This window comes from Desulforegulaceae bacterium (assembly GCA_034006035.1).
In the GTDB taxonomy this organism is placed as follows: Bacteria; Desulfobacterota; Desulfobacteria; order Desulfobacterales; family JACKCP01; genus JACKCP01.
This window is the reverse complement of sequence record JAVETN010000006.1, coordinates 1-57,671: the sequence shown is the minus strand read 5'-3', so window position 1 is coordinate 57,671 and position 57,671 is coordinate 1. Positions and strand designations below refer to the sequence as shown.

Annotated in this window: 52 protein-coding genes, 2 tRNA genes and 1 CRISPR repeat array (1 of these 55 running past the window's edge); of the genes, 33 read left to right on the top strand and 21 right to left on the bottom strand. The window is 31.1% G+C overall.

What is annotated here, in order from left to right; translation table 11 throughout:
* The 3 genes in view from RBR53_06250 to RBR53_06240 are tightly spaced (at most 27 nt apart) and all read right to left on the bottom strand, a layout consistent with a single transcriptional unit that may run on beyond the window.
* Nucleotides 1-217: the start of a cache domain-containing protein gene (locus tag RBR53_06250; GenBank protein MDY0132253.1), read on the bottom strand. 2,468 nt of this gene lie to the left of the window's left edge; only the first 217 of its 2,685 coding nucleotides appear in the window; the start codon lies at nt 215-217; its stop codon lies off the left edge, out of view.
* A 27-nt stretch (nt 218-244) separates the two neighbouring features.
* Nucleotides 245-1,243, bottom strand: a complete 999-nt coding sequence (locus RBR53_06245; GenBank protein MDY0132252.1) for a DNA-processing protein DprA — start codon at nt 1,241-1,243, stop codon at nt 245-247.
* Between the two features lie 15 nt (nt 1,244-1,258).
* Nucleotides 1,259-3,364 (bottom strand): RecQ family ATP-dependent DNA helicase, encoded by a 2,106-nt coding sequence (locus tag RBR53_06240; protein ID MDY0132251.1) that lies wholly within the window; start codon nt 3,362-3,364, stop codon nt 1,259-1,261.
* 319 nt (nt 3,365-3,683) lie between these two features.
* On the opposite strand from RBR53_06240, the gene cmoA reads away from it, so the two are divergent.
* Genes cmoA through RBR53_06200 form a run of 8 tightly spaced genes read left to right on the top strand, consistent with a single transcriptional unit; the run spans nt 3,684 to nt 12,099 of the window.
* A complete protein-coding gene (cmoA, locus tag RBR53_06235; protein MDY0132250.1) occupies nt 3,684-4,412 on the top strand; it encodes a carboxy-S-adenosyl-L-methionine synthase CmoA in 729 nt (242 codons plus the stop codon).
* 1 nt (nt 4,413) lies between these two features.
* On the top strand, nt 4,414-5,385 hold the full coding sequence (gene cmoB, locus RBR53_06230; protein ID MDY0132249.1) for a tRNA 5-methoxyuridine(34)/uridine 5-oxyacetic acid(34) synthase CmoB: 972 nt from the start codon (nt 4,414-4,416) through the stop codon (nt 5,383-5,385).
* 54 nt (nt 5,386-5,439) lie between these two features.
* A complete protein-coding gene (locus tag RBR53_06225) occupies nt 5,440-6,138 on the top strand; it encodes a FecR family protein (protein ID MDY0132248.1) in 699 nt (232 codons plus the stop codon).
* A complete protein-coding gene (locus tag RBR53_06220; protein MDY0132247.1) occupies nt 6,135-8,120 on the top strand; it encodes an adenylate/guanylate cyclase domain-containing protein in 1,986 nt (661 codons plus the stop codon). Before RBR53_06225 ends, RBR53_06220 begins: the two co-directional genes overlap by 4 nt.
* Nucleotides 8,117-9,256 carry an LptF/LptG family permease gene (locus RBR53_06215; protein MDY0132246.1) on the top strand — a complete coding sequence of 380 codons (1,140 nt, stop codon included), beginning with the start codon at nt 8,117-8,119 and terminating at the stop codon, nt 9,254-9,256. Before RBR53_06220 ends, RBR53_06215 begins: the two co-directional genes overlap by 4 nt.
* Entirely contained in the window at nt 9,253-10,350 is a 1,098-nt protein-coding gene (gene lptG, locus RBR53_06210; GenBank protein MDY0132245.1) for an LPS export ABC transporter permease LptG, read from the top strand. Before RBR53_06215 ends, lptG begins: the two co-directional genes overlap by 4 nt.
* Complete coding sequence (gene lpxK, locus RBR53_06205) at nt 10,347-11,405, top strand: tetraacyldisaccharide 4'-kinase (GenBank protein ID MDY0132244.1); 1,059 nt, start codon at nt 10,347-10,349, stop codon at nt 11,403-11,405. Before lptG ends, lpxK begins: the two co-directional genes overlap by 4 nt.
* Entirely contained in the window at nt 11,398-12,099 is a 702-nt protein-coding gene (locus tag RBR53_06200) for a lipopolysaccharide kinase InaA family protein (GenBank protein ID MDY0132243.1), read from the top strand. Before lpxK ends, RBR53_06200 begins: the two co-directional genes overlap by 8 nt.
* Here RBR53_06200 and RBR53_06195 read toward each other — a convergent pair.
* The 5 genes from RBR53_06195 to RBR53_06175 are packed head-to-tail and all read right to left on the bottom strand — an operon-like array spanning nt 12,044 to nt 17,008.
* Nucleotides 12,044-13,036 carry a glycosyltransferase family 9 protein gene (locus RBR53_06195; GenBank protein ID MDY0132242.1) on the bottom strand — a complete coding sequence of 331 codons (993 nt, stop codon included), beginning with the start codon at nt 13,034-13,036 and terminating at the stop codon, nt 12,044-12,046. The genes RBR53_06200 and RBR53_06195 overlap by 56 nt on opposite strands.
* Nucleotides 13,037-14,032, bottom strand: a complete 996-nt coding sequence (locus RBR53_06190; GenBank protein MDY0132241.1) for a glycosyltransferase family 9 protein — start codon at nt 14,030-14,032, stop codon at nt 13,037-13,039.
* Nucleotides 14,032-14,988 carry an ADP-glyceromanno-heptose 6-epimerase gene (gene rfaD / locus RBR53_06185; GenBank protein MDY0132240.1) on the bottom strand — a complete coding sequence of 319 codons (957 nt, stop codon included), beginning with the start codon at nt 14,986-14,988 and terminating at the stop codon, nt 14,032-14,034. Before rfaD ends, RBR53_06190 begins: the two co-directional genes overlap by 1 nt.
* A 3-nt stretch (nt 14,989-14,991) precedes the next feature.
* A complete protein-coding gene (gene hldE / locus RBR53_06180; GenBank protein MDY0132239.1) occupies nt 14,992-16,455 on the bottom strand; it encodes a bifunctional D-glycero-beta-D-manno-heptose-7-phosphate kinase/D-glycero-beta-D-manno-heptose 1-phosphate adenylyltransferase HldE in 1,464 nt (487 codons plus the stop codon).
* Nucleotides 16,448-17,008 carry a D-sedoheptulose 7-phosphate isomerase gene (locus RBR53_06175; GenBank protein ID MDY0132238.1) on the bottom strand — a complete coding sequence of 187 codons (561 nt, stop codon included), beginning with the start codon at nt 17,006-17,008 and terminating at the stop codon, nt 16,448-16,450. Before RBR53_06175 ends, hldE begins: the two co-directional genes overlap by 8 nt.
* Before the next feature lie 121 nt (nt 17,009-17,129).
* On the opposite strand from RBR53_06175, the gene RBR53_06170 reads away from it, so the two are divergent.
* Genes RBR53_06170 through RBR53_06160 form a run of 3 tightly spaced genes read left to right on the top strand, consistent with a single transcriptional unit; the run spans nt 17,130 to nt 19,437 of the window.
* Entirely contained in the window at nt 17,130-18,227 is a 1,098-nt protein-coding gene (locus tag RBR53_06170; protein ID MDY0132237.1) for a glycosyltransferase, read from the top strand.
* The gene (gene yidD, locus RBR53_06165) at nt 18,208-18,543 is read left to right on the top strand and encodes a membrane protein insertion efficiency factor YidD (GenBank protein MDY0132236.1); all 336 of its coding nucleotides are present in this window, start codon (nt 18,208-18,210) and stop codon (nt 18,541-18,543) included. The genes RBR53_06170 and yidD overlap by 20 nt, the downstream gene beginning before the upstream one ends.
* An 18-nt stretch (nt 18,544-18,561) precedes the next feature.
* The gene (locus RBR53_06160; GenBank protein ID MDY0132235.1) at nt 18,562-19,437 is read left to right on the top strand and encodes a zinc ABC transporter substrate-binding protein; all 876 of its coding nucleotides are present in this window, start codon (nt 18,562-18,564) and stop codon (nt 19,435-19,437) included.
* Between the two features lie 98 nt (nt 19,438-19,535).
* On the opposite strand, the gene RBR53_06155 is transcribed toward RBR53_06160, so the two are convergent.
* The 7 genes from RBR53_06155 to xseA form a co-directional block, all read right to left on the bottom strand.
* Nucleotides 19,536-20,042, bottom strand: a complete 507-nt coding sequence (locus RBR53_06155) for a regulatory protein RecX (GenBank protein ID MDY0132234.1) — start codon at nt 20,040-20,042, stop codon at nt 19,536-19,538.
* A gap of 143 nt (nt 20,043-20,185) precedes the next feature.
* Complete coding sequence (fusA, locus tag RBR53_06150; GenBank protein ID MDY0132233.1) at nt 20,186-22,258, bottom strand: elongation factor G; 2,073 nt, start codon at nt 22,256-22,258, stop codon at nt 20,186-20,188.
* Nucleotides 22,259-22,333: 75 nt separating this feature from the next.
* The gene (locus tag RBR53_06145; GenBank protein ID MDY0132232.1) at nt 22,334-23,074 is read right to left on the bottom strand and encodes a TlyA family RNA methyltransferase; all 741 of its coding nucleotides are present in this window, start codon (nt 23,072-23,074) and stop codon (nt 22,334-22,336) included.
* Nucleotides 23,064-24,935, bottom strand: a complete 1,872-nt coding sequence (gene dxs / locus RBR53_06140; GenBank protein ID MDY0132231.1) for a 1-deoxy-D-xylulose-5-phosphate synthase — start codon at nt 24,933-24,935, stop codon at nt 23,064-23,066. Before dxs ends, RBR53_06145 begins: the two co-directional genes overlap by 11 nt.
* A 12-nt stretch (nt 24,936-24,947) precedes the next feature.
* Nucleotides 24,948-25,838: a polyprenyl synthetase family protein gene (locus tag RBR53_06135; protein MDY0132230.1), complete on the bottom strand. Its 891-nt coding sequence runs from the start codon at nt 25,836-25,838 to the stop codon at nt 24,948-24,950.
* Entirely contained in the window at nt 25,828-26,082 is a 255-nt protein-coding gene (locus tag RBR53_06130; protein ID MDY0132229.1) for an exodeoxyribonuclease VII small subunit, read from the bottom strand. The genes RBR53_06135 and RBR53_06130 overlap by 11 nt, the downstream gene beginning before the upstream one ends.
* A gap of 16 nt (nt 26,083-26,098) precedes the next feature.
* Nucleotides 26,099-27,442 carry an exodeoxyribonuclease VII large subunit gene (gene xseA, locus RBR53_06125; protein ID MDY0132228.1) on the bottom strand — a complete coding sequence of 448 codons (1,344 nt, stop codon included), beginning with the start codon at nt 27,440-27,442 and terminating at the stop codon, nt 26,099-26,101.
* A gap of 393 nt (nt 27,443-27,835) precedes the next feature.
* Here xseA and RBR53_06120 point away from each other — a divergent pair, with 393 nt between their 5' ends.
* Complete coding sequence (locus tag RBR53_06120; GenBank protein ID MDY0132227.1) at nt 27,836-28,516, top strand: Bax inhibitor-1/YccA family protein; 681 nt, start codon at nt 27,836-27,838, stop codon at nt 28,514-28,516.
* 57 nt (nt 28,517-28,573) lie between these two features.
* On the opposite strand, the gene glmM is transcribed toward RBR53_06120, so the two are convergent.
* Both glmM and RBR53_06110 read right to left on the bottom strand, forming a co-directional pair.
* A complete protein-coding gene (glmM, locus tag RBR53_06115; GenBank protein MDY0132226.1) occupies nt 28,574-29,908 on the bottom strand; it encodes a phosphoglucosamine mutase in 1,335 nt (444 codons plus the stop codon).
* Between the two features lie 3 nt (nt 29,909-29,911).
* On the bottom strand, nt 29,912-31,132 hold the full coding sequence (locus tag RBR53_06110; protein MDY0132225.1) for a protein GlmU: 1,221 nt from the start codon (nt 31,130-31,132) through the stop codon (nt 29,912-29,914).
* Nucleotides 31,133-31,248: 116 nt separating this feature from the next.
* Here RBR53_06110 and RBR53_06105 point away from each other — a divergent pair, with 116 nt between their 5' ends.
* Nucleotides 31,249-32,820, top strand: a complete 1,572-nt coding sequence (locus RBR53_06105) for a glucose-6-phosphate isomerase (GenBank protein MDY0132224.1) — start codon at nt 31,249-31,251, stop codon at nt 32,818-32,820.
* A 78-nt stretch (nt 32,821-32,898) separates the two neighbouring features.
* On the opposite strand, the gene RBR53_06100 is transcribed toward RBR53_06105, so the two are convergent.
* From RBR53_06100 to RBR53_06090, 3 genes are all read right to left on the bottom strand, one after another.
* Nucleotides 32,899-33,912 (bottom strand): beta-ketoacyl-ACP synthase III, encoded by a 1,014-nt coding sequence (locus RBR53_06100; GenBank protein ID MDY0132223.1) that lies wholly within the window; start codon nt 33,910-33,912, stop codon nt 32,899-32,901.
* Between the two features lie 53 nt (nt 33,913-33,965).
* Nucleotides 33,966-34,190: a hypothetical protein gene (locus tag RBR53_06095; GenBank protein ID MDY0132222.1), complete on the bottom strand. Its 225-nt coding sequence runs from the start codon at nt 34,188-34,190 to the stop codon at nt 33,966-33,968.
* A 96-nt stretch (nt 34,191-34,286) separates the two neighbouring features.
* Nucleotides 34,287-34,371: transfer RNA gene (locus tag RBR53_06090), tRNA-Leu, on the bottom strand.
* 179 nt (nt 34,372-34,550) lie between these two features.
* Here RBR53_06090 and RBR53_06085 point away from each other — a divergent pair.
* Nucleotides 34,551-34,832 (top strand): peptidylprolyl isomerase, encoded by a 282-nt coding sequence (locus RBR53_06085; GenBank protein MDY0132221.1) that lies wholly within the window; start codon nt 34,551-34,553, stop codon nt 34,830-34,832.
* A gap of 54 nt (nt 34,833-34,886) precedes the next feature.
* Here the strand turns inward: RBR53_06085 and RBR53_06080 are convergent, their stop codons facing one another.
* Nucleotides 34,887-35,648: an alpha/beta hydrolase gene (locus RBR53_06080; GenBank protein MDY0132220.1), complete on the bottom strand. Its 762-nt coding sequence runs from the start codon at nt 35,646-35,648 to the stop codon at nt 34,887-34,889.
* Nucleotides 35,649-35,800: 152 nt separating this feature from the next.
* Here RBR53_06080 and RBR53_06075 point away from each other — a divergent pair.
* From RBR53_06075 to cas10, 19 genes are all read left to right on the top strand, one after another.
* Nucleotides 35,801-35,885, top strand: a tRNA-Leu gene (locus RBR53_06075).
* Nucleotides 35,886-36,096: 211 nt separating this feature from the next.
* On the top strand, nt 36,097-36,483 hold the full coding sequence (locus RBR53_06070) for a hypothetical protein (protein MDY0132219.1): 387 nt from the start codon (nt 36,097-36,099) through the stop codon (nt 36,481-36,483).
* A 34-nt stretch (nt 36,484-36,517) separates the two neighbouring features.
* Nucleotides 36,518-36,901: a NifB/NifX family molybdenum-iron cluster-binding protein gene (locus tag RBR53_06065; GenBank protein ID MDY0132218.1), complete on the top strand. Its 384-nt coding sequence runs from the start codon at nt 36,518-36,520 to the stop codon at nt 36,899-36,901.
* 25 nt (nt 36,902-36,926) lie between these two features.
* A complete protein-coding gene (locus RBR53_06060; protein MDY0132217.1) occupies nt 36,927-37,289 on the top strand; it encodes a NifB/NifX family molybdenum-iron cluster-binding protein in 363 nt (120 codons plus the stop codon).
* A 356-nt stretch (nt 37,290-37,645) separates the two neighbouring features.
* A complete protein-coding gene (locus tag RBR53_06055) occupies nt 37,646-38,443 on the top strand; it encodes an alpha/beta hydrolase (protein ID MDY0132216.1) in 798 nt (265 codons plus the stop codon).
* 60 nt (nt 38,444-38,503) lie between these two features.
* Nucleotides 38,504-39,415 carry a hypothetical protein gene (locus tag RBR53_06050; GenBank protein ID MDY0132215.1) on the top strand — a complete coding sequence of 304 codons (912 nt, stop codon included), beginning with the start codon at nt 38,504-38,506 and terminating at the stop codon, nt 39,413-39,415.
* Between the two features lie 93 nt (nt 39,416-39,508).
* Nucleotides 39,509-40,600, top strand: coding sequence for a hypothetical protein (locus tag RBR53_06045; GenBank protein ID MDY0132214.1), 1,092 nt, complete (start codon nt 39,509-39,511; stop codon nt 40,598-40,600).
* Nucleotides 40,597-42,714, top strand: a complete 2,118-nt coding sequence (locus tag RBR53_06040; protein MDY0132213.1) for a hypothetical protein — start codon at nt 40,597-40,599, stop codon at nt 42,712-42,714. The genes RBR53_06045 and RBR53_06040 overlap by 4 nt, the downstream gene beginning before the upstream one ends.
* A gap of 323 nt (nt 42,715-43,037) precedes the next feature.
* Nucleotides 43,038-44,377: direct repeats of the CRISPR family, unit length 35 nt; unit sequence GTCAGAAATTAGCCTCGCTTCGAGAGGATTAAGAC.
* Nucleotides 44,378-44,711: 334 nt separating this feature from the next.
* The gene (locus RBR53_06035) at nt 44,712-46,844 is read left to right on the top strand and encodes a CRISPR-associated ring nuclease (protein ID MDY0132212.1); all 2,133 of its coding nucleotides are present in this window, start codon (nt 44,712-44,714) and stop codon (nt 46,842-46,844) included.
* Nucleotides 46,837-47,421 (top strand): phosphoesterase, encoded by a 585-nt coding sequence (locus RBR53_06030; GenBank protein MDY0132211.1) that lies wholly within the window; start codon nt 46,837-46,839, stop codon nt 47,419-47,421. The genes RBR53_06035 and RBR53_06030 overlap by 8 nt, the downstream gene beginning before the upstream one ends.
* A gap of 96 nt (nt 47,422-47,517) precedes the next feature.
* Nucleotides 47,518-48,852, top strand: a complete 1,335-nt coding sequence (locus RBR53_06025) for a tetratricopeptide repeat protein (protein MDY0132210.1) — start codon at nt 47,518-47,520, stop codon at nt 48,850-48,852.
* Nucleotides 48,853-48,862: 10 nt separating this feature from the next.
* A complete protein-coding gene (locus RBR53_06020; protein ID MDY0132209.1) occupies nt 48,863-50,437 on the top strand; it encodes a CRISPR-associated primase-polymerase type A1 in 1,575 nt (524 codons plus the stop codon).
* A 1-nt stretch (nt 50,438) separates the two neighbouring features.
* Complete coding sequence (gene cas1, locus RBR53_06015) at nt 50,439-51,473, top strand: CRISPR-associated endonuclease Cas1 (GenBank protein ID MDY0132208.1); 1,035 nt, start codon at nt 50,439-50,441, stop codon at nt 51,471-51,473.
* Nucleotides 51,474-51,752 carry a CRISPR-associated endonuclease Cas2 gene (cas2, locus tag RBR53_06010; protein ID MDY0132207.1) on the top strand — a complete coding sequence of 93 codons (279 nt, stop codon included), beginning with the start codon at nt 51,474-51,476 and terminating at the stop codon, nt 51,750-51,752.
* 139 nt (nt 51,753-51,891) lie between these two features.
* The gene (locus tag RBR53_06005) at nt 51,892-52,503 is read left to right on the top strand and encodes an outer membrane beta-barrel protein (protein ID MDY0132206.1); all 612 of its coding nucleotides are present in this window, start codon (nt 51,892-51,894) and stop codon (nt 52,501-52,503) included.
* A 641-nt stretch (nt 52,504-53,144) separates the two neighbouring features.
* Nucleotides 53,145-54,071 (top strand): CRISPR system precrRNA processing endoribonuclease RAMP protein Cas6, encoded by a 927-nt coding sequence (gene cas6, locus RBR53_06000; GenBank protein ID MDY0132205.1) that lies wholly within the window; start codon nt 53,145-53,147, stop codon nt 54,069-54,071.
* Between the two features lie 18 nt (nt 54,072-54,089).
* Nucleotides 54,090-54,491, top strand: coding sequence for a CRISPR-associated protein Csx20 (gene csx20 / locus RBR53_05995; GenBank protein MDY0132204.1), 402 nt, complete (start codon nt 54,090-54,092; stop codon nt 54,489-54,491).
* 35 nt (nt 54,492-54,526) lie between these two features.
* Complete coding sequence (gene cmr1 / locus RBR53_05990) at nt 54,527-55,516, top strand: type III-B CRISPR module RAMP protein Cmr1 (GenBank protein MDY0132203.1); 990 nt, start codon at nt 54,527-54,529, stop codon at nt 55,514-55,516.
* A complete protein-coding gene (cas10, locus tag RBR53_05985) occupies nt 55,506-57,665 on the top strand; it encodes a type III-B CRISPR-associated protein Cas10/Cmr2 (GenBank protein MDY0132202.1) in 2,160 nt (719 codons plus the stop codon). Before cmr1 ends, cas10 begins: the two co-directional genes overlap by 11 nt.
* Nucleotides 57,666-57,671 lie beyond the last annotated feature (6 nt).

The following is a 57,671-nucleotide window of genomic DNA, read 5'->3' as shown; positions in this document are numbered from 1 at the left end:
CCACATCAGATTCAAGTACATCAACATATCCTTCTGTTTTTTTAAGTTTTGCACTGAATTCGTTTGCATAGTTTGCTGATATATAATGGAATTTATCACTTGTTTCTTGATAGATGATTTTTGATGTTTGCAATACACTTAAACTGCCTATTGAGACAGCGACAATAATTGAACAAAGCATTATAGATATGAGGATTTTGGTAATGATCTTATTCATAAATTCCATCCATTGTTAAAAACGTAATTATACCTGATTCTTTTTAAAATTAAAACAAGTCTGATTTTTTCTAATCGGGTTTGACTTGTTATTGCTTCCCAGATCAGCAAGCTGCTTATTCAAATTGTTTTTATCAATGGTATCAGGCCATTTAACAGCACCTGTTTCCAGAAGTTTTAAGTTTCCCTGGGGGACATTTTGTCCAATTCTGACAAAAACAGGTTTGTGATTTTCTATTTTTAATTCTTCTGTGGCCCCTGCCCAGGTGCCTCCTTTTTTATAATCAGAACTTACAACCAGTCCATAGTCGGCCATGGCATAAATTAATTTGTTTCTACCCATGGCATTGCCCACTGTAAAATGAGCATCAGGGTGATAGGGTGAAATCAAAAGCAAATGTCCTGAATTAATTGAATTTCGAGCATAGCGTTCTAGGCTTTTTTTAAATAGATTTTCAGCGATTATTCCTATAGTAATCCCGCCTGAATCAAGAGCTGCTCTCATTGAAATTTGATCAACTCCCCGGGCTCCTCCGGAAACAACCGGCATTTTATTATAAGCACAAATTTCTGCAACCCGGCGGGTAAAACTTTCACCTTCTTTATCCACATTTCTGGAACCAACAATTCCAAGTCCTCCGCCTTTTAAAAGACAAGGGTTTCCTACTCCAAATAATAATGGGGGGGCTTTATCTTTAAGGTGTTTTTTGTAATTAGATGGGTAATCTTTATCACTTCTGCTTATCACCCAGATTCCGTTTCTTTGCCACTCTTCAACTGCAAATCCAAGCTGAACCCCTCTACCCATAAGAGTTTCCAAGCGTTGTTTATCAATACCAGTTCCCTTGGCTGCTTTATTAATTGATTCTTTTTCCAATAAATTACCTGGACGCATCTTAGCACTTATCAGCCATCTTACAATTTTTGTGTATTCTGTCTGGGTTAAAGATTTTTCTGGGGGGGTTTTCCCAAAAATACAGCAAAGCAGGATAATTGCTTTTGTGTCTTCTGTTAAAAAATTATTCATATATTAATCCATCCATTAATCCATCCTTGGTGAATTTAAGGCCAGGGCCATGGGATATACCAAAGAACAGCCGGCTTGGCTCAAGAGGGCGGCAGCTACTGTGAAAGTCCATCCTGACTCAATTATATCATCAACTAGTAAACATTCATCTGTCAGGCATTGATTTGTAATCTTAAATACTCCATCAAGGTTTTTTACTTGCTGGTAACTGTTTTGCATTTCTTTTTGTTCTTTGTTTACCCTGATTTTTTCAATACATTGAATAAACGGCAAATTTAAAGTTTCAGCCAATTTTTCTGCAAAATCTGGTACTAAATCAGGATTAATAAGGGATGGAATACAGGTAACCCATTTAGGAAAGGGATTAGGAGACCAGTTCTTAAGCATTTCCACACAGGCAGTTACAAGTTCATCTGAAAATTTGTTTGCTTCATATTTGTCATGAGCAACCAGTTTTCCCCAGCCCGCATCACGCCAAATGCTTAATGCACGGCCTTTTTTAGCCTGTTGTTTTTTTGGGATTTTATATCCGCTTAAAGGAGATAAAGAAAAAATATTTGAAACAGGCCATTGCTTTCTTGGTTTAAGGGGCTGATAGCTTCTGCGAAGAAATAAAGCTGCTTTTTTTGCCAGCTCATTGTCATAAGTTTCATTTAACAATAAACTTGGCGCACAGTTTTTGCATTTTCCACAAGGGTTTGGTGATGGATCATCAAGAGCAGTTTGTAAAAATTTCATTAAACAACCAGAATAATTCATATAGTCTTGCATCTGCTTTTGTTCTTCAAGCCTTATATTGGTAATGGCATTTATATATTCTTGATCCGCCTGATAGGAAGCTGCAGCTACAGTTGCATTCCATTTTCTGCCAATTTTTGTAATTGGCGATGGAGATTCAATAGTTAAAAATTTCAAGGTTTTATCTATCTGTCCTTTACGCAGATTCAAAGCACTTTGGATTTCAGGTACAGAAAGTCCATTGTCAGATTGATCCAAAGCATTTAGGATTTTTGAAATATGCTGTTGAGGTGGAAAGGCAGTTTGCATAAAATAATTTGCAATATGATCATCTTCTTTTCCACAAAGAAGGATTCCATAAGCTTGATCAACAGCACGACCAGCACGGCCGACCTGCTGATAATAATGCACAACCGAAGCTGGACGCTGAAAATGAATAACAAAACCAAGGTCAGGTTTATCAAAACCCATACCAAGAGCTATAGTTGCAACCAATACTTTGATTTTATTGTTTAAAAGTTTTTGTTCAAGCTCTTCTCTGGTTATACAGCTGTCTTCTTTTTTCCCAACTGCTGAATGATAAGCTTCTGCAGAAATTTTATTCAGTTTAAGCCATTTGCTGACTCTTTCGGCATCACGTTGTGTTAATGTATAAACTATACCGCTTCCAGGCAGATTTGGAATGTTTTGAGCTAACCAAGCCATTCTAGCTGAAGGACTTGGCATTTTTATATTTTGAAGTTTTAAACTTTTGCGAACCAAAGAACCTTTTTGAAGAGTTATATTTTCGCCCAATTGCAATTGAATATCATTTACAACTCTGTTGTTTGCTGTAGCTGTGGTTGCTAAAATCGGTACGTTAGAGGGGATAGCCTTAAGTACTCTTATTATACGGCGATAATCCGGTCTGAAATCATGTCCCCAGTCTGAAATACAATGGGCTTCATCTATAACAAAAAGTCCTATATTTTCAGCAATATTTGCTAAAACATTCTGACGAAAATCCGCATTTCCCAAGCGTTCAGGTGAAATTAACAGGAGATCCACTTTATTTAGTCTGAGTTTATTTTCAATCTGATTCCATTGGTCGATATTGGTACTGTTTATAGTTTGGGCTGTTAGGCCAATTCTTTGGGCAGCTTCCAGCTGGTTTCTCATTAATGAGAGCAGGGGAGAAATTAAAAGTGTTGCACCATATCCTTTTTCTCTTAGTAATTTTGTTGCTAGAAAATAAACCATACTTTTACCCCAGCCAGTACGCTGAACAACAAGGACACGATTTTTATCCAACAGCTTTTCTATACTTTCCCATTGTCCATCACGAAAAAAAGCGTCTTTATTGTTTAAGACCTGCTTTAAGTATATTTCTGCCTGTTTTTTCATATTCACATCTCAATTCCAATTTAATTAAGAGCAGAACAAAAGTTTTTGGATTGTTTTTCTAAAAACTTAATAAGTTAAAATTGTTTAACCCTGTAAACTATATCTGTCGGCATTAGTTTGTCAATCTATTGGCCTGTGCTGATTTGTAAATTTTAAATTAAACGATTGTCTTAAATAAATTTAGAAAACAATCATAAGAAACAGCTTTTAATTTTGATTTTACTTAGACTTTTTTATATGTTTTGTATAAGTCCTCAAGTAATTGCTTAAGAGTTCCATAGTTTTAATTAAAAATGTTACAATTGAAAGAAAAACTAAAATGAAAGATAAGGTGTTTTCAAAAGAAAAAAACTGGCCCAATCCCTTTGAATTTAATGAAACAATAGCTGTATGTTTTGATGATATGGTCAAAAGGTCGGTGCCTTTATATAATGAATCAATAAACCTTCAAACTGAGCTTGCATCAAGGTTTTATACAAAGGGCAGTGTGATTTATGACCTTGGATGTTCAAATGGAAACTTTGGAATAAATTTTTTAGACAAAATAAAAGACAAAAGTTTTTCAATGACTGCTGTTGACAATTCAAAACCCATGATAGAACTTTTTTTAAAAAGACTTGATTCAAGACCAGACAGCTCAAGAATAAAATTAATTAATGATAATGTGGAAAATATAAAAATTGAAAACGCCTCTGTTGTTGTTATGAATCTTACCTTGCAGTTTATTGAAAAGTCTTTGCGAAAACAATTAATAGAAAAAATATATAAAGGTCTTAATCCAGGCGGCATTTTTCTTTTAACAGAAAAGGTATTAAATGAAAATCAAAGGTTTTTGGAAAATGAAACTAAAATTTATTATGATTTTAAAAAGAAAAACGGATATTCTGAACTTGAAATAAGCAGAAAAAGGGAAGCCCTTGATAATGTGCTTGTTCCTGAAACAACAATTGAACATATAAATAGATTAAAAAAAGCTGGATTTTCCTATGTTGACATTTATTTAAAATGGTTTCAATTCACTTCTTTTATTGCAGGAAAAGAAAAATAAAATGGATAATTTGCTTAAAAATGCATCTGAATTTGGAGTTGACAGCCTATCTTCTTCTTTAAAAGAAATTGTTTATAAAAAAAACAAATTGATTGATTCAAACTCTAATAAACTTATATCAAATTTTAAATTATCTTATGAAAATCTTCCCGATTTAAAACCAGATTATCTTGAACTTGATAAAAGGGAAATAGGGTGTTTTTTAAAAAAAGAGCTTTCTTTTGATGAAAAGATAAATCTTGAAGAAAAACTAAAAAAATTTATTCCATGGAGAAAAGGGCCTTTTGATATTTTTGGAGTAAAAATAAACTCTGAATGGGATTCATATTTAAAATGGAAAAGATTTGAAGATAAAATTGATTTTAACAATAAAGTTGTCTTAGATATCGGCTCAAGCAATGGATATTATCTTTTTAAGGCTGCGGGTAAAAATATAAAATTTGGTCTTGGAATAGAACCTTACACTCCATATTATTTTCAGTTTCAGGTAATCAATAAATATCTGGGACTTAAAAACATTGGAACTATTCCCATTACTTTTAATGAGCTCCCTGTTTTAGAAGGTTTTTATGATCTTGTGTTTCTCATGGGTGTTTTATACCATAGGAAATCTCCTCTTGATATGTTGATTAGAATCAGAGAATTAATGAAAAAAGATTCAGAGCTTATCCTTGAAAATCTTATAATTTCAGATCAAGAACCAATTGCCCTAATTCCGGAAAAAAGATATGCTCAAATGAATAATGTATATTTTGTTCCATCAATAAAAACTCTTGAAATTTGGCTTAAAAAAGCTGGGTTTTATGAAATTGAATGTTTAGATATAAGCAAAACTGATTTTAATGAACAAAGAGTTACTGATTGGACTTTTAAAAAATCATTAAAAGATTTTTTAGATCCTTTGGATAAAACCAAAACAAAAGAAGGATATCCAGCGCCCATAAGAGCAGTTCTAAGGGCAAAAGCAAAGTAAAACCTAAATTGAGCATTCCATATTTTTAAATAACTAATCATAGGGAGAAAAAAAATGAAAAGATCAAATATTTTAAGTTTTATAATTGCTGCTTTTATTTTATTCCCGGTTTTTGGCTTTTGTGAAGGAAATATTCATATTTCAAAAATAGAAGGCAATGTTTTTATTTTAAAAAAGAATAGTTTTATGAAAAAATTTGCAGAAGAAAAAATGGAGGTTTTTTCAGGGGACCTTATAATGACAGATAATGATTCTATAGCTTTGATAAAAATAAATGAAGATTCGTCTGTTGTTGTTGATTCAAATTCAAAATTTAAGGTTAAAGATTCAAATTTTTATGAGCAGGAAGAGGGAAAAGCCTATTATTCTGTGGTAAGACAAGAGCAAAAAGGAATTAAGGTAAAAACTCCCTTTGCTGTTATTGGAGTAAAAGGAACTGAGTTTATAGTTAATTCCAAATCAGATAATCAGTCTGTTGCTCTAAAAACAGGTCTTTTAAACATTGAATCTTTAAAAGATGAGTTTGAGCTTAGAAGAAAAGAAGAAAAATCTGCTTTTCAGGCATTTCAGGAAAAAATAATGGGTGCTTTCAGAGATTATAAGGAAAAACAGGCAAGAGAATTTATAGAATATGTAACTCAGTTTGAGTTAAAACCTGACAAAATGGTTTCTTTTTCAGACAATATTGTAAATGAAGATGAGCTTAGCAAAGAGCTAGACAAAGAGTTTGAAAAATTCAGGACTTTTCTATGAAAAAGAAAAAATACTTGTATATTTCAGCATTTATTTTAGTTTCATTTGGAGCTGTTTTTTCTGTTTTCAAGTTTGAAGTTTCTCCTTTTTTTGAACTTGCTCAAAAAACTGACGATAGTAATTTTTTATTGTCAAAAAACACCCCAAATAAAAACATTGTTTTTGCTGCAGTTGATGAAAAAAGTGTTAATCAATTTGGAAGATGGCCGTGGAGTAGGGCTGTTTTGGCAAATGGCCTGAAAAATCTGGATCAGGCCTCAGTTGTTCTTCTTGATATCACTTTTTCTGAAACAAGTACCAAAGAAGAAGATAAATATCTTAGTGATACAATTTCCAAAATGAATAATGTTATTTGCGGTTTTTTTTTAAGAGATAAAGCAACAGAGGAACTTGACAGCAGAAGAAAAACAATTTTGTCTTTTTCCTCTTTAGAAAGAATCAAGGGAAAAAACATTTCTCTTCCCAGTGCCAGATATGCTGAAGTAAGCATTGAACCTATTTTAAAATCTTGTTCTATGAATGCCGCCTTTTCAACCTTTCCAGATAAAGACGGAATTTTTAGAAACTATACCCTTGGTTTTGCCTACAACAATTCTATTTATCCAACCCTTGGAATTCAGGGCTTAAGATTTTATCTTCAGGAAGATCTTGAAATTGAGCAAAAAAACAAAACAATTTTGGCAAACTTTTCAAAGCATAAATTAAAATTTAATAAAATTGGGACTAAAAGACTTAATTATTACGATTTAGATGATTATAATCATATTTCATTTTCAGACATTATAAATAATAAATTTGAGAAAGCTTATTTTAAAAATAAAATTGTAATTGTTGGAATAACAGAAGCAGGAATTTCTGATATAAGGTCAACTCCAATTGGAGCAATTCCAGGACCTTTGCTTCATTACACTTTTTTATCCAATGTATTAAACAATGACCTTATAAAAGAAGCTCAGATATACACAATCATTCCTATTTTTGCTTTATCTTTTTTTCCTTTATTTTGTGTTTTTATTTCCAAAAAAATTTATTTAAGAATTGGTTTAAATCTTGGAGCAGCTTTTGTTTTTATAACTTTTTCAAAGTTTTTATATGTTAACTCAAATGTTTGGGTTAGCAGTTTTTATCCTTTTGTTGCTTTAATTTTAAGTGTTTTTATAGCAGAAGCTATAATGTTTCGGTTCCATGAAAAGGAATCCTTTTTTATAAAAGAGGCTTTTTCAGCTTATGTGTCTCCAATTATTCTTGAAAAGCTGGCAAAACATCCTGAAGATTTAAAACTTGGAGGCGAAGAAAAGGAAATTACAATTTTATTTCTTGATATAAGAAATTTTACAACAATTTCTGAAAAGCTTGAATCTGTTGAGCTTGTTAATATGCTTAAAGAGCTTTTTAATCCTTTTACAAAAACAATTCAAGACAATAATGGCTTTCTTGACAAATATATTGGGGATGCGATTATGGCATTTTACAACGCTCCAGCCAATGTTGAAGATCATGCCAAAATGGCTTGTAAGAGTGCACTTGAAATGCTTAGGTTTATAAATTCTAAAGAGCTTAAAAATAAATTTGACTTTGATTTTGACCTTAGCATAGGAGTTGGAATAAATACTGGAATGGCTGTTGTTGGAAATACAGGAGCTGACAATAGATTTAATTATACTGCCCTTGGTGACAGTGTTAATATTGCTTCAAGGCTTGAAGGTCTTAATAAAACTTATGGAACAAATATTTTAATAAGTGAGTTTACAAATAAAATAATAGGCAAAGATTTTCTTACAAGAAAAATAGAAGAAGTAAAAGTAAAGGGCAAAACCAAAGGAGTGGTTGTTTATGAACTTATGGAAAACACCCAATTTAATCAAAAAATAAAAACATTGTTTGAAAAAGCCCTTGAATCAGGTTTAAAAGAAGATTTTGAAAAATGTTTTAATGAAACTGGAGACAAGGTTTCAAAGATTTTTATTGAAAGAAATTTATGATTAAGATTATAGATAAATATATTTTTAAAGAATTGCTCCCTCCTTTTTTTGTAAGCCTTATATTTTTTTCATTTATTTTTCTTTTATCAAGAATTTTAGATATAGCCGATATGATAGTTAATTTTAATGTGTCTTTTGGCTCTATTATAAAACTTGTTATTTATTCAATTTCTTTTTTTCTTCAATACACAATTCCCATGTCTGTAATGATGGCTGTTTTATTTGTTTTTATTGAACTTACAGGGTCAAATGAAACCCTTGCCTTAAAATCTGGAGGAGTAAGTGTTTTAAGGCTTCTTCCTCCTCTTCTTGTTTTTTGTATAATAGGTTCATTTTTAACAGCATTTATGACTTTTTACGGGCTTCCCTGGGGAAAATTTTCTTTTAAAAAAGAAGCCATTGAAATTGCTAAAAACAATATGGCAGTATCTTTTAAAGAAAAAACATTTATAGATTCGTTTCAAGGTTTTTCTCTTTATATCAATGAAATTGATCAGGAAAAAGGTATAATGAAAGATATTTTTCTTGAAGATATGAGTACAGGCGAAATTCCTGTAACAATAACTGCTCCTCAAGGTAGAATAATTCCAATTAAAAACGGATATCTGGTTGAGCTTTTAAATGGATCTTTTATTCAAATAGATAAAAAGGAAGAATCAGTTCATAAAACAGGTTTTGGAAAATATAGTTTCAGTCTTGACTTTCCAGAAAGTTTAAACCCTGGAAATGTAAAAAACAAAGATGAAAAAGAAATGTATTTTAATGAATTAAAAGCACATATTAAAAGTTTTGATAAAAAAACTTCAAAATATTATTCAGCACTTTTAAAAATGCACGAAAAGTTTTCCCTTCCTGCGGCCTCAATTTTTCTTGGTATTATAGGATTTGCTCTTGGTCTTCGGAATAAAACAGGTAAAAAATCCTCGGGGATAATTTATGGGATTTTTCTTTTTGTTTTTTACTATATTCTTCTTGCCCTGGGGCTTTCTCTTGGAGAGTCAAAACCAGAAGTTTATCCTCCCTTTGCGGCAATGTGGGTTCCAAATATTATAATGTTTGGACTTGGAATTTTTCTTCTTTATCTTGCAATCAAGGAAAAAAATATTAACTTTAAATTTTTTGGCAAAATTAAATGAGTTTATTAACCAGGTATCTAATTAAAGGTTATTTTAAAGTATTTTTTTTAATAGAAATTTTTCTTATTTTTATTTTTCTTATAATTGATTACCTTAATAATCTTGACAAATTCGTTAAGGCAGGGCTTTCGGTTCAAGGTGGAATTGGTTTTGTTCTTTTAAAAATTCCTTTTGTAATTGTTCATTTAACACCTGTATCAATAGTTGTTGCTGCTGTTATATTTTTTGGGCTTATGAATAAGAACAAAGAAATTATTGCCCTTTGCTCAAGCGGAATCAATCTTAAAAAAATATATTTTCCCATTCTTATTTTAAGTTTGGTTTTCAGTGCTTTTGTTTTTTTGGTTTCAGATTTTCTAATGCCCTTTTCTTCATCAAAATTAAATTTGATTAATTCAACCCAGATTAAAAAAAACAGAATTATAAGTGAAAATAAAACCAATATCTGGATCAAAGATAATAATAAAATTATTTATATTGATTATTTTAATTATGAAAAAAAAATGCTGAGAAACATAACCATTAATGAGTTTAATGATAAATATTTCCTTTCCAAAAGATATCAGGCAAAATCTGCTGTTTTTGAAAATAACAAATGGCTTTTAAATGATATTTATTATTCAGAAGGACTTGAAAAGGATTATGGCCAAGAAGTTATTCATCTTGAGTCTAAAGATTTTGTTTTTAATTTTGTACCTGAGGAATTAAAAGAAGTAATAAAACTTCCTGAAGAAATGAGTCTTTTAGAGCTTGAAAAATATATAAAAAGCTTAAAGGCAAAAGGGTATGAATATCAAAGATACCTTGTTGACTTAAACTCTAAAACTGCTTTTCCTTTTGTCTGTTTTATAATGGCAATTATAGGTACTCTTATTGGGACAAGCTCAATTACAGGTAAAAAAATTCCCCTTGGAGTTGGGCTTTCTCTTTTTCTTTCCCTTTTGTATTGGTCAATGCACAGTTTTTTTATTTCACTTGGATATGGAGAAAATATTAATCCTTTTTTAGCCGCCTGGACTGCAAATATTGTATTTGGTGTTTTAGGCCTTTTGGTATTTATTTTTTACGAGAAAAAACTGATTCAAAGCTCATGATAAATTCTTTAAAAACTAAAATTATAAAAACAATTTATTCAGATAATTATAAAAATCCTTTATTTAGTTTAAGGTTTTTTCTTTTTATTTTATCAAAACTTTATTCTACTGCTGTTGATTTAAGAATTTTTTTATATAAAAAATCTATTTTAAAATCATATAAATCAAGTGCTTTTATTATTTCCATTGGAAATATCACAGCTGGAGGAACAGGGAAAACTCCAATGGCTGTTTATCTTGCCAGATTTTTGACTAACAAGGGATTGAAACCAGCAATAGTAATGAGAGGTTATAAGGGCAGATTTGAAAAAACAGGAGGTATTGCCTGTGATGGTAAAAACTTAAAAGCTGATTTTAACAATGCTGGTGATGAAGCAGTTCTTCTTTGTTCTAAGCTTGAAGGTGTTCCTGTTTTATGTGGTCATAATAAAAAAGAATCTGTTAAAAAGGCTGAAAAAGAGTTTAAAGCCAATGTTATTATTTTTGATGACGGGTTTTCCCATTTAAAACTAAAAAGAGATTTAGATCTTCTTCTTTTAGATTATAAAAAACCTTTTGGAAATTTTTTTACTTTGCCAAGGGGGATTTTAAGGGAGAAAAAAAAGAATCTTAAAAGAGCAGATGCAATTATATATACAAGAACAGAAAATCCCCAATTGTCATTTAATAATACTTTTTTTTCTTTTCACCACACAGAAGTTGATAAAATTATTCCAGGACTTAAGTCTTTGGAAAATAAAAAACCTTTTCTTTTTTGCGGAATAGGAAACAATCAAAGTTTTTATTCAAGTGTTCAAAAGTTTGGTTTTAATGTAAAAAGTTCTTTGTTTTTTGATGACCACCATAAATACAGCACTAAAGACATAAAAAAAATTATAAATAAAGCCAAGGAAGATTATTGCGATTGCTTTTTAACAACAACTAAAGATTATTGCAGAATAAAAGAAAACAATATAAGTTTCCCTTTTGATCTTATAGTAATGGATGCGGAAATTAAATTTTACTGCAATGGATTTGATAATTTTTTAAAAAAACGGCTGAAACAAATTGAGTGAACTACATAAATATTCTAGAGACAAATACACAATTGTTTCTTTAAAAGAATTAAAAGAGGAAACTCTTCTTCCTTTTACAAATACACTTTTAAAGTCTGAAAAAAAAATAAAAACTTCTTTATCTCCTCTTGGGGGAAGAGCTCAGATTTTAATTAAAAATCTTCCTGAATTAGGGCTTTTAGTTTTTAAAAATTACTTCAGAGGTGGGATTTTAGGAGTTTTTAATAAAAGAACTTATCTTAAAACTAAAGATAATATTAGACCTTTAACTGAAATTATCTTTTTAGATAAAATTAAAAAGCTTAATCTTCCTGTTCCTCAACCAATTGCGGCCTATTATTGGGGAAATTTGTTTTATAAGGGCGGAATAGTTACTGAATACATTAATAACTCCACCACTCTTGCACAATTTTGTATTGAAAATGAGGATAAGGGCCAAAAAATTTTTAAAGAAAAATTCTTACCTGTATTTGAAGAAATAATTAACAATAAAATTTTTCATTGTGATCTTCATCCTGGAAATGTTCTTGTTTCAAGAGGTGAAAAAATTCATTTAATTGATTTTGATAAGGCTTTTTTTTTTGAAGGGCTGCCTTTTTATTTAAGGGAAAAGCTGGAGTCAAGATGGAATAGGGCGGTTAAAAAACATAATCTACCTTCTTTTCTTTCCATGGTTCCAAAAAGACGGCCTTAAAAACCCTTTCAGGATCAATTTTCATACAATCCCTTGATTTGCATGTTTTTTGTCCGCAATTTAAGCATGAAGAATCTTTTTTTCTAATAATTTTTCCAAAATAAGGTCCTGTTCTTACAGGATTTGATGGTCCGAAAAGTCCAAGGGTTTTCACTCCAAGAGCAACCCCAAGATGCATGGGCCCTGTATCCGAACTTATTAAAAAGTTTGCATTTCTTAAAACTTCTGTAAGCTCGTAAAGATTTGTTTTTCCAGTAAGATTTAAAGGTTTTTTTAAGGATCGTTCCAATATATTTACAGAAAATTCAAGATCTTCAGGCCCTCCGGTAAGTACAGGTAAGAAACTTGTGTTTTCATAAATAAGATCTATAAGCTTTGCAAAATCACTTTCAAACCACTTATTACAAGATTTTGTTGCTCCTGTGTTTAAAACAAGATATTTATTTTCAATTTTTATGGATGATTCAAATTTGGGAAGATCCCAGGTTATAATTTCAGGTTTTTCAATACCAAGATATGATGAAAACTCCAGGTATTGGTCAAGCATATGAGTTGTCTCAGGATTGCTTGGCGGTATTTTTTCATAATTTAAAATCCAGGTTAATTCTTTGCATCTTTTTTTATCAAAAGTGATTTTCCTTTTACCAGGTGACTTAAAAGTAAAAACAGCAGATTTTAAAATTCTTTGAAGATCTAAAACAATGTCAAAATCTTCTGATTTAAGAAATTTTGAAAGGTTTTTAAATGATTCCCATTTGTTTTTTTTATCAAATAAAACAGCTTTTGAAACAGCCCTGTGATTTTTTACCAAGGGATAACTCAAAGGTTCTGTTATCCAGGTAATTTCTGCATTAAGAGTGTTTTTAAGATGAACTGCAAGTGGGAAAGTATTTATTACATCGCCAAGAGCACCAAGTTTTATAATTAAAATTTTCATTTATATTCCCAAAAGTTTTTCGCTGGCAGTAATTACTTCTGATGAATCTATTTTCATGCATTCTTCAGTATTTAAAGGACATTTATTATGGCCATGCCTTCCACAGGGACGACAATTAAGCTTTTTTTCAACAACTATGCTTTTGTTTTTCCATGGGCCGTATCCAAACTCTGGAATTGTTGAGCAAAATATAGAAACACAGGGAGTTTTTAAAGCGGAGGCCATGTGTAAAGCCATACTGTCATTACAGATAACAAGCTTGGCATTTGAAACAACAAATTTTAGTTCCAAAAGATTAAGTTTTCCACAAAAGTTTAAAGCTTTGGTATTTTCACAAACTTTTTCACATATTTTTTTTTCAGCTTCAGCTCCTGTTACAACAATTTTATACCCTTTATTTTCAAAATGTTTTGCAGTTTCATTATAACCTTTGGAATGCCAGATTTTAGTTTTCCAGGCACTTCCAGGAGATAAAAGAATATATTTTGAATCTTTTAAAGTTTTTAGCTCAGGGTTTATTTCAGTTTCAATTGGAGAAAAAAGCCTTAAATCCTGTTTTAAATGGGTGATATCTGTTTCCGATGAAAGAATTGAAAGATTTCTTATTGCATCATGATCTTTTATATTTCTTGGTTCAGATACATCATAAATAAAGGATAATTTTGCTTTTTTAAATCCTGTTTTGTGGGGAATTTTTGTTAAAAAAAGCATGAATGAAGTTCTATAAGATTTATGAAGACAATAAACCCTGTCAAAGTTTAAATTGTTTATCTTTTTTACAATCTTAAAAACCCCGGAGAGGCCTTTTTCTTTTCCTCTTTTATCATAAACAAGAACTTTTTTAATTAAAGGGTCATTTTCAATTAAAAGTCTACCCAAAGGAGTGGTAAGAAAATAAATTTCACTTTCAGGGTAGAGAGTTTTTACCCCTTTTATAACAGGAGTTGAAAGAATAATATCACCAAGAAAACCTGTTTGAATAATTAAAATTTTCATTAAATTACCTTTGTAGTACTCACAGCGTCAAGATAAGCCTGTACACCCTGGGCTACATCTTTAAATTCTTTATTATATCCTGCTTTTCTTAATTTTGTAATATCAGCTTGGGTATAACTTTGGTATCTTCCTTTTAAATGTTTTGGGAAACTTATGTATTCAATTTTTCCCTTACCCATATATTTAATTACAGAATTAGCCACATCATTGAATGTCTGGGCTGCTCCTGAACCAACATTGAAGATTCCAGAAACTTGAGGGTTTTTAAAAAGCCAGAGATTAACATCAACTGCATCTTTTACATAAATAAAGTCTCGTTTTTGGCCTCCGTTTTCATATCCTTCAATTCCTTCAAACAATTTACAAACTCCATTTTCTTTTATTTGATTATAAAAATGCCAGGCAACACTTGCCATGGTTTTTTTATGAAATTCCCTGGGCCCGTAAACATTAAAATACCTAAGTCCTGCTGTTTGATTTGTAATTTTGCCAAGATAAGGTCTTACAAAATTATCAAATAAAAGTTTTGAATATGCATAAACATTAAGAGTTTTTTCGTTTTTTTCTTCTTCATAAAAAATAGTATTATCTCCATAAACAGAAGCTGAAGATGCATAAATAAACTGGAAGTTTTTTTCCATGGATTTTAAAAATATGATTTTTGAAAACTCATAATTGTTTTCCATCATGAATTTTCCATCCCATTCTGTTGTATCAGAACAAGCACCTTCATGGAAAACAGCTTCAATATATTTTAAATCAGGATGATTGTTCTTTAATTTTTCAATAAAATCATCTTTGTCCATATAGTCATGGATTTTAAGGTCAGCTATATTTAAAAACTTTTCTCCCTGAGTGAGGTCATCAACAACAATAATATCTGTTCTTCCAATATTATTAAGCCCTTTTACAATATTACTCCCAATAAAACCTGCTCCTCCGGTTACTATAAGCATGGATTATTCCTTTATTTTGTTTATCAGATTTGTGGTGCTGTAGCCTTCAAGAAAATTAAGAGTTTTTACTTCTCCCCCGTTTTGAAGAACTGCTGAGCCTCCGGCAATTTCATCTATTTTATAATCTCCGCCTTTTACTAAAATATCTGGAAGTACTTTTTCAATAAGATTTTCCGGTGTATCTTCTCCAAATTCTATTATCCAGTCGGTGGATTCAAGAGCATCAAGCATTGTCATTCTTGTTTGAACGGGATTTAAAGGTCTTGGCTCTCCTTTGAGCCTTGTTACTGAATTGTCTGAGTTAACAGCTACAATCAATCTGTCTCCAAGACTTTTTGCTTCTTTTAAATATTTGATATGACCTGGGTGTAAAATATCAAAACATCCGTTTGTCATTACAATTCTTTCTCCCCGCTTTTTGGCCTCACCAAGAAGATTTATCAGTTCTTCAAGGTTTACTATTCCCTTTTCTAAGGGTCTGAATTCTTTTTGAACCTCAGCTAAAAGAACGTTTTTTAACTCTTTTTTTGTTGTAAATGCAGTTCCAAGTTTTGAAACCACAATTCCTGCTGAATAGTTGGCAATTCTAACAGCTGAAACAAGATCGATCCCTGCAGCAAGAGAAGATGCTAGAGCTGCAACTACAGTGTCTCCAGCTCCTGTTACATCGTAAACCTCTTTAGTTTTAGCTTTGATATTGATAAACTCATTATCACCAAAAATAAGAGTCATTCCCTTATCACCCCTTGTTATTAAAAGAGTGTTTAAATTAAGTTCTTTTATAAGACCACTGCCTTTTTTAACTATTTCTTTTTCGTTATTACATTTGCCGACTACTGCTTCAAATTCAGAAAAATTAGGAGTGATTATTGTGGCGTTTCTATACTTGGAAAAGTCAGTTCCTTTTGGGTCAACAATTACTGGTTTATTAAGACTTACAGCTTTTTTTATCCATTCTCTTGTGGACTGAAGGGTTCCCTTATCATAGTCTGAAATAACAACAATATTTGAATCTTTTATTGAATCTTCATAGTATTTTTCAATCTTATCTCTTTTTATTCCTGGAAAACCATCTTCATGGTCAATTCTTAAAAGTTGCTGATGTTGGCTTATTATTCTTAATTTGGAAATTGTTTTAGAGTTTTTTATTTTTTGAAATTTTGTCCTGATTTTGAATTCTTTAAGTTTTTTTTCCAAAACCTTTGCCAGCTCATCATCACCAGTAATGGAAACTATATCACATCTTGTGCCAAGACTTCCAATATTCATGGCAACATTTGCACTTCCTCCGGGTCTTTCATCTGAACTTTGCACTTTCACAACCGGAACAGGGGCTTCTGGAGATATTCTTTTTGTTTCCCCATACCAGTATGAGTCAAGCATTACATCTCCGGCAACAGTGATTTTACCCTTGCCCAGATTTTCTATCATTGGAATAAGTTCAATTTTTTTAAAATAATTATCCACAAAATCCCTCTTCAATTAATTCGCATAAAATATGTCCCACAAGAATATGTGCTTCCTGAATTCTTGCTGTAACATTGGATGGTACAATAATACTTAAGTCAGCAATATCTTTTAATTGTCCACCGTCTTTTCCTGTAAGAGCTATTGTATATGCTTTTTTTCTTTTTGCTTCAATAAGTGCTTTTATAACATTTTTGCTGTTTCCGCTTGTTGAAATCCCTAAAACTGCGTCTCCTTGATTTGCAAGTCCCTGGATCTGTCTTTTGAAAATCTCATCAAAAGAATAGTCATTCCCAATTGCAGTTAGAATTGATGTGTCTGTTGTAAGGGCAATGGCTGGAATTGCGTCTCTTTCCTTTTGGAACCTCCCAATAAGTTCAGCTGCAATATGCTGGCTGTCAGCTGCTGATCCACCGTTTCCCATTAAAAGTATTTTATTGCCGTTTTTTAAAATAGAAGTTAGTTTTGATCCGGCAGCTAAAATAAGCTCAGTTTTTTTTTCAAGCTCATTTATTAATTTAATATGATCTTTAAATATATTTGATATCTTCATTTTTGCTCCATTTTCTAATTTACAATGCAATTTTATAAATATAATACAGTTTAATGTCAATTAAACTAGTGGTATAAAAAAATAAAACAAACTTTTAAGCTTAAACTTAATGGATAATTAAATGAATAAAATAAAAGTAATGCATATTGATACTGATAAAGAATGGAGAGGAGGGCAGCAACAGGGCTTTTATCTTCATAAAAAGCTTTTAACAAAAAACTATAACTCTGTTTTTTTATGTCAGCCTGATTCAATCTTAAAAGAAAAACTTGAAAATGAAAATCTTGATTACCTTACCATGAGAATAAATGGAGAAGTAGATTTTATTGCTGGTAAAAAAGTTGCTAAAATATGCAGGGAAAAAGAAATAAACATTTTACACCTTCACGATGCCCATGCCATGGCAACAGGTCTTTGGGCAAAACTTTTTTACCCTTCGCTTTTACTTATAGGCGTAAGAAGGGTGGATTATCCCATAAAAAAAAATATCTTCAGTCAATATAAATATAAGTCAGCCAAAATGACTAAAATTGTTGCAATTTCAAATGAAATTAAAAAAATTTTAATTGAAGACGGGATTGATGAATTAAAAATAGAAGTAATTAAAAGCGGAGTAGATATTGATAAGTTTGTTCATATAGAAAAGTCTGATTTCTTACATAAAGAGCTAGGTCTTCCTGAAAATTCTTTTATTGTTGGAACAGTGGCAGCTTTAGCTGGGCACAAAGATTATCCAACCCTTTTAAAAGCTGCTCAAATTGTAGTAAAAAAACTACCCTCCGTTTATTTTGTTTCAATTGGAGACGGTCCTGATAGAAAAGAAATTTTTAGATTAAGAGAAGAACTTGGGCTAAATGAGAAGTTTATTTTAAGGGGGTTTCAAAAAGACGTTGGGAATCATTTGAAAAATTTTGACATTTTCATTCTTTCTTCAAAAACAGAAGGACTGGGAACATCTTTAATGGATGCAATGTCAGCAGGGATTCCATCTTTATGCTGCAAAAGCGGAGGAATACCTGAACTTGTAGATGACGGGGTAAACGGACTTCTTGTTGAAAAAGAAAGCCCTGAACTTTTGGCAGTAAAAATAATTGAACTCTATGAAAATAAAAATTTAAGAGAAAAACTTGGGATTAATTCAAGAAAAAAATCAAAACAATTTTCAATAGATTTCACAGTTAAAAAAAATATTGAACTTTATGAAAAACTTATTTATTAGCTTATTAATTTTTCTTTTTATTTCAGGCTGTTCATCAAATTTTACCAATGACTTTATTCATAAAAGTTATTTTTCTGAAATAACAGGAGTTTATCAAGATTCGCTTAAAAGCTTAAATTTTGTAAGAAAAGGAAAATGTTCAATGCATCCAAATTGTTCATCATTTGGACAAATTGCCTTTGAAAATCATAATTTTTTCAAGGCAACTTATTTGACAAGTGAAAGGCTTATAAGATGCGGACGTGACTGTAAAGATAAATTAAAAATCATAAACACTGATTCAGGGTTAAAGTTTTTTGACCCTGTTCCTGAATAATTAACAAGGCAGGTTTAGATGAAAAAAATATTTATTGTTTTATTTGCTGTGTTATTACCTTTTAACGGATTTGCAGAACCAGCAAAAGTCTTTGTAAGTATCTTGCCCCAGAAATATTTTTTAGAAAAAATAGGTAAAGACTTTATTGAAGCAGAAGTAATGGTGCTTCCTGGTCACAGTCCTGTTTCATACAACCCAAAACCAAGCCAGATGGCAAGTCTTTCCAAAGCTCAAATTTATTTTTCAATTGGGGTTCCTTTTGAGAAAAACTGGCTTCCAAAAATTGAAAAAAACTATAAAAATCTTTTTATTTCTGATTCTTCTTCAGGTGTTTTAAAAAGGCAAACAGATGATGGTTTTTTTGAAGAGCATAGAATGGAAAAAGAAATTCATAACCATGGTAACGAATTTTATGACCCTCATATATGGATGTCTCCATTAAATGCAATAAGAATAGCCAGAAACATGATGATAGTTCTTTCGAAAAAAGATCCCTTGAACAGAGAAGAATTTTATAAAAATTATTTGGAGTTTTCAAAGGAAGTTATAGAACTAGATGAAAAAATTATAAAAAAAACCTTAAACATAGAAACAAGAAATATTTTTGTTTTTCATCCTTCATGGGGATATTTTATGGATGAATATAATCTTAATCAGATTCCAATTGAAGCACAGGGAAAAGAGCCTGGGCCATCTCATCTTTCAAAGATTATGAAATTTGCCCAGAAACACAATATAAAAACCCTTCTTGTTCAGCCCCAATTCCCTTCTTCCAGTGTAAAAGTAATGGAAAAAACTCTTGGGCTAAAAGTTGTAATTGCAGATCCTCTTGCTGAAAGCTGGGGTGAAAATCTTTTAAAAATTTCTAAACTTATTTCTAATTCAAAAAAATAAAATTTAACTTCTAATTGCCAGGAAGCTGTTTTTTTATTTGATAAAAAAAGAATATAATTACTAAAATTTTTAAGTGTTTTGAATACTGATTTTTTTAGTTAATAGTCAGGTTTGCTATATTCTAAACTAAAATGATGTTCAAAAATATCCATTACAATAGATCTGGAAAAGCCTTTTTGACTCATAATTCTAATATAGGTCTGGGCTTTTTTATTGTATCCTTCTTTTTTATCAATTTTATATTTTGATTTAAAAAAAAACTTTAAGGCAATTTTGTACTCTTCTTTTGATTCCTGAAACTTTGCTATCAATTCATCGGTAATTTTATTATCTATGCCTTTTTTATAAAAAGCCGCTCTAATTTTAAGAGGTCCGTTTAATTTTCTTTTTTCAATCTCAAAATAATTTTTTGCAAATTTTTCATCATCAAGAAATTTATATTCAAAGCATTTATTAATTGCCTCTTTTATTTCATTTGAAGAATATTTCTTTTTTCTAAGCTTGGTTTCAAGCTCAAACTTTGAATGATCTCTTATTTTTAAAAAATTAAGAGCAGACTGAAAACAATCTTGTGGTCTTTTTTTCTTTTGTGTAAATATATCCAATTATAAGACCTGTAGTTCTAGTTTAAGTTTTTTATAAAAAAAAGGGCTCCTTCCGTTAAGGAAAGAACCCTTTGTATTTGGATTTACCTGCCCAGAATTAAATAAGTTTTTTAACAACGGGCTTTAAAAAAGTAAAGTGTAATTTATTCTTCATTTTCCTTGGCTGCAGCTTCAATTACCTTTTGTGCAATATCTGGTGGAACCTGCTCATAATGGGAAAATTCAACTGAAAAAGTACCTCTACCACCTGTCATTGATCTTAGTTCAGGAGAATATTTCTGAATTTCTGAAAGTGGAATTTCTGCTTTTACAGCACTTTTTTTGCCCTGAGTGTCCATTCCCTGGACTCTTCCTCTTCTTGAGTTCAAATCACCCATTATATCGCCCATGCTTTCTTCTGGAGCAAGGACTTCTATTTTCATTATGGGCTCAAGAAGTACAGGGCCAGCCTGTGCCATAGCTGCTTTATAGGCAAGAGAGCCCGCAACTTTAAAAGCCTGCTCAGAAGAGTCAACCGCGTGATATGAGCCGTCATCTACAATGGCTTTGAAGTCAACACAGGGGTATCCTGCTAGAACTCCTACATCCTTTGCTTCAGAAATACCTTTTTCAACAGCCGGGATATATTGTTTTGGAATTGAACCGCCCACAATTTTTTCTTCAAATACAAAGCCTTCTCCTTTTGGAAGAGGCTCAAATGCCACCCAGCAGTCACCGTATTGTCCATGACCTCCTGATTGTTTTTTATGTTTACCCTGAACTCTTACAGACTTGGTGATTGTTTCCTTATATGGAATTTTAGGTGTTTTAAGAGCTGCACTAACTTTAAATTTTCTTTTAAGTTTTGCAATTGTAGTTTCTATGTGAAGAGCCCCTGCACCTGAAAGAATCATTTCATGGGTTTCATCATTTCTTTCAAGGGTTAGAGCTCTATCTTCATCAATAATTTTTGCAAGAGCTGTAAAAACTTTATCTTCTTCACCTTTTTCTTCAGCCATTACTGCAAAAGAAATTACAGGAGTTTTTTGCTTTCTCTGGATAATTCTCACTGGATTATCAGGATCGCAAAGTGTTTCTCCTGTTTTAGTCCTTTTAAGCTTTGGAACAGCAACAATATCACCTGCAACAGCTTCTGTAATGGTTTTCTGGTTTTTTCCCTCTGTAAGATAAAGCTGAGAAAATCTTTCTTTTTCGTCTTTTTCAACATTAAGAAAAGTTCCGTCTTTTCCAAGTTTTCCAGAAACAATTTTAAAAATATTCAACATTCCTGCATATGGATCAAGAATTGTCTTAAAAACATAGGCTGCAAAGGGAGCATCAGGATCTGTATTAAGCTCAATTTCATTATCATCTTTGTCCAATGCTTTAACAGGTTGGGCATCCAAAGGAGATGGGGCAGCATTAACAATAAAGTCCATCAATGCCTGGCAACCTGAACCATTAATAGCAGTGCCAAAAAAGACAGGAGCAAAAACTCTTTCTTTAAATGAGTTTTTAAGTCCATTGATTATTTCTTCATCTGTAAGCTCTTCACCTTCAAGGTATTTTTCTATAAGATCATCATCTGATTCTGCTATATTTTCTATTAATGTCATTCTTTCAATTTCAATATCATCAGCAAGTTCTGGAGGGATATCAACAGGGTTTTGATTTCCTTCAGGATCATATTCGTAGGCTTTGTTTGAAATAAGATCCACATAGCCTTTTAAGCTTGAGTTTTCAATTATGGGGAATTGTAAAGCCGATGCCCTTAGACCGCATTGTTCTTCAAAATTTTCAATTATTGAAGCATAATCTGCACCTTCTTTATCAAGTTTGTTGATAAAAACAGCACAGGGCTTATTAAGTTCTTCTGCGATTTCCATGGTTTCTTCAGTTTTAATTTTAATTCCATCAACTGCATCAACAACAATAACCATGGTTTCAACCGCCTGAAAGCAGGGAGGAGCATCTTCAAAAAAATTAAGTTCTCCGGGAGTGTCTACAAGGGTGATTTCATGTTTGTCCCAGGGAATTGTGTAAAATGAAGTGGTAATACTTGAAGCCCTTGTAATTTCTTCTGGCTCAAAATCCATAGCAGTATTCCCTTCTTCAATTGTTCCAACCCTTGAAGTAAGGCCTGCTTTAAAAAGAATATTTTCGGCTAAAGTAGTTTTCCCGGCGCTGGCATGACCTGCCAACGCCACAGTTCTTTTTCTTTTGATCGCATCTGACATTTAGTTTTCCTCCTTTAAAGTAACAAAATAAAAAACTCTATGCTGAATGATAAAAACCTTATATTCTGTATTTTGCTATTGCCTTAATGTCAACTGTATAATGTACTCCTGATTACCTTTTGGGCCTTTAATCGGTGAGGAGACAAGGTTTTTTTTTACTAATCCTTGTTTTTTAAAAAAACTGGTAAGTTCTTCTATTATCCTTTGGTGGATGGATTTATCCCTTACAACTCCGCCTTTTTCCACCTCGTTTTTTTCTGCTTCAAACTGAGGTTTTATCAAAGCAAAAACTTCTGAATTTTTTTTCATAAATTTAATTGCAGAGGGGATTACTGTTTTAAGAGAAATAAAGGAGGTATCACAAACAACTAAATCTACTTTTTCACCAATTGTATCAAATTCAAGATTTCTTATATTTGTTCTTTCAATTACAATTACTCTTTTGTCCTGACGAAGTTTCCAGGCAAGCTGTCCATAAGCCACATCAACAGCATAAACTTTAGAAGCATTTTTCTGGAGAAGATAATCAGTAAATCCTCCAGTTGATGCACCTATGTCCATACATATAAGATTTGAGACTTCAAAACCTGTTTTTTCAACAGCTTCTTTTAATTTTAACGCACCTCTGCTCACAAAAGGGAAATTTTGTTTTTTTAATCTTATAATTGTATTTTCTGGAATTAAACTTCCAGATTTTAAGTTGTCAAAGCCTTCTGCCACAACATTCCCAGCCATGATAAGAGCTTTTGCTTCCTTGATATTTTCAGCAAGGCGCATTTCAACAAGGATTTGATCAAGGCGAATTTTATTTGTCATTTTCAAGTAAACTCAAAGCGGTTTTTAAAATACCTTCAGGATTAAGACCAAAAAGATTTCGTAATTCTTCCTGGGTTCCCTGGGGAACAAAAGTGTCGTTTATTCCCATTCTTTTAATTTTTTTATTATTGATCCCCAAATCTGCAAAAAGTTCTAAAATAGCAGAGCCAAAACCACCGTTTAATACATTTTCTTCAATTGTAATTATTTTATCTGTTGTTTCAGCCATTGAAGCTAAAAGCTCACTATCAAGCGGTTTTGCAAATCTTGCATCTATAAGTGAAGGGGAATATCCCTTTTTTTCAAGGAAATCACAGGCTTTTTCAGCAGGAGCCACCATGCTTCCTATTGCAATAATAAGAATATCACGGCCATCTCTTAAAAGTTTTGCTTTTAAAGGCGAAATTATTTCAGCTTGATCATAGGAAATAAAATTTTCACTTGTAGAGCTTCCTCTTGGGTATCTTATTGCCACCGGTGAATTCATTGATTCTGCAGTTTTCATCATTTTCACAAGCTCATCACCAGAAGAGGGTGCCATTATAGTTATATTGGGGAAAGGCCTTAAATAACTTAGATCAAACAATCCATGGTGAGTGGGACCGTCTTCTCCCACAATTCCAGCCCTGTCCAAGGCAAAAATCACATGATGACCGTCCAGGCAAACATCATGAAAAATCTGATCATAGGCCCTTTGAAGAAATGATGAATAAATTACCACAAAAGGAAGATGTCCTTCAATTGCAAGTCCTGCCGAAAAAGTAACAGCATGCTGCTCAGCAATTCCTACATCAAAAAACCTTTTGGGAAATTTTTTACAAAAATTAACCAAGCCTGTACCATCTGGCATTGCAGCTGTAATTGCTGTTACTTTTTTATTTTTCTCTGCCATCTGACATAATGTTTTCCCAAAAATTTTTGTATATTTTGGAAGATTTACAGCTGTTTTTTCTGGTAAAGAAGGAGGGATTCCGTGAAATTTTGTTGGATTTTCCTCAGCCTCTTTGTAACCTTTGCCTTTTTTGGTAATTACATGGAGAAGAATAGGCCCTTCAAGGGTTTTTATATTATTTAAAATTTTAATTAAGTGGTCTAGTCTATGACCATCTATGGGTCCAAAATAATCAAAGTTTAGGGCTTCAAAAAGCATTCCCGGGGTTACAAATGATTTAAAAGACTCTTCGCTTTTTTTAGCAAATTTATAAATATCGTCACCAATTTTGGGTAATGACTTTAAAAACTCTCCAAATTCTTTTCTAAGATTTTGAAAATGTTTTCCAGATAGCTTTCTACTTAAAAAAGAGGAAAGAGCTCCAACATTTGGAGAGATTGACATGGCATTATCATTTAAAATTACAATCAACCGTTTTTCAAAATCTCCAGCATGATTTAAGGCTTCAAAGGACATTCCTGCTGTCATTGAGCCGTCTCCAATTACACATACCACATTTCCAGGATCATTTTTAAGGCATTTGGAAGCTGACATTCCAAGCCCGGCTGAAATAGAAGTTGAACTATGTCCAACAGTGATTGCATCATGAGGACTTTCGCTTATATGGGGGAAGCCTGAAATTCCATTTAGTTTTCTTAGGGTGTGAAACTTATCTTTTCTGCCTGTGAGAATTTTATGGGCATAGGCCTGATGTCCCACATCCCAGACTAGTTTATCTGTTGGAGAATCAAATACATAATGAAGTGCCATTGAAAGCTCAACAGCTCCAAGACTAGATGCAAGATGTCCTCCGGTTTTTAGAACTGTTGAAATTATAAGTTCTCTTATTTCGCTTGATAAAACCTCAAGTTCTTCTAGTGAAAGTTTTTTTAAATCTTCCGGATTTACAATGTTTTCAAGAAAGCTCACTTTAATTCCCCGCTATTTTTTTCTGTTTAAAATATACCACGCAAGATTTTTAAGGGGGTTTGGTTCAACCCTGAAAAAACTTAAATGTTCCAGTGATTTTTCTATTAATTCAGCAGCATATTTTTTTGAATTTTCCAAACCCATTAAAAGAGGGTAGGTTGCTTTATTTTTTTCTAAATCTGTCCCTGTAGACTTACCCATGACTAAAGGATCGCCTGTTGCATTTAAAATATCGTCAGTTACCTGAAATGCAAGTCCAATACACTTTCCATATTCATCAAGCTCTTTAAGCCCTTTTTCCTCAGACCCTCCGATTATTCCCCCGGAAACAAGTGAAGCTCTGATTAAAGCACCGGTTTTTTCCATGTGAATATTTTGAAGTTTTTCAAGGGAAACAGTCTTTTTTTCTGCTTCTATATCTTTCATTTGTCCTGAAATCATTCCATAGCTGCCTGAAGCTTTGGAAATTATCTGAATTGTTTTTACAATAATTTCAGGTTCAAGTTTTTGATTGGATAAAACTTCAAAAGCCATGTTTAAAAGTCCGTCTCCGGCAAGAATGGCTGAAGCTTCATTGAATTTTTTATGTGAAGTAGGAATTCCTCTTCTCAAATCATCGTCATCCATAGAAGGAAGATCATCATGGATAAGTGAGTAAGTGTGAATCATTTCAATGGCAGAGGCACAGTCAAGTGCTTTAAGGTTTTTATCACCGCAAAGATTGGATGCTGTAAGGCATAAAATAGGGCGAAGCCTTTTACCGCCTGCCATAAGAGAATATTCCATGGCATTAAAAAGAAGAGTAGAGCTGTTTTTTGGGTCTAAAAGCTCTTTAAGCCTTTTTTCAACAATTTCCTTTTGTATGTCTAGAAAATTTTTAAAATCAAAATTTTCAATCATCATTTATTTCCGCTTCTGTAAAAAAAGCTGGATCTGCAGGTTCTTTTGTTAAATTACCTTCCATGTCTTTTTTTAAAATCATTATTTTTTCTTCAGCTTCATCAAGCTTTTCTTCACAAAATTTTGAAAGTTTGATTCCTTCTTCAAACTTTTTTACAGCATCCTCAAGGTTTAATTCTTCATTTTCAAGGGAGTTAACAATTTCGTCAAGTTTTAAGAGTGATTCTTCAAAAGTTTTTTTTGCCATAAATAACTGATAACCTTTATTTAATGTTTTTTACAATGCATATCATTGTTCCGTCTTTTAAAACAACTTCAATTTCATCATCTTTTTTAACATCGGTTTGAACAGACCTTATAACCTTTTTATTAAGAGGGTTTCTTGTGATTGAATATCCTCTTTTTAAAATTTCAAAGGGATTAAGTTCAAAAAGTAATGAAAACAGTTTATCAAATTCAAACTTATTTTTATAAACTATTTTTTCAAAGTTTTTAATTAAATTTAATCTTGAGTTTAAATATCTTTCTTTTTTTGAGCTTATAAGATTTTCAATTCTTCTAAATTGAATGGTTTTGTTTAAAATATTTAAATATTCTTTTTTACCATTAATATATCTTTTAGTCCTTTTTTCCAGCAAAAGAAGTTTTTCATCAATATAAATTCTTTTTTCTTCAATTTCTTTTTTTGGATCTTTTAGTCTTTGTTTACAGTTTTTAAGTTCAGATTCTTTTATTTGAATAAACTTTGAAAATGTATTTAAAAGTCTTTTATTATAGATATTTAGGTTAGTTAAAATATCTTCTTTTGAAGGAATTGCATATTCAGCAGCAGCAGTTGGAGTAGGGGCCCTTAAATCAGAAACAAAATCAATTATTGTAAAGTCAGTTTCATGACCAACACCTGTTATTATTGGAATTTTTGAATCAAACACTGTTCTTGCAAGAGCTTCTGAATTAAATGCATTTAAATCTTCAAAGGAACCTCCGCCCCTTGCTATTATAATGAGGTCAGATTCATTAAGAATATTTAGGTCATTTATAGCTTCTATTATTTCCAGGTGAGCTTTTTCACCCTGAACTAAAACAGGGCAAAGCAAAATTTCAATATTTCTAAATCGTTTTTTAATAGTTTTGAGCATATCCCTTAAAGCTGCACCTGCAGGTGAAGTTATAAGGGCAATCTTAGAAGGAAGATCCGGGAGTTTTTTTTTGTGAACTTTATCAAAAAGGCCTTCATTTAAAAGCTTATTTTTGATTCCTTCAAAATTCATTTGAATGGATCCTTGACCTTTTTCTTCAAGGTATTCAAAAATTATCTGATATGATCCCCTTGGAGGATAAACAGAAATTCTTCCAAATCCTGTGATTTGAGTTCCATTTTTAGGCTGAAATTTTAAGTTTTTTTGTTGTCCCTTGAACATTACAGCATTTATAAGTGATTTTTTATCTTTAAGAGAAAAATAAATATGACCTGAAGAAGGTTTTGAAAAATTAGAGATTTCACCTGTGATCCAGATAAAGGAAAACTTTATTTCTAGAACCGAATGAATTTCGCCGGTAATTTCAGAAACAGTATAAATTTTTTTCCCCTGGGCAATTGATTCCAAAATTTATCCTTAAATTTTTTTAAAGGTTTGAACTTAAATAGTTTAAATTAAAAAGTATAAATTAAAATTTGGCAAATAATAAGATTTAAAATGTTTTTTTACAAGGATTGATGATTTAAAATTTGAAGTGACTTATAATACATATTATGTAAACTTTTATCGGAAAGCTGAATTAAATAGATAGAATGGCTTTTAAATGATATTATTATTGAACATAAATTAAAGTTCTCCCCTTTTCTTTGAATAAAAAATTAATCTAATTAAATTTATCGATTTTACTTGATTTTAAAGTTTTTTAATTTATTTTGTTATCAGCTTTTAATTCTGTAACCGAAAAAGTATAATATAACCTAAGCAAACTAAAGTAATTAATTATTTTTTAAGGAGGCATTAATGGATAGAGTTTCTTTTCAGGAAACTTCTCAAGTAAGAGTAAACAGTTTTCTTCAAAGCGTATACAACTGGATGGCTATAGGCTTAGCGCTGACAGCGGTTTTTGCCTACATCTTTTCAGAGATAATATTTCTTCCACCGGCATTGTTTTTTGTTTTAGCCATTGGTCAACTGGGAATTGTATTTTATCTAAGTGCAAGAATCAGCAAGCTTGAGGCTTCTACGGCCACTTCACTTTTTATGTTTTACGCTGCTTTAAACGGGGTTACTCTTGGCTGGATCGTATCAGCATACACAACTGCTTCAGTTGCAGCTGCTTTTATTGTATGTTCAGCAACCTTTGCAGTAACAAGTGTATTTGGAATGGTTACCAAAAAAGATTTAACAGGAGTTGGAAACTTTATGATGATGGGCCTTATAGGCATTATCATAGCTTCTATTGTTAATATCTTTCTTGCCAGTTCAACCATTTTTTGGATAGTAAATTATGTGGGAGTGATTGTTTTTGTAGGACTTACCGCATATGACACCCAGAAAATAAAAGAAATGGCACTTTCCCAGCCTGCTGATCTTGATAATTCAGCAATTAGAAAAGGTGCAATTTTAGGTGCTTTAACCCTTTACCTTGACTTTATAAACCTTTTTATAATGATGCTAAGAATTATGGGCGATAGAGAATAAAAAGTTTTAATAAAATCTAAATTATTTAAAAACCGGGGATTTCCCCGGTTTTTTTATTTATAATGCAATAGTGTTTCTAACCGCTTTTTCTATAAACTCACAGGATTTTTCAGCTAATTCCATTGTGCTTGCCTCACACATAATTCTAAGCATATTCTGGGTTCCAGAATATCTGACAAGCACCCTCCCCGTTTTATCAAGTCTTTTCTCAATTGTATTTATGGCATTTTTGATTTCAGGAATATTTTCAACAGGTACTTTTTCATTTACTTCAATATTAACAAGTTTTTGAGGATAAATTGTAATTATTTTTTTAAGCTCAGATAATGGTTTGTTTGAATTTTTAATTATTTCAGAAAGAATAACTCCGGATAAAAGCCCATCTCCGGTATTTTGGTACTTCAAAAAGATTAAATGTCCAGAGTCTTCACCTCCAAGATTTGCATTTTCTTTAATCATGGACTCATAAACATATCTGTCCCCAACTTTGGTCATTATCAGTGAAATCTTTTTTTCTTCACAAAATTTTTTAAAACCAAGATTGGACATTATAGTTGCAACAATCTTTTTTTCATTAAAAGACTCTGAAGCAATGGCAAGAATTTGGTCCCCTGTGGTTTTTTCTCCATTGTTGTCTACTGCAATAAGCCTGTCTCCATCACCGTCAAAAGCAAGCCCAAAATCAGCTTTGTTTTCAATTACAGCCCGGCTTAGTTCTTCTGTGTGTTCTGAACCACAATTTTTGTTTATATTAAATCCATTGGGAGTATTATTTATTGTTATTACTGAGGCTCCAAGTTCTTCTAAAATTTCAGGAGCAATTTCGTAGCAGGCTCCGTTTGATGTATCAACTACAATATTTAAGCCTGAAAGGATATTTCCCTTTTTGTAAAAGTCATCAAAAAGGCTTTTATAGGTTTTTATATATTTTTTATGGTTATTAAAAACTTTTCCAGGTTCAGTTTCAAAATCTTTAAATTTTTTTGAATAATAAATTTCAGTAATTTCATTTTGTTCTTTATCTGTGAATTTTTTTCCGCTTCCTTTGAAAAACTTTATTCCATTATCCTGATATGGATTATGTGAAGCCGAAATCATCACAGAAAAATCAGCATCGGAGTTTGCTGTTACATAGGACAATGCAGGAGTTGGTAAAACTCCAGCCAGCTCAACATCCAATCCCATGGAGGTAAAACCTGCACAAAGAGCTGATTCAAGCATATATCCTGAAGCTCTTGTATCTTTTGCTATAATTATTTTTTTAGATTTTATTCTGCCTGATTCATAAAAGTATAAGGAACTTGCCTTAGCAATTCTTAAAACAAGCTCTGGAATCATTGGGTAACTATTTGCTTTTCCTCTTATTCCATCCGTACCAAACAATTTTCTCATTTTTTATTTTCCCAGATCAAATTTGTTTAAAATTTCTGACATTTTTTCATTAAAATCAACAACTATCTGATTAAGCCATAAAACACCTGATTTTACAGTATTTTCTTCAAGAGAATGAATTTTTTCCAAATAATTGAGACCATTATTCTCCTTTTCAAATTCGTTTAAAAAATCATCACGCCCTTTTGAAAAAAGATTTTTGTTTTCAGAAAAACCAATGATTAAGTCAAAGATTGTGTTTGTGTTCTTACAAAAATTTTCCTTTAATTCAACAAGTTTTGAATTTTTACCATCTTTTTTTAAAATTTTTAACCCTAACTCAACCTTATCTGAGAGTTTTTTCAATTGTTTGGTTCTTTCTTCAATGGCAGAATCTATTGTATTAATGGCGAACTCATTGATTTTAGGATTAAGATAATTTGTTCTTACAAAAATATACCAGTTTTTAAGGGCAATAAGGTTTGCCATATAAAATAAATTGTTTTTTATAATTTTATTAATGGAAAGATAAATCATAGATGTTTGGTTTATATTTATATTTTTGTGAATATTTTCAAATATAAGCCTGTTTTCTTTTAGAACATCTCTTCTTAAAATAGTTCCAGCAGCACTTGTGCACCCAAATTCAAGCCTTAAAGGACCAACCATTCCGCCCTGGCCTCCAAGAAAAATAGGGGATTTATTTAAAAAAACACCCTCATAAACATTTCCTAATAAAGAAGGGGTTGCTTTATCTTGATTTGGAGTAAAATTAAAATGAATAAAAGAACTTCCAACTTCGCTGTGGTTTTTTGGTGAAGTTCCTCCTGTAAGCATGCAGTCACAAAAATTTATCAAGCTTCCAAGAGTGGCATAGGGGAAAATTATGGTTTGTTTAATTCCGCAGGTATGGGCAATTGATGATTTTTCTTCAAGTATACAGCCTTTTCTTACATGGGAATTTGTTCCTGATTTTGATTTAGATAAAAAAACAGAACCATTAAAATATCCTGAACCAAAAACACAATCTTTATCTGCAACACAATTTTCAATTACAGCAGGACCTTCTTTACTAACAATACATCCTTTTGAAATATAAGTGTTTTTTCCATACAATCTTGTTCCCTGGTTTAATTTAACCCCTGGCTCAATATTGTTTATATCAATAGTTTCATCTATAAAAACGGAGCTGGGGTTTTCTATCAACACCCCTTTATCAATGAGTTTATTTATGATCTTATTCATTTATTCACCATTGCCTATTTAACTTAAAGTTGATTTTTATTAGTAAAATGCTATTAAAGCGAAAAGCATTCTAGCATTAAACAGATCATTATCAATTAAAATGGAGAGTAAATTTTATGAAACCCCATTCTCTTGATTCAAAATTATTCAGACATTCCTTCAATTTTTTTGATTCCGGGATTAACTTAACTGCTCTTCTTTCTGAAAACAACAGGTTTAAAGATTTTTCATCTAAAGGTGCTGAAGTTTTTTTAGATTATTCAAGGCAACTGATAGATTCAAAGGGTTTTGAGCTTTTAATTGAGCTTGCAAAAACAAAAAAGATAGCTGAAAAATTTAAATCCATGGCTGAGGGTGAAATCGTAAATAAAACAGAAAAAAGGCCTGCACTTCATACTCTTTGCCGGGCTGAAAAATCAAACCACCCTCTTTTTAAAGAAATTATAAGGGTTAAAACTCAGATAAAAGAATTTTCAAACAAAATTCATAGGGGAGAAATTCTTTCATCAACTGGAAAAAAGTTTGAAAATATTTGTGTAATCGGAATTGGAGGCTCAAATCTTGGAACAGAATTTGTTGTTAAAGCCCTTTCCTACAAAAAACAAAATCTTAATCCATTTTTTATTGCCAGCTGTGATCCTTGCGAAATTGAAAGCGTTAAGTCTTCCATTGATTTTGAAACAACACTTTTTGTAATTATTTCAAAATCATATACTACAAGAGAAGTAATGATTAATGAAGATTTGATAAATTATGAGCTTAAACAATTAAATCTTAATCCAAAAGAACATATTGTACGGGTAACATCAAAAAATAGTCCTGGAGATTTATCTGAATTTGAAGTTTTTCATATGTTTGATTCAATTGGGGGAAGATATAGTGTTTCATCTGCTGTTGGAGGTCTTCCAATTTCCCTTGTTTATGGATTTGATGTGTTTGAAGAGTTTCTTAAGGGAATGAATCAAATGGATGAGCATTGTTTAAATTCAGATTTAAAAGACAATCTTGCTCTTATTTCCGCACTTATTGATATTTGGAATTTTGTATATCTTGATTTTTCAGTGCTTGGAATAATTCCCTATTCTTTTCAGCTTGAAAAACTGCCTGCACATGTTCAGCAACTTTATATGGAAAGTAACGGAAAATCATTATCTGAGGATAATGAAAGCCTTAATCACAATACCTCAATGGTGATTTTTGGAGACACAGGCACAAAATCTCAACATTCATTTTTTCAGCTTTTTCATCAGGGAAGAACCATACCTTTAGAATTTATAGGAGTTCTTTCTCCTCCCTGCAAAAATTTCCATAAATATGAAAACATTTTGAATAATGATGAACTTTTTGCAAATCTTCTTGCCCAGGCCGATGCCCTTGCTTTTGGAAGAAATTCAGATGAACCAGAAAAAATATGCAAAGGAAACAGACCAAGTTCTATTTTAACAATAAATGATTTAAGTCCTTTGACAATTGGAAAGCTTGTTTCATTTTATGAGGCAAGAACCGTAATGGCAGGTTTTTTGTGGGAAATAAACCCTTTTGATCAATTTGGAGTTGAAACAGGAAAAATCCTTGCCAATGAAAAAAGAAATACTATAAAGAACGCATTAAACAATAATATTTTTCCAGAAAAAACTCAAAGAGACAATTATTATATGAAAGCTTTGTCAAAACGCAAAAATTTATAAGTTAATTATAAAAAAAGGCCGGATTATACCCGGCCTTAAATTTTTACTCTAAAAAACTTATTTTTAAATTAATTAATTTTAACCAAATTTGTAAAGTACAGCACCCCAGGTAAGTCCAGCTCCAAGAGCAGACATAAGAACAAGATCCTTTGAATCATCAATTTTACCAAGCTCAATAGCTTCATCAAGTGCAATTGGAACACTTCCAGCAGTTGTATTTCCGTATTTTTGAATATTATTGAACATTTTTTCAGGGGGAAGACCAAGTTTTTGAAGATAAAACTCATTGATTCTTAAATTTGCCTGGTGGGGAATTATCATATCAACGTCTTCAAGTTTGTATCCTGTTTTTTCAAGGACTTCATAGGTTACTTCAGGAAGTTTTCTTACTGCAAGCTTAAATATTCGTGAACCATCCATTTTTGGATATTCTCTTCCATCAACCATCATTTCCTTTGTAAGTCTTTCAGGAGAATATCTTGAAGCAGGCAGTTCAAGCATAAGGCTTTCTGCATAATTACCATCCGCGTGGAGCGAATGTCCTAAAATTCCGATTTCTTCATCTGATTCAAATGCTTCAATACAGGCTGCTCCTGCTCCGTCACCAAAAATAACAGTAACATCTCTTCCTCTGTTTGTTTTATCAAGTCCAGTTGAATGAACTTCTGCGCCTACAACTAAAACTTTGTCTGCTATTCCGGATTTTATATATGCATCAGCTATTGTTATCCCATAGAGAAAGCCTGTGCATTGCTGTCTTATATCAAGAGCTGGAGTTGAGTTTAAACCAAGTTTTTTCTGAAGAAAAACTCCTGATCCAGGAAAGAAAATATCAGGGCTTAGGGTTGCAAAAATTATAAGGTCAATATCTTCGGGCTTCCACCCTGCTTTGTCCATTGCTTTTTTTGAAGCTTCAAGCCCAAGGTCTGATGCTCCTGTAACACTTCCTGGTTCAATCCAGTATCTTTGCTTAATCCCTGTTCTTTGCTGAATCCATTCATCTGAGGTATCAATAATTTTTGCTAAATCATCATTGGTTACCAAATGGGGGGGAATATACCTGCCAGTACCTTTTATAATGGATCGTCTCATTTTTTTCTCCTGAACTTTTTGGTTTGATTAGGAAAATAAAGTTTGTAAATTAGTTATTCGTCTTGTTCGACTTCTTCTGCCAGCCCGTCAAGCCAGGCCGATAAAATGTCATCATCTGAATTGATTTCTGCGTGATTAGTCAATGAATACAAATCAGGATTAAATTCATTGTCTTCAACACAAAAATAGCTCAAATCACTCTTGGTTTCATCTTTGCCTGTTACAAACAGGTTTTTTACGCTTCCGCCTGTTCTGCTTATTTTTGCACTATAACTCAATTTTTAGATCCTTAAATTAAGATTATATTCCAAATTATTATTATCTCACATTTCCAAATAAAAAAAGAGCTTAAAAATAATTTTAAGCTCTTTTTATGGTGCCGAAGAGAGGACTCGAACCTCCACGACTCGCGCCACCAGGTTCTAAGCCTGGCGTGTCTACCAATTCCACCACTTCGGCACAACTTGTAAAAAAACTTCTATACTTTTCAATTTTGAAAGTCAAGCTGTAAATTTATTTCATTTGATTAATATTTAAATTTCTAATATCTCATCTATGCTTTTATGTTTTAATCTTTAACATTTAACTGAATTAAACCTTGGTTTAATTTTTATTTCTAAATTTAAAAGGAAAAAATTATGGCAAGAGCTAAAGCAAGACACATACTGGTTGCAACTGAAAAAGAATGTAATGATCTTAAGAAAAAAATTGAAAACGGCGGTGATTTTACAAAGCTTGCAAAAAAACACTCCAAATGCCCATCTGGAGCTCAAGGCGGTTTTCTTGGGGAATTTGGTAGAGGAGAAATGGTTCCTGAATTTGACAAGGTTGTTTTTACAGCCGAAGAAGGAGTTGTTCAAGGTCCTGTAAAAACAGATTTTGGTTATCATCTTCTTGAAGTTATCAGTAGAACAGACTAAATTAGTTTATGGACTTCCTTATTTAAAATTCAAGGAAAGTCCATAGTAAAATTATTATTGATTTATCCAATCGTAAATATCTTGGCAAACATCTTCCCAGCCAATTTCCCAGATAATTCCGTGTCCGTGATTTTCATATATTTTAAATTTAAAATCAGAAACATATTTTGAAATAAGTTTTGCCTGTTTTTTTAAAACTTTGGATGAAATAATTGTGTCTTTTTTACCTGCAATTTGAAAAACAGGGCAATTGATTTTTGAATTGTCAATTTTAGTTGATTTGTTTAGGTCTGCAGCCCAAATACTGATTTCAAAAAAAGCTTTTCCAGACTCAGGAACAAGATAAGGGAAAAAAACGTCTCTTTCTTTTTCAGGAATTTCATTAAATATATGGTCAAAAATTTTTCTTCTGGGTTCAAGGGGTTTTTTCCAAAATAAAGGAATCAGAACCACAGGAAGAAATCCTTTTATAGCACTTAAAGAAAGATTAAATACTCCTCTTTGGGTTGCTGGAGTTATAAGAACAGCTTTTTTAGCAAGTCCTTTTTCTGCAAGTTTATGGGCGATCAATCCTCCCATGGAATGTCCCATAACAATTGGTTTTGAATCAAGATTTTTTATTATTTCTGCTGAATAATCAACAAAATCATTAAACCCGTAATCTTCTACTTTTAAATCTTTATCTGAATTGGGATTATGTCCTGGAAGATCAAAAGAAATGCAATTATACCCTTTTTTTTCAAAAAATTCTTTTACATTTTCCAAAAGAAGACCTCTTCCCCACATCCCATGAATAAAAACAATGGTTTCTTTCATATTTTTTCTCCTGACAGCAATTGGATTGATTATTAAAGCATCAAAGCTTATTGTTAACAGGTTTTTTACAAATATTCATATAAAAATTTAAAATAATTTTTTTAATCCTTGACTAATTATAATCAAAAGTATAGTTAGTTTTTTGTGATTGTGCCGAAGTGGTGGAATTGGTAGACACGCCAGGCTTAGAACCTGGTGGCGCGAGTCGTGGAGGTTCGAGTCCTCTCTTCGGCACCATAAAAAGCCTAAACTGTAAAGTTTAAGGCTTTTTTATTTCCTGTCCTAATAAACCCATAAACTCTTCATATTTAAAAAATCCAAAATTATCTTCAATAGAAATATTGATTTTTATTTGACATAAGAGTATACGAGTACTTATCTTTTAGGCTAGCCGAACTTTTCGGATTAATTTTTATTAGAATGCCTGATAATAAACAAAGAGGTGTAAATGAAGAATGTTTTGATTGTAAGCGGGAACAGGGAAAAGTTTAAGGAAGTAGAATCAGTTTTTTCTTTGACTCCAGGCTATAAAGTTTTTTTTGCCAAAAGAAAAGATCAGGTTTTAGAACTTGTGAAAAATACTTTTTTTTCTCTTGTGGTCTGTGATGAAAGTACTGCAGACGATTTCCCGGGTAAAAATTTAATTGAAGAAATTATTAAAATTAATGCAATGGTAAATACTGCTCTTGCAAGTAATTTATCAGACAAAGATTTTCATGAATTTACAGAAGGGCTTGGGATTTTACAAAAAATAAGCACAAATCCCTCAAAAGAGGAAGCCCAGGGACTTTTTGATTATCTTCAGCTGATTTTAAATCCAAGTGCAAATCGATAAATAACAATTTTAAATTTTAAAAGGAATTATAATTATGGAAAACGGAAGAATTGCTGTTCCTTCAAACGGAAGCGGCGGACTTGACGGACAAAGAGCCGGACATTTCGGACATTGTGATGTGTTTACTTTTATTGACGTTGAAAACGGCGAAATAAAAAATGTATCTACAGTAGAAAATTTACCCCATGATCAAGGCGGATGTATGGTTCCTGTAAATCTTCTTGCAGGACATAAGGTAACAGCTCTTATTGTAGGAGGAATTGGAATGAGACCTTTGATGGGATTTAAGCAGGTTGGAATTGATGTGTTTCATGACGATCTAAGAGCTGAAATCAGACCTGTGGTAGAAGATCTAATTAAAGGTAAGCTTTCCTTAATCACAGACAATCAGGTCTGCGGAGGCGGCGGAGGCCATTAAAAAAAATTAATACTTGGGAGAATTTATGAAAATAGCAGTAACATCAAAGGGAAAAACCCTTGATTCAGAAGTTGATCCAAGATTTGGAAGAGCAGAATTTATTTTGGTGGTTGACTCAGATACTTTTGAATTTGAGGTTATAGATAATTCAGAAAACAGAAATGCCTTTAAAGGTGCTGGAATCAAGGCTGCATCTGATATAAGTGAACATAAGGCAGAAGTTCTTCTCACAGGTTATTGCGGACCCAATGCATTTACCACCCTTGAAGCAGCAGAAATCAAGGCATGTGATAATGTATCAGGAACAATAAGAGAAGCTGTGGAAAACTTTAAAAACGGCAAATACAAAATCCTTGATGCTCCCAATGCAGAAGGACAATGGGTATAAGATTTCTTTCTTTTGTATCTATTATAAAAATCATGAGTATGTAAAAATAAAACCCGATAATTTTTTATCGGGTTTTTTTGTTTACAATCATTAAACTTTAATTTCCAATTATAAAAAAACAAATTTTTATCCTCTGCCCTGGCTAAATTAAATTGCAAAACTTAAAATTAAACAATTTGTATATTGGGTTGAAATTTGTTTAAAGGAATTGTATTCAAGTCTAGATATAAATTTAGAGAATAATTGATTATATTTGTTTTTATTGGCAATAAATAAGTAATTTAAAATTATTGATGTTTTGACTTTTGAGCAATAAATATTTTTATAAATTTATCTTAGTTGGAGATATAAATTAAATGGCTGAATTACCAGGATACTTTATTAAAGGAGAAGGAGTTCCAGTACTTCTTCTTCATTGCAGCATGAGTACAAAAGAACAATGGATTAATCTTTCAAAAATTCTTTCAAATGATTTCAAGGTAATAGCAATAGATCTTTACGGGTATGGCCAAACAGCTTTTCCAGAAAAAACAAAAGGCTTTTCACTTGATGATGAAATAGAGCTTATTGAAAAAATCCTTGAATCAAATTTAGAAAAAAATGAAAAATTTCACCTTGTAGGTCATTCCTACGGAGGTGCTGTTGCAATGAAATACTCTACCCTTCAATCAAAAAGAAATTTAAGTCTTTGCGTATTTGAACCAATGTTAAATCATGTTTCAAGAGAAATAGATCCTGATACTTATATATTGGCCAAAGAATTTATTTCAGAAATAGAAAATGATATCTCCTCTGGAAATCCTGAAACAGGGAGTGCTAAATTTATAGATTTTTTCAGTGGTGAAGGCACTTTCCAAAGACTTCCAAAAGAAATCAAACAAATTTTTACCACTTGTATTAAAAAAATGCCCCTTGATTATAAGGCAACAATTGATGAAAATCTTCATTCTGATATTTATAAAAATATAGACCTTCCTGTTTGTCTTATTTCAGGAAAACATAGTCCTTCATTAACTGTAGATATAAGTAATTTTATTCCCAAAATTATACCTGATATAAAACATCACAAAGTAAACGGAGGCCATATGTCTCCAATAGAAAAATCAGCTGAAGTTAATAAGATTATTGTGGATTTTATAAAAAGTTTTCATTAATTCATCAGCTTGTATTTGCAAAAGCCAATACAAAGATGTTTACTATAAAGAAATCAGCAAATGGAAAAACTTATAAGCAAAGCAGCTCTTTCATTATATAAAGAAATAAATACAAATAAAAAAATTTTTTCCAGATTCAAAGGCATAAATGAAAATCGAAAAATCATGGAGCTTGAATCTGACCTTGCTCTTTTTCTTTTGGAAAATAAGCAAAAATTATCAAAAAAACTTTCAAATCTTCCAAACAAAGAATTTTATTTAAAAAAAGCATTTATAAATCATTTAAAAGATAAGGAAAGAACAAAAGACAATAGTTTTTTTCTTTATCTTCGGAAGAAAATAATTGATGATTTTAAAAAATCTAAAGAAATTATTTCAAAAAACTATGATAGTTTTATTTATTTCTCAATCTCAAAATCCCCAACTGTTTTTTTAAACTCAAATACAATAGATTTTAATGATGTTTTTTATCCTGAAAACGACGAATTTAGAATTGAAAATCAAATTGTTAAACAAAAAAATTTAAAAAATCTTTTTTTCCATTTTATGAATGAAGTTGAAAAATACGGTTATAAAAAAAATAAAACAGCTGTTAATGTAAATGATTTTAATGCCTGGATTTTTTCCAATAATATGTTTGAAAATTCATGGGTTTCAATTGATGATAAAAATAGTTTTATTGAAATTCATGACAAAAATCTTCCTGATATTTATGATGATTCTGAATTAATCGCAAACCAGATTTTGTCAGAATTTAATGAAAAAGAACAAAAAGCTTTAAGTTGTTATTTGTTTCAAACAAAAAAAGCTGATGTTTCAAGGGAGCTTGGCTATTCTTCTCAATCCGCACTGACTGCACTTATAAAAAAGACCCTTAAAAAACTACAATCAATTTTTCATAAAAACAATTTTAACCCCAATGAGGCAGAAGATATAATTAATTCAATAAAAAATATTCTTGATAAAAATTAACTTATTTTAAAAATTAACAAAAAAAAGCCGTTAAATAAAATAAACCGGAAAAATAAAATAAACCGGAAAAATAAAATAAACCGGAAAAATAATATGAAAATTGACTATAATAAAATAAATAAAAACAAATATCTTAAAGAAGCCGTCTCACTCAGGTTGTGTCCAGATGAACAAACCATAAGGGATCCTTATTTTAAAGAAAAGGTGTTAAACCATTTTAAAACATGTCCTTTGTGTAAAAACAAAACCCCTGATCCGTTTTTTGATCTTGCAGAAAGTTTTAAATCTGAAATTGAAATTTACCAGCCCAAGCCCGGGGAAATTGCCTCTTTAAAAAGCGAGCTTGGGAAATGGAAAAACAATTTCTATCTTGTTCCTCCTTTAGTTTATCTTGATAAAATAAAAGATGATTTTTTTGAATGTTTTTTAGTTTCTCCAATTACAGAAATTTTTTCTGAAAAAGACCTTTTTATTCCAGATTTAATTTCAGATTTTATACCCTTTATAATTGAGGGCTGGAACAAAATTAAAATTCACAAAACTCTTATTTCAAATTTTATTTGTGATTTAAGTGATTTTAAAACTGATATAGATTTGTTTTTCAATTCAGAAACTCCTCCTATCTGGTCAAAAAGCAGATTTAAAAATAAAAACATGGAAGAAGTTAAAGTTTTTAGGAAGATAGAAAAGTTTTGTGCTTCACAATTTACCTCATCACCGGCATTTATACTTGCAAAAGCCCTTAAAACAAAAGCAAAAAAACTTATTTCCAATGAAATCTATTTAAAAGACAATCTGATTAATAATCCTGAGCTGCTTTTAAAAGAATTGGCAACTTATTTTAATCCAACAATTGTTCATGCAGGAAGTGAAAAAATAAATTTTTATTTTTATTCTGTAATAGTTGAAAATGAAGAAATTAAAAACATTTTACTTCAAAACGCAAATCTGGAAGATAATTTCATAGAAAATGAAAACCTAATAATTACTGGAACAGCAGAGCCAGATAATAAAGATTTTGTTTATTCAGGGAGCCATGCCCTTTTCCAGACAAACTCAGGAAAAACAATAGAATCAATCTTTTCAGATTTTGATGAAGAAACCAATGTATTTGAAGCAAGATTTCAGTTTTCAAAAGGAAAAAATATCTGGTTTTTTAATTGGTACAGGACTGATACAAATTGATAAGAGATAATTTAAATCTTAAAAAAATAGATTTTTGTCTTAAATCAAGATCAAGAGCAACTACTCTTATCAATTTTCTTGAAGATCCTTTTTTCAAAATCATTGATCTAGATTTCAATGAAGAAATTTTTAAAAAATATATAAAAAAATTAGAGTTTGATAAAAATCTTACCATCCTTTTTATAAATCATATTTTATTTGAATCATTAAACACAAATAAACTTAAATCATTTGAGTTTGCAAATATTTATTTTTGCAATACTTTTTCATTTAATTTCAAGTTTTTAGATAAAAACACTTTTATTCCCTGTGTTTTTTTAAATGAAAATCAAATTGATTTAATTTATTTTTTTATTTCTGAAATAGAATCAGAAAAAAACATAATATTTGGAGATTTTATAAAAAATAATAGCAGTAAGGAATTTAAAGATTCAGTTTTAAATTCATTTAAACTTTTAAATTCAAAAAAATCTTTTTTTATAGAAGGTTTGAAATACAATTCCAATCTTGAGTTAGGTGGCAAATCAGCTTCTTTATCTTTTTATCTAGGATTTTTTTCCATTGAAAACAACAAATTATACCCAAATGATTTGATTTTTTCATCTGTATTGGATGATGAAGGCAAAACTCAAAACACAATGGATTTAAATAAAAAAAAGGAATTTATTTTAAATAAAAACTTTAAGTTTTTTATAGTTCCTTCAATTAATTATTATGAAAATAAAAATCTTTCTAAAGATTTAAAAACCCTTCCTTCCACAGATATAAAAGAAGCTAAAAAAACTCTGGCCTTGGCTTCTCAAAAAGGATTTTTAAAAGAATATTTTAAATTTATTTTATTTCCGGCTGAAGCTTTGTCATCCTATCTTTATTCAGTTCCTGTAAATATTTTAAAAGCTGTTTTAAAAAAAACAGAAGAAACATCCCTGGTTGAAAATATAGTTTTTAATGAAACTCTTTTTTCAGGTTTTATTAAAAATTTTATTAAAAGTTCAAACACTGACCTTGAAAAAGCATTATTAATAATTTCTTTAATTGAAAACAATTTTAAAATTTTTTCAAAATCACCTTTTTTTGATTTACTTTTTTTGTTTTCTTCTTCTGCTTCCCTTGTTTTTTCAAGAAAAGGAATTCCTTCCCAGGAAAACAAATGGATAGAAATTTCTAAAAAATTTATTAATAATGCTGTGAAAACAAGAAAAGGAAGAAATGCTTTTATCTGGTTTACCAACCACTGCCTTGTAAATTCAAATCATGATAAATATATTTTCAACCCAGAAATTCCGATTACAATAAAGAATTTTTTAAACATCCTGGAAAAAAGATTTCATGAGGAATGTGAGTTTATCCCTGAAGCAGCAGATGATACAATTGCAGCTTTATGCGGAACAATTGCACAAAACTATGGATTTTGCGGAAAAGATTATATTCATAAAACAAAAGAATTTGCCTTAAAAGCAATAAAATATTTTGGAGGAGAAACCAATCTTAAAAATTCAAAGTTCAGGGATGATATAAAAAGACAATTCAATTATCTTTGCTTTGCCTATCTTGATGCTGGGGATTTTAATCAGGCTGAGAAATACTTTTTAAAATATTCCAATTCTTCCAGTATTTCAGAAGCTGTAAATAAAGAATTTGACCAATGGGGACATTTTTTGTGTGCAAGCTTTCTTTCAAGAAACAAAAATATTGATATCAAAAATTCTATTCAATACCAAAAATTCTATTTTGATAAATATAAAAACTCCCATCCTGAAAATATAAACAAATATCATCCTTCCCAGCTCTGGTTTTTTAATCTGGGGCTAATTGGTCTAATGCTTGAAAAATCAGATGATTCAAAAAACCTGTTAAAAAAAAGTCTTAAAATCTGTCTGGACGAAGTAAACGGCGATTCAATTAGAGTAATGGCCTTGCTTCCTTTATCTGAATTAGTTCTTTTAGAAGATTTAAATTCATGGGCTGATGAAGTTTTTGAAACAATAAAAAAATCAGCTTTAAAACTTTCCCATTCCCATTTTTCCATTTTATTTACAAAGAAAAAAACAATTGAAATTTTAAAAAATATAAGGGAAGATAAAGAAAAATTTTTTCCTTTTTCCTATAGGTAATTTTGCTCTGTGACAATTGAATATTGAAAATCTCTCAAATAAAAGTCTTTAATTTCAAGTGGTTATATAAAAAGATATGAGGTGGATTTTGGATGTTAAAATTATTTTGGTCTTAAATTCGATATATACAATAAAATCAATACATTAGCTTACACAGCAACCAAAATCCACAGAGGAGTAATCTTTGTTTAATTATTTCAGCACCTTAACTGATTTTATGAGAAATTCAAGGTGGGTAAAAACTACACGGAGGCTAAAATTTGAGGGGATGTCTCATTTTGGCCTTGAAAACCCGCATGAATAAAGCTATACAAAAGGCAGGAGTCAGAAATTAGCCTCGCTTCGAGAGGATTAAGACTAGGATACATCAGCTATAGCTACAGGCAGGTCTTTCGTAGTCAGAAATTAGCCTCGCTTCGAGAGGATTAAGACAATTCTCGTTTTTCTGATTTTGTAATCTTTTTTTTGTCAGAAATTAGCCTCGCTTCGAGAGGATTAAGACTGAGTTGTTAAAATGTTTGTTTTTTAATTCGATTTTTTGTCAGAAATTAGCCTCGCTTCGAGAGGATTAAGACTTCATCTTTAAATCTTTTGCTCCTTCCAGCCATTAAGTCAGAAATTAGCCTCGCTTCGAGAGGATTAAGACTTTTCAACCTTTTCAAGGTTTAATGCAACAAGGATTGAGTCAGAAATTAGCCTCGCTTCGAGAGGATTAAGACTTTATTGAATATTTTTTCTATTTTTTGTCCAGTATAGTCAGAAATTAGCCTCGCTTCGAGAGGATTAAGACAGCTCCTTTATCGTTAGTATCTACCCACATAGCTTCTGTCAGAAATTAGCCTCGCTTCGAGAGGATTAAGACTACAGTCTCGATAGCCATAGGTTTAGCTTCAACAAGTGTCAGAAATTAGCCTCGCTTCGAGAGGATTAAGACACGTCAGCTGGAAGCTTCTTGCCTTCCACTGACATTAAGTCAGAAATTAGCCTCGCTTCGAGAGGATTAAGACGGAGTTAAGAATTTCTTCTTGATTAGGGAGCAGACTGGTCAGAAATTAGCCTCGCTTCGAGAGGATTAAGACCCGAACTGGTTGGCAGCTTGTAGAGGTGTAAATCTCCGAGAGGTCAGAAATTAGCCTCGCTTCGAGAGGATTAAGACTTTTTGTCACTTCACACGTGCAAACACGCATTTCAGCGTCAGAAATTAGCCTCGCTTCGAGAGGATTAAGACCTTGCCTTCCACTGACATTAATTTCTCGGCGAGCTTAGTCAGAAATTAGCCTCGCTTCGAGAGGATTAAGACATTCTAACACCCTTACACTCCTGGATTTCGTAGGTGTAGTCAGAAATTAGCCTCGCTTCGAGAGGATTAAGACTTTCTTGCCTCAAGAGGAGTTGCCTCAGCTTCATTTAAGTCAGAAATTAGCCTCGCTTCGAGAGGATTAAGACGGTAGACCTCAGAGTGGCCTTCTGCCAATGAGGCGAGTCAGAAATTAGCCTCGCTTCGAGAGGATTAAGACTCTGAGAAAACACTCTGCACTACCTTCTGCCAACGAGGGTCAGAAATTAGCCTCGCTTCGAGAGGATTAAGACTTTGCGTAACTTTGTTTTTACTTCAGGTTTTACTTCAGGTCAGAAATTAGCCTCGCTTCGAGAGGATTAAAAAGACTGAAGATTTGTTCCTGGAATTTGTTTTTTTATTTTCATTTGAAAAATACTGAATTTTCTTAGTCAAATGTTTTTTTGAAATCTAAAATATCAATGCCGTAGTTAATTTTTGAAGACAAAAAATATAATTTATAAAAAGGAAAAACACTATGGTAGAAATTTGGGACGATTTTTGCGGAAAAGAAGAGAAAGAATGAAAAGATTTTTTGAAAAAAACAAAGAGAAAATTTTAAACTTTGAACTTGATGGACTTGATTTTTCCGATTAAAAAATAAGATACTGCTCCAAAGAATTTTTTTGGAGCAAGTAAATCTTAATTTCGGAATTTAAAAATGACAAATATTTTACTAACAACTTTTGGAATTTCATGGCAGATAATCCCTGAAATCATAGGCTTTACAAACCCTGAAACAATAAATCTTTATAAAAATCATAAAGATATTTTAGAAATTGAAGAAAAAAGAAAAAAACATAATATAAAAAACATCAATGAAATCTGGATGGTTGGTACAGGTGGGCAAAAAACTCTTAATTCATTAAAAACAATTGTTGAGTGGTATGATAAATTAAGTAAAAATAAGCCTGGACTTAAAATCTGGCTTGTAAAAAATGCCGATGATCTGACTTCAGAATATGAATTCAGACAAATGGCAGAAACAATTCACAGAATCACCCTTCTTGCCTATGAAAAAACAAAAGACAAAAGTCTTTTTCTTTCTCTTACAGGAGGAAGAAAAACCATGAGTTCTGATTTGCAGAATTCAGCATCTTTTTTTGGATGCAAAGCAATGATTCATATTCTTGATAATTTTGAAATTGCTAAAAGTTTAAAAGATAAAAACACAGATTTTTTTCTTTCACCTCTGGTTAAGCCTTTTTCCAATGCTTTCACTCCTGTAATTACAGGCCAATACCAAAAAAACATACTTTTAGAAATAGACCCTATAATAAAATCCAAAGATTTTTTTATAAAATATCCAGAAAATTCAGATCCTGTTTTTGTAGAATTTGATGATAAAAATTATTTAATTGATGAAATTGAAAAAAGAAAGAAAAATGCAACCAATCTTGTTTTTAATTATAGTTCAAAGCTTATTCAGGGAGAAAATCAAACAAACTTTCTTGCACTTTATACCTTGCCTCCTGAACTTATAGGTTTTTTGAAAAATTATAAAATTGGAATTAATAAAAAGAATTTAAAAAAAGATTATAATCTTTTAAAAAAACTTCCTAAAACAGAACTTCACTGTCACTTAGGAGGTGTTGCAGATGCTTTTGAACTTATTGAAATTGCAAAAGAATTAGAAACAGAACTTCTTTTTTACAAAAAAGTTCTGGACTCCTTTTTTGAAAAAGCAAAAAAGCTTATAAAATCAAAAGAAATTGTTAAGTTAAGAAAAACCTATATTCCCAAAAAAATAAGAACAGCTTTAAACAATATTCCTGAACCTTTTATAACTGCAAATTTTATTCTTCTTTTTAAAGATCATCCTGAGCTTTTGGAAGATTTTATTTATTCTGATCTAAAATACGAAAGCAATTTCTGTGGAAAAGGTTTTTCTCCTTATGAAAAAATTGGAGATTTGCAGGGTTCAGGGCTTTTGCAACATGAAAAAACATTACAAAAAACCTGTGAAATTTTAAAAAGAAAAGCAAATTTTCATAATATAAAATATTTGGAATTAAGATGTTCACCCCACAATTATACCAGAGGAGGAATGAGTCCTCTTTTGGTATATAAAACAATAGAAAATGAATTAAATAAATTAAAAAACATTGAAGCAGGAATTATTTTTATTGGAAGCCGTCACGGAAAAATGAGCACAATTTACAGCCATGTCGAGCTTGCAAAAAGTATTGCTGAAACTGATGAAAATACAATTTTAAAAGGCTTTGATTTGGCAGGAAATGAAAAAGCAAAAAAACCTTCAGAAATAAGGGAAGCTTTTTTACCTTTAATGGAAAAATGTATGCATTTTACAATTCATGCCGGTGAAAACATGCCTGCAGAAAATATCTGGGAAGCAGTATATCATTTAAGTGCAGAAAGAATTGGACATGGACTTACCTTAAAAGACAATAGCTCTCTTATGGAAAAATTTTTAAATTCTGGAACTGCTCTTGAAATGTGCCCTTCCAGTAATTTTCAAATAGTTGGTTATAGAGATTTTTTAATGGATGAAACAAAAAATCATTCTGATTATCCCCTTAAATTTTATCTAGATAAAGGTCTTAAAGTAACTATAAACACTGACAATCCTGGTATTTCTAAAACTGATTTTACAAATGAATTTTTAAAAGCTGCAAAAATGACAGAAAACGGGCTTTCACTTTGGGAAATTTTTATACTAATAAGAAATGGTTTTAAATCTGCCTTTGCTGATAGACAAACAAAAACAAAACTTATTAAAAATGCAGAAAATGAAATTTTAGATTTAATATTAAAAGGTGATTTCAATGAATAGTGAAAAAGTGTTGTGCATAAAAAGAAAGAATCTTCCAAAGGAATGGATTAAAAATTATCTAAGCCTGAGTATTCTGGAGGATGAATTTAAAAATAAAATAAATTCTTTTGAAGTTTTATATGAAACTAGAAGCAAGGCTGAAGAAAATTTTAATCTAAAACAGATAATTCCCTATATTTTAATTCAGAACTCTAAAAAAACGCTTACAGGTATTTATAAAAGAAAAGGAAGCGAAAAAAGACTTGCTGATTTATGGTCCTCTGGAGTTGGAGGACATGTAAATACCAATGACAAATCAAAGTCAGTTTTTAGTACAATCAAAAATGGAATGCAAAGAGAATTGTCCGAGGAAATCACAGGCCTACCAAAAAAATATTCTATTTCTTTTTGCGGAATTATCAATGAAGAAGTAACTGAAGTGGGTAAAGTTCATTTGGGAATTGTTTATAAAATAATTTCAGATGATATAAAAAGTTTTATTCCAGGCGAAGAGCTGAATTCTTTTCAGTTTTTTAAAACTTCAGAGTTAAAAACTCTGAACATGGAACTTTGGTCAAGTCTTGCTTTAAAGTTATAAAATCTATTTTTTTAAAATAATTCCATTAATTTTTGAAATCCATTTTTTTACCGCCGTTTTTAAGATTAGAAAAACAATAAAATCAGGAGGTTTAAAATGGGTGCAAAAATTGTCAAAAAAGCAGAATCTCTAAGTCCTGCAAATGAAATTTTTGAAGATGAATTTGTAAAACTAAGTGATTTAAAAATCAGTCAGTCAAGTTTAAAAGATTCTTCAATAAGAATTTCAGGACAAATTTCAGAACTTTCATTCAACAATAAATGGATTGAAATAATTGAACTTTTCCATCCTTTAAATGAAAAACTTCCTGAATTTGCAAATACAGAGTTTGAAGCAGATTTAAGATCTAAAATTTCATTTGCTCTTAATCAACTCAATAGGTTTGATGAAGCAATCATTGAGCTTAAAACAGCATTAAATTCACAGCCTGACAGATTTATCTTTCATCATAATCTTGCTTATACAGCATACAATTCACTTTACAGTGCAAAAAACAAAGATGTTTTTTTAAGGGGGAATCATAAAAAAGAAAGAATTGAACTTGCAAAAAAACATTTTCAGGCTGCAATAGCAATTAAACCCGACACAATTACAAATTTCTACCGCATGGGAATGCTTGTAAAAGAATTTGAAGGAAAACCTGATAAAGCGATTAACTATTTTTTTTCGGCTGTAAAAAACTGGGAAAATCTTTTAGATGAAGAAAAAGAAAAAAGACATCAGGAAAAGAAAAACTATATAAAAGCTCTTTATCAATTAGCTTCTGTTCTTTTAAAATCAGGCAAAACAAATCAGCCTCTTTTGTATCTCAATAAGTGTATTGAATACGATAATGAAACAAATTATCTTTTACCTCAAAACAAATTCTTTGCCCTTGGGAAAATTTATTTTGCAATTTCAGATTATCAAAAAGCTATTAAAAGCCTTGAGCTTGCAATGGAATATTCTGAAAAAAAACAAGATTATATAGTTGAGCTTCTGGCAAGAACTTACTTTTTTTCTGATAAGGCTGAAAAAGGACTTAAAACAATAAATCTTTTAAATTCAAATTATATGAAGCCTTATTGCAGATGGACAAAAGCAGATATCTTATCTTCTCTTGGAAAGTTTGATCAGGCTGAAGAGCTTTTAACTGACAAAATTGAATCAGATATGAGATCAAGACATAAAACTTTGATAAAGCTTTCAAGAATAAGATATCTTCGAGGTGATTTTTCAAAAGCACTGGAATTTGCAATAGATGCACACAACTTTTCAAAAAAGACCTGGAATAACAATAATGCTGAGTCAATCTATCTTCAGGCAGTATGTCACTTTAAGCTTAAAAATTCAGACAAGGCAATAAGAGCAATGGCAAAACTTAAGGAAGTTAATCCTGCATATTCAAAGCTTTCTGTTCTTGAAGATAAATTTTCATCACTTGTAAGTTAAAAGGTGGATTATGGCATCAACTAATGCAAAAAAGATTCTTTTAAAAAATGCTGATTACACCCTTCTTTCCAAAAAATTGGAAAATAAAATTATTGAAGGGGGCGATAAAAAAGAAATTGAAAGAATTTTAAAAAATAACTCCATTTTATCAGATCTTGATGAAGAAATGCTCATAAAATGGAGCGAGCTTGCAAGAATGAATTGCAGTATTGATGCCGCAGAAAAAATTTACAATTTTACTCATAACAAATTTCCAAAAAATTTTACAGCTTTTGAAAATCATATTGAAATGCTTTCCATTTTAAATGAAAAGGAAAAGCTTTTAAAAATAACAGCTCTTGCAAAACAAAACGGATTTAAAACCACCTCTGCTTTTTTTCAGATTGAGGAAAAAACAAATGAAATTGAACAAAGTTTTTATCCTTTGGAAAATTTAAGAAAAAATCAGGAGCTGATTAAATATTATTTCTCACTTTTTAAAGGAAGAACTGACGTTTTTGCAAGACAATGGCATTCAAAAGAAAAGCAGCAGCAAGGCTATGTTCCAGTAAGACAAATTCTTACAGAAGATGAAATTGAATCCCATATTTCAGGAAGAGAAAGCCTTGGTATTTATATTTTAAATTCAGACAATTCAGTAAATCTTGGTGTAATTGATATAGACTTAACAAAAGAAGTTCGTTCTCAAAACAAAAGAAAACTGATTGGTAAAATAAATCAGGAATCTCAATGGATGGTAAAAAGAATCAAAGAAATATCTGGAAAATATGGACTTAATCCTCTTTTGGAATTCAGCGGAGGCAAAGGATATCATTTTTGGTATTTTTTTAAAAATTCACCAAAAGCCGGAATTGTAAAAAAACTTCTTGAATCAATTACCAGTGAAATTAAAAATGACTTAACATATTTTAATTTAGAGGTATTTCCAAAACAAGATTATCTTTCAGGAAAAGGTTTGGGAAACCTTGTTAAACTTCCCCTTGGAATTCATAAAAAAACAGGTAAAAAATCCTATTTCCCTGAGTGCAAAAAAAGAGAAACCCAAAGTCAGCTTGAGTTTTTGAAAAAATATTCACCTCAGGAAATTGGAAACTTAAACATAAAAGAATCCAAAGCTGAAGTTAAAGATTTTCCCTTAAAAAAAAACTCTGAATTTCCTGAAATTGTAAACCTCAAAAACCTTTGTCCGCCAATAGGGCAAATTATTGTTCAATGTCTTAATAAAAACAATATTTCAAGAACCCAGGAAAAAATAATTTACCAGACAATTGGCTTTCTTCCCCAGGGAAGAAGGCTTGTTCATAGTTTGTTTCAAAGAATGCCTGATTATAATGACAAACTTGTTGATTTGTATCTTACAAGGCTTAAAGGAACTCCTCTTGGCTGTAGAAGAATACATAATATCACCGAATATTCTGGAAGTTACTGCTATTTTGAAAAATCAGGAGAATACCTTACTCCCCTGCTCCATCTTGGATTTTCCCCTGAACAATTTAAAGGAAGGTCTGAAAAAACTGAAAGTCTTCAGCAGGCTCTTGAAAATCTTAAAACTGCAATTTTAATAGTTGAAAGGTATATAAAATAAAATGGAATCAGTCTACATAATGGAGCCAGGCTCATTTATAAGAAAAAAAGGTGGCGAGCTTTCTATTGTAAAAAACGGCTCTGTTTTAAATTCAATCCCTTCTTCCAATATAAAAAGAGTTGTCCTTGCCAAAGGAGTGTCTCTTACTTCAGCTGTTCTTGATTATTTGGTTGATAACAAAATTGAAACTGTATTTTTAACAAGAAATGGTAAATTTCGTGCAAGAATTTCAACAGATGAAAATTCAAAGGTTGAACTTAGAAAAAAACAGTATTTTTTGTTGTCTGATCCTGTTTATTCAAAAAAATTTGCCTGTGCTGCAGTAAACGGAAAAATTAAAAACATGTCAAATCTCATGGCCTTAAGAGGAAGAGATTATAAGGACAGACAGCTTTCTGAAGCAGGACTTGCTCTCAAAAGTTTTAAACCAGTTTATACAGATTCTTTTGATAGAATAAGAGGACTTGAAGGAGCAGCATCAGCATTATATTTCAGAATGTTTAAAAAAATGATTAAAAATAAAGGTTTTTATTTTAAAAAAAGAAGCAAAAGGCCTCCTCTTGATCCTATAAACGCAATGCTTTCATACATTTATACAATCCTTTTATCTGAAGTTTTAACTGCTATCCAGATCAAGGGATTAGATCCTTATCTTGGATCTTTGCATGAAATTTTGTATTCAAGACCGTCTCTTGCCTGCGATCTTGTTGAAGAATATAGAGCCCCGGTTGCAGATAGATTTGTGCTTGAGCTTGTTAACAGAAAAATAGTTAAAAAAGATGATTTTGTATTCAGAGAAAAAAAAGACGCATACTCAGATGAAAAAGATATGGTTTTAAATCGTCCTGTTGAAATGAAGCCTAAATTTAGAAATAAATTCATAGAATCATACGAATATATGATGAATACAGGACTTTTTTACCCACCGGAAAATAAAAAACTAGAAATTAGAAAGATAATTTCAAGGCAAATTTCACAATTTATTGAATCCCTTGAAAATAAAACAACTTACAAGCCTTTTGAATGGAAAAGATAAATGTTTTACCTTATTTGTTTTGACATAGTTGATGATAAAAAAAGATATAGAGCTGTTAAAATACTTAAAAAATATTCTATCCGAGTTCAGAAATCAGTATTTGAAGCCTATAATTTAAGTGATTATAAGCTTCAAAAGCTTCGTTCTGATATTTCAGAAGTAATTGATCATAATACTGATTCTATAAGATATTATCCACTTTGCAGGGCTTGCAGAACTTTTATAAAACAGGACGGAATCGGGCCTGAGCCTGTTCGGGCTCCCTGGGTTGTTGTTTAACAATTTAACAAAAGAATTAACTTATTATAAAAAAGTAAATATGAATTTTTTTATCAAACCAAACTAAATTTCAGGAATTATGAGCATTGCAAATTTTTATTAATGCTCTCAAATGACTTATAACTTTATTGGAGGAAGAATGAAAAAGATTTTTAGTTTATCAATTATGTTTATTTTTATTATTGCATCAACTTGTTTTGCTGATAGCAAAATTAAACAAAGACAGGCATATGTTGGACTTAATGCAGGTATGCTGAGTTATGAAGAAAATAATTTCCCTGATATTGAATTCCCAGTTTTGGTTGCAAAGGCTGGTTATTTTATAATTGATTATATTGCAATTGAGGGACGTTTTGGTTTTGGAATTGGAGACGATACAGTCACCGTAAAGTACTCTAATGGAAGTTACGTTAAAGGGACTTTTGAGTTAGACGTTAAAGGGACTTTTGAGTTAGACAGAGTTTATGGAGCTTATCTCAGCGGTTACATTCCTCTTAAAGATGTAGCCTCTATATATGCAATTGCTGGGTATTCTAAAGCAAAAGCAAGTGCGAAAGCAGAGGTAAAAAGCACATATTATAATGAACATATATATTTAGAAGTTTCAGATACAGAATCCGATTTTTCATACGGAGTAGGACTTGACTTTTATGTTGATAAATTCTGCGTTAATGTTGAATACATGAATTATATGGATAAAGACGATTTTGAAATTTCTGTAATCAGTGCAGGAATAAAGTATAATTTTTAATTTTCTTTACCTTTCCAAACTTCGCTTGGAAAGGTAATTATCTGTAATTATGAAATAATATTTCCAAACAGGAGTTTTGTAACTGCCGAAAGTCCGGACGTAAACTATTTAAATATGATTGAACATAAATTTTCCATTTTTTGCCTAAAAATTTATTGAAAAAATCATATACTAATTGTTCACCTGCCGTAAGTGGCTGGCTAAGTTCATCAAACGGATCTTCTGGTGGGGATACAAATCTCTTCAATTAATTTAAATCCTTATATTATTCACTTTACAGAATTCTTATTTTTATTCTGCAAAGATGAAACAAAAACATTACCCCCTGTATTACTTCTAGTCTCTATACAAAGATTTCAATCTTATTTTATATAAAGTGCAAAATGTTTTTAGGTGCTCCAAAAAATAAAACAAATAAATTTTTAATTTATTTGAAAAACTGATTTTCAGCACCGTACTAAAAATTCGAGTTATTTTACTTAAATTTAAAAAACATCGTTTTTAAGCAAGTATTCGATAAAAAATTTGAAATTTGAAATTTTAATGCCGTTCTAATTACTAGAAAAAAAATAAAGCTTGAAATAATTCAATTCCTAATATTAACTATTAAAGTTAAAACCAACTAACAAAAAAAAGAATATATGAAAACAGGAAAATACAGCTTCTACATTAAATTTATAGATGATGCAATTCTTCCAGAGTATAAAGGCTCAACATTCAGAGGTGTTTTTGGGCACGCTTTAAAAAAATCTGTTTGTGCCTTAAAGCTTCAAACCTGTGAAAATTGCATTTTAAAAGAAAATTGTCTTTACTCTTTTGTTTTTGAAAAAAAAGATAATAAATTAAATCACAATGTTTCTGCAAATCCCCATCCCATTGTAATTGTTCCCCCTGAAACAAAACAAAGATTTTTCAAACCCGGTGATGAACTTGAAACCCAAATTATTCTTTTCGGAATTGCCAATGAAAAACTCCCCTACTTTGTTCTTACGTTTCAAAATATGGGAAAAATGGGAATAGGGAAAAAAATAAAAGGAAAAAGAAGCAAATTTTTACTTGAAAAAGTTTCAACTGAAAATGAAATAATTTTTGACAGCAAAAAAAACACCATGGTTCATGAAGACAAATCAAAACAAATTGAATTATCAAATGACTCAGGTAAATATGAGTGTTCAAAACTGAAAATTATTTTAAATACGCCTTTGCGGGTCAATTTTGGAAAACAATTTCCAGTTGAGCTTAACTTTAAAGAGCTTACAAGAAACATGTTAAGAAGAATTTCATCTTTAATGAATACTTATGGGAATGGCGAGCCGGACCTTGATTATAAGGGACTTATTAAAAAAGCATCTGAGATAAAAATTGAAAATTCAAACCTTTACTGGAAAGACTGGCAAAGATACTCAAACAGACAAAACAAAAAAATGTTTATGGGCGGTCTTTTGGGAGACATTACATATAGTGGCAATTTAACTGAATTTGTTCCTTTAATTGAGGCCTGCTCCAAGGTTCATATTGGTAAAAATACTGTTTTTGGGCTTGGAGGGTTTGAGTTCAGCATTTTATAAAAACTAAGGATATACATTTTGAAAGAAACAAAAAAAATACTCATCTTATTAAACCATATACCAGCACCAGAGCAGCTTGAAGATATTGAAAAGCAGTTAAACGCTAAAATAGAAACTGAAGCTGATTTAAAAATTAAAGAAATGTGGTCAAATATTCCACCTGTTATGGATAAAATTTCGCTTTATCTTGAGCCTGTTAAAAAATGGATTTTAAAAAATTCCAATGAGTCAGATTTTATATGGGTTCAGGGAGAATCAGGTGCATTATTTAATATTGTAAATTTTTGCTTAAAAAATAAAAGAAAGCCAATTTATTCGGTTACAAAAAGAAATCTTGAAAAAGAAATAAAAGAAGAAAACCAAATAAAAACAACAAGAATATTTAAGCACGTTAAATTCAGGTTTTATGAAGCTGAATAAAACAAAAGCTCTTTAAACCAGGGAGATAATAAATTATGAACTTTGCAGAAAAAATTCTTGACAGAAAAACATCAGTTTTTGATGTGGAATTTCTCACTCCGGCCTTTGCAATGGGAGCTGACGGAGAACATGCTGAATTAAGAGAACAAACATTAAACGGCCTTTTGCGTTTCTGGTGGAGGGCTTTTTTCGGCAGTGATAATCTTGATGAAATGCAGGAAAAAGAATCTCAAATTTTTGGAAGCACTTCCAATAAGTCTGATTTAAAAATTTTTATTTCTGATAAAAGCTTTCAGAGCCAGATTGCCAATATTCCAAAAGGTGCATCTATTTCTGTAACATCAAAAGGAAAATCTTTTAGCATAAGTATTATTGAATATTTAGCCTATGGCCTTTACGAATATAAAAAAGGAAGTGGCAATGTTTTTACCAAAGGACATATAAAAGAAAACGGAAAATTTAATTTAAACTTAGAATTTTCAAAAAAATACGAAAAACAAATTTTGACTTCTTTATTCCTTTTAAATAAATTTGGAGGAATTGGTTCAAGATCAAGGAATGGTTTTGGTTCCCTTAATATAAAAGGCTTAAGCTCATCACAAATAACAGATAAAATTGATGATAAATTAAAATCTTTTACTTCTTTTTCAAATCAGGCAAAACTATTTAAATTCCAACCTGAAAACTCCTGGAGCAATTCACTATCTCAAATTGGAATTGCATATAGAGAAGCAAGAACAAGCCTTGAAAAAAGACATTTTTTTGACAGACGTGCTTTAGCTGCAAAGCCAATTATTGTGAAAGGTGAAATAAATATCCCTGAGAGACATTCAAAGTCATATTTCTTAAAAGTTAAAAAAACCAAAGACAATAAATTTCAAGGCCAGATTCTATACTTACCTTACAATTACTACAGACAAAAAGATAAAGAAAAATATCTGAAAGTATATGATGATATGAATAAAATTATTAAAACAAAATGCCTTAAAGAACAAAGCATCAAGGAGGCTCTAAATGATAACTAACCCTGAAACCTATTGGAACAATAAATTATCAGCATATCTTCATGACCCCTTTGACAAGGTTTTCAAAATTCAGGGACATGAATCAAGAGCAGCAAAAATTCTTGAAGCTTTAGGACTTCAGCAGCCAAACGAAAAATTCTGGAAAAAAGCTGATGGAATGGCATCAGGATTTGAAAGAGGACAGGTTCCTTCTTACGACAAAGATGAAAATAAAAACGGTGCAGTAGATTTTTTAAAAAATCCTGTTCTTACCCATCCTGTATCAGATAAAAAAATAAATATTGAACTTCCTGATGTTTATAAAAACATGAGCCAGGATGAAGCTTCTGAAAAAATTTCAGGAGACCTTATAAAACTCATAAAAAATAAAATAGGTCTTAAACCAGAAGATGGAGGCTATTCAAATTTATTCAAAGGCAACCCTGAAAAATTTGCAGAAAACAGATTTTTTTACATTCATCTTTGCCTTAGATTTATTCTTGCAGAAGAAAATACTGCATCACTTGGTGCCTTATGGCACAGACTTCCGGCTGATTCAAGATTTCCGGATCATTCTATCTGGCAGCACAATGCTCTTACATCTGCTCTTTATTCATGCATGGACTTAGCCAAAGATCCTAACGGAGCAGGAATGGCAGTTTTTTCAATCACCCCTGTTCAGGATTATATTTCAAATGCAAGAAAACTCAGGGATTTCTGGACAGGTTCAATAATTCTATCCTGGCTTGCCTTTGAAGGAATTAAATGGGTTTGTGAAAACTTGGGACCTGACCATATTTTATATCCTTCACTTATAGATCAGCCTCTTATAAACGAATATCTTGATATTGAAAAAGACATAAGAGGCATAAACTCAATGAACAACATCAGGGATATTGCATCTTTTCCAAACAAGTTTTTGTTTCTTCTTCCCTTTGAAAAATCAGAGGAAATAACTGATAAAATTAAGGCACATATTAAAAATCAATGGATAAAAATCTGCACCATGTGTGAAGAACTTGTGGTTAAAAATACTCCATTAATATCAGAAGATGAAATAAATCATATTCATGAAATGTTTGAAAGACAATGCCATGATTATTTTGACTTTTCATGGTCTTCTACAAAACTTGTTACAAAAGATGACCTTGGTGAAGTATCAAAAATTTTACCTGACCCTTTATTTAAAAATCAAAAAGAAGTAGTTGAAATTTTTAATAAAATTATTGAAGGCAAACATTACGATGAATCAGGAACAGGACTACTCTACTCTGTTTCACACAGCCTTGTTCAGTCTTCACTTGCAGCATCAAAATCTATAAGAACAAGTTCAAGAAAAGAAGAAACCGGTGAAAAATGTCATCAATGCAGAGAATTTGAAGTTCTTCACTGCAAAAAATACAATAATGATATCAAGGCTTCTGAATATAAGGAAAATATTGAAGAATTTTGGCATGATTTTAAGAAAAAATGGAATAGAGAGCCTGATTTTAAAGAAAATACAAATGAAAAACTATGCTCTCTTTGCATGATAAAAAGAATTTTATACAGGATTTTTGAAAATTCTGACTACAATAATCATGTTCTTTCAAAAACTTTTAAAAATCAAAAATCATACCCTTCAACAACAGAAATGAGCCTGTATAATTATTTTCAAAAAAATAATATTGAATCTGATTCTGAAAAAAAAGACATTGCACAAATGCTTCATGACTCAGATTCAGATTCTCTAAAGGGAATGAAATCTCCGAAAATAAAAGACAGATACTACGCAGTTTTACTCATGGACGGAGATAAAATGGGTAATCTTGTAAACGGCTCTACAATAAATGCAACCTGGCAGTCAATTTTACATCCTGTTATAAAGCAAAGGCTTGAAAATAAAAATTTTCTACCGCTTTTCAAGGAAAACTGGAATAAAATTTTTGATAAACATCCACAAAGACTTTTAACACCATCAATTCACGCTGCAATTTCAGAATCACTTGGAGATTTTTCAATTTACGGAGTTTCCTCAATAATAAAAAAATATAAAGGGAAACTTATTTATGCAGGCGGTGATGATGTATGTGCGGTTCTTCCGGTAAATATGGCAGTTGATGCTGCAATGGAAATAAAAGATTATTACAATTCATATTTCAATTTTATTGAGTCAGAAAATGATACCTAAAATTCA

Bases quoted from the DNA above. Each gene is read 5' to 3' on its own strand.
- RBR53_06170 (MDY0132237.1), top strand. From the start codon at position 17,130: ATGAATAAAATAAAAGTAATGCATATTGATACTGATAAAGAATGGAGA.
- RBR53_06190 (MDY0132241.1), bottom strand. From the start codon at position 14,032: ATGAAAATTTTAATTATTCAAACAGGTTTTCTTGGTGATATTATTCTT.
- lptG (MDY0132245.1), top strand. From the start codon at position 9,253: ATGAGTTTATTAACCAGGTATCTAATTAAAGGTTATTTTAAAGTATTT.
- RBR53_06225 (MDY0132248.1), top strand. From the start codon at position 5,440: ATGAAAAGATCAAATATTTTAAGTTTTATAATTGCTGCTTTTATTTTA.
- cas10 (MDY0132202.1), top strand. From the start codon at position 55,506: ATGATAACTAACCCTGAAACCTATTGGAACAATAAATTATCAGCATAT.
- RBR53_06055 (MDY0132216.1), top strand. From the start codon at position 37,646: ATGGCTGAATTACCAGGATACTTTATTAAAGGAGAAGGAGTTCCAGTA.
- RBR53_06005 (MDY0132206.1), top strand. From the start codon at position 51,892: ATGAAAAAGATTTTTAGTTTATCAATTATGTTTATTTTTATTATTGCA.
- RBR53_06020 (MDY0132209.1), top strand. From the start codon at position 48,863: ATGGCATCAACTAATGCAAAAAAGATTCTTTTAAAAAATGCTGATTAC.
- RBR53_06045 (MDY0132214.1), top strand. From the start codon at position 39,509: ATGAAAATTGACTATAATAAAATAAATAAAAACAAATATCTTAAAGAA.
- RBR53_06130 (MDY0132229.1), bottom strand. From the start codon at position 26,082: ATGGCAAAAAAAACTTTTGAAGAATCACTCTTAAAACTTGACGAAATT.
- yidD (MDY0132236.1), top strand. From the start codon at position 18,208: ATGAAAAACTTATTTATTAGCTTATTAATTTTTCTTTTTATTTCAGGC.
- RBR53_06105 (MDY0132224.1), top strand. From the start codon at position 31,249: ATGAAACCCCATTCTCTTGATTCAAAATTATTCAGACATTCCTTCAAT.
- RBR53_06085 (MDY0132221.1), top strand. From the start codon at position 34,551: ATGGCAAGAGCTAAAGCAAGACACATACTGGTTGCAACTGAAAAAGAA.
- RBR53_06145 (MDY0132232.1), bottom strand. From the start codon at position 23,074: ATGACAAATAAAATTCGCCTTGATCAAATCCTTGTTGAAATGCGCCTT.
- RBR53_06100 (MDY0132223.1), bottom strand. From the start codon at position 33,912: ATGAGACGATCCATTATAAAAGGTACTGGCAGGTATATTCCCCCCCAT.
- RBR53_06215 (MDY0132246.1), top strand. From the start codon at position 8,117: ATGATTAAGATTATAGATAAATATATTTTTAAAGAATTGCTCCCTCCT.
- RBR53_06065 (MDY0132218.1), top strand. From the start codon at position 36,518: ATGGAAAACGGAAGAATTGCTGTTCCTTCAAACGGAAGCGGCGGACTT.
- cmr1 (MDY0132203.1), top strand. From the start codon at position 54,527: ATGAACTTTGCAGAAAAAATTCTTGACAGAAAAACATCAGTTTTTGAT.
- RBR53_06160 (MDY0132235.1), top strand. From the start codon at position 18,562: ATGAAAAAAATATTTATTGTTTTATTTGCTGTGTTATTACCTTTTAAC.
- cas6 (MDY0132205.1), top strand. From the start codon at position 53,145: ATGAAAACAGGAAAATACAGCTTCTACATTAAATTTATAGATGATGCA.
- cmoB (MDY0132249.1), top strand. From the start codon at position 4,414: ATGGATAATTTGCTTAAAAATGCATCTGAATTTGGAGTTGACAGCCTA.
- RBR53_06135 (MDY0132230.1), bottom strand. From the start codon at position 25,838: ATGATGATTGAAAATTTTGATTTTAAAAATTTTCTAGACATACAAAAG.
- RBR53_06195 (MDY0132242.1), bottom strand. From the start codon at position 13,036: ATGAAAATTTTAATTATAAAACTTGGTGCTCTTGGCGATGTAATAAAT.
- RBR53_06120 (MDY0132227.1), top strand. From the start codon at position 27,836: ATGGATAGAGTTTCTTTTCAGGAAACTTCTCAAGTAAGAGTAAACAGT.
- glmM (MDY0132226.1), bottom strand. From the start codon at position 29,908: ATGAGAAAATTGTTTGGTACGGATGGAATAAGAGGAAAAGCAAATAGT.
- RBR53_06240 (MDY0132251.1), bottom strand. From the start codon at position 3,364: ATGAAAAAACAGGCAGAAATATACTTAAAGCAGGTCTTAAACAATAAA.
- RBR53_06050 (MDY0132215.1), top strand. From the start codon at position 38,504: ATGGAAAAACTTATAAGCAAAGCAGCTCTTTCATTATATAAAGAAATA.
- RBR53_06060 (MDY0132217.1), top strand. From the start codon at position 36,927: ATGAAAATAGCAGTAACATCAAAGGGAAAAACCCTTGATTCAGAAGTT.
- lpxK (MDY0132244.1), top strand. From the start codon at position 10,347: ATGATAAATTCTTTAAAAACTAAAATTATAAAAACAATTTATTCAGAT.
- RBR53_06175 (MDY0132238.1), bottom strand. From the start codon at position 17,008: ATGAAGATATCAAATATATTTAAAGATCATATTAAATTAATAAATGAG.
- RBR53_06080 (MDY0132220.1), bottom strand. From the start codon at position 35,648: ATGAAAGAAACCATTGTTTTTATTCATGGGATGTGGGGAAGAGGTCTT.
- RBR53_06025 (MDY0132210.1), top strand. From the start codon at position 47,518: ATGGGTGCAAAAATTGTCAAAAAAGCAGAATCTCTAAGTCCTGCAAAT.
- fusA (MDY0132233.1), bottom strand. From the start codon at position 22,258: ATGTCAGATGCGATCAAAAGAAAAAGAACTGTGGCGTTGGCAGGTCAT.
- RBR53_06035 (MDY0132212.1), top strand. From the start codon at position 44,712: ATGACAAATATTTTACTAACAACTTTTGGAATTTCATGGCAGATAATC.
- RBR53_06245 (MDY0132252.1), bottom strand. From the start codon at position 1,243: ATGAATAATTTTTTAACAGAAGACACAAAAGCAATTATCCTGCTTTGC.
- RBR53_06110 (MDY0132225.1), bottom strand. From the start codon at position 31,132: ATGAATAAGATCATAAATAAACTCATTGATAAAGGGGTGTTGATAGAA.
- cmoA (MDY0132250.1), top strand. From the start codon at position 3,684: ATGAAAGATAAGGTGTTTTCAAAAGAAAAAAACTGGCCCAATCCCTTT.
- RBR53_06030 (MDY0132211.1), top strand. From the start codon at position 46,837: ATGAATAGTGAAAAAGTGTTGTGCATAAAAAGAAAGAATCTTCCAAAG.
- rfaD (MDY0132240.1), bottom strand. From the start codon at position 14,988: ATGCTTATAGTAACCGGAGGAGCAGGTTTTATTGGGAGTAATATTGTA.
- RBR53_06220 (MDY0132247.1), top strand. From the start codon at position 6,135: ATGAAAAAGAAAAAATACTTGTATATTTCAGCATTTATTTTAGTTTCA.
- cas2 (MDY0132207.1), top strand. From the start codon at position 51,474: ATGTTTTACCTTATTTGTTTTGACATAGTTGATGATAAAAAAAGATAT.
- RBR53_06070 (MDY0132219.1), top strand. From the start codon at position 36,097: ATGAAGAATGTTTTGATTGTAAGCGGGAACAGGGAAAAGTTTAAGGAA.
- cas1 (MDY0132208.1), top strand. From the start codon at position 50,439: ATGGAATCAGTCTACATAATGGAGCCAGGCTCATTTATAAGAAAAAAA.